Annotated in this window: 53 protein-coding genes and 1 pseudogene (2 of these 54 running past the window's edge); 21 read left to right on the forward strand and 33 right to left on the reverse strand. The window is 57.7% G+C overall.

From position 1 onward, the window contains the following. The 4 genes and pseudogenes from pgaA to pgaD form a co-directional block, all read left to right on the forward strand. A pseudogene (gene pgaA / locus DG357_RS19110) lies at positions 1-770 on the forward strand (poly-beta-1,6 N-acetyl-D-glucosamine export porin PgaA); it begins 1,667 nt to the left of the window's first position. An 8-nt stretch (positions 771-778) separates the two neighbouring features. Next, positions 779-2,716: a poly-beta-1,6-N-acetyl-D-glucosamine N-deacetylase PgaB gene (gene pgaB / locus DG357_RS19115; RefSeq protein ID WP_047367405.1), complete on the forward strand. Its 1,938-nt coding sequence runs from the start codon at positions 779-781 to the stop codon at positions 2,714-2,716. Next, positions 2,709-4,040 (forward strand): poly-beta-1,6-N-acetyl-D-glucosamine synthase, encoded by a 1,332-nt coding sequence (gene pgaC, locus DG357_RS19120; RefSeq protein WP_069732704.1) that lies wholly within the window; start codon positions 2,709-2,711, stop codon positions 4,038-4,040. Before pgaB ends, pgaC begins: the two co-directional genes overlap by 8 nt. Further along, complete coding sequence (gene pgaD / locus DG357_RS19125; protein ID WP_045260787.1) at positions 4,037-4,471, forward strand: poly-beta-1,6-N-acetyl-D-glucosamine biosynthesis protein PgaD; 435 nt, start codon at positions 4,037-4,039, stop codon at positions 4,469-4,471. The genes pgaC and pgaD overlap by 4 nt, the downstream gene beginning before the upstream one ends. 54 nt (positions 4,472-4,525) lie before the next feature. On the opposite strand, the gene gss is transcribed toward pgaD, so the two are convergent. The 6 genes from gss to DG357_RS19155 all read right to left on the reverse strand — a co-directional run bounded on the left by gss (position 4,526) and on the right by DG357_RS19155 (position 11,877). After that, positions 4,526-6,388, reverse strand: coding sequence for a bifunctional glutathionylspermidine amidase/synthase (gene gss, locus DG357_RS19130; protein ID WP_088204265.1), 1,863 nt, complete (start codon positions 6,386-6,388; stop codon positions 4,526-4,528). A gap of 116 nt (positions 6,389-6,504) precedes the next feature. Further along, positions 6,505-7,476 carry an ABC transporter ATP-binding protein gene (locus DG357_RS19135; RefSeq protein WP_041908156.1) on the reverse strand — a complete coding sequence of 324 codons (972 nt, stop codon included), beginning with the start codon at positions 7,474-7,476 and terminating at the stop codon, positions 6,505-6,507. Continuing rightward, the gene (locus tag DG357_RS19140) at positions 7,473-8,447 is read right to left on the reverse strand and encodes an ABC transporter ATP-binding protein (protein WP_047367402.1); all 975 of its coding nucleotides are present in this window, start codon (positions 8,445-8,447) and stop codon (positions 7,473-7,475) included. The genes DG357_RS19135 and DG357_RS19140 overlap by 4 nt, the downstream gene beginning before the upstream one ends. Continuing rightward, a complete protein-coding gene (locus tag DG357_RS19145) occupies positions 8,440-9,285 on the reverse strand; it encodes an ABC transporter permease (protein ID WP_028014404.1) in 846 nt (281 codons plus the stop codon). The genes DG357_RS19140 and DG357_RS19145 overlap by 8 nt, the downstream gene beginning before the upstream one ends. Before the next feature lie 4 nt (positions 9,286-9,289). Next, positions 9,290-10,243, reverse strand: a complete 954-nt coding sequence (locus DG357_RS19150; RefSeq protein ID WP_088204266.1) for an ABC transporter permease — start codon at positions 10,241-10,243, stop codon at positions 9,290-9,292. A gap of 44 nt (positions 10,244-10,287) precedes the next feature. Beyond that, on the reverse strand, positions 10,288-11,877 hold the full coding sequence (locus tag DG357_RS19155) for an ABC transporter substrate-binding protein (RefSeq protein WP_088204267.1): 1,590 nt from the start codon (positions 11,875-11,877) through the stop codon (positions 10,288-10,290). 245 nt (positions 11,878-12,122) lie between these two features. Here DG357_RS19155 and yghU point away from each other — a divergent pair, with 245 nt between their 5' ends. Both yghU and DG357_RS19165 read left to right on the forward strand, forming a co-directional pair. Further along, the gene (gene yghU / locus DG357_RS19160; RefSeq protein ID WP_028014407.1) at positions 12,123-12,989 is read left to right on the forward strand and encodes a glutathione-dependent disulfide-bond oxidoreductase; all 867 of its coding nucleotides are present in this window, start codon (positions 12,123-12,125) and stop codon (positions 12,987-12,989) included. A gap of 158 nt (positions 12,990-13,147) precedes the next feature. Beyond that, a complete protein-coding gene (locus DG357_RS19165) occupies positions 13,148-13,480 on the forward strand; it encodes a YMGG-like glycine zipper-containing protein (RefSeq protein ID WP_028014408.1) in 333 nt (110 codons plus the stop codon). Between the two features lie 74 nt (positions 13,481-13,554). On the opposite strand, the gene DG357_RS19170 is transcribed toward DG357_RS19165, so the two are convergent. The 3 genes from DG357_RS19170 to DG357_RS19180 are packed head-to-tail and all read right to left on the reverse strand — an operon-like array spanning position 13,555 to position 16,423. Next, positions 13,555-14,457 (reverse strand): alpha/beta hydrolase, encoded by a 903-nt coding sequence (locus tag DG357_RS19170; RefSeq protein WP_088204268.1) that lies wholly within the window; start codon positions 14,455-14,457, stop codon positions 13,555-13,557. Then, positions 14,447-15,343, reverse strand: coding sequence for an alpha/beta fold hydrolase (locus DG357_RS19175; protein WP_088204269.1), 897 nt, complete (start codon positions 15,341-15,343; stop codon positions 14,447-14,449). Before DG357_RS19175 ends, DG357_RS19170 begins: the two co-directional genes overlap by 11 nt. Before the next feature lie 24 nt (positions 15,344-15,367). Then, entirely contained in the window at positions 15,368-16,423 is a 1,056-nt protein-coding gene (locus tag DG357_RS19180; RefSeq protein WP_063155164.1) for a sugar phosphate isomerase/epimerase family protein, read from the reverse strand. A 142-nt stretch (positions 16,424-16,565) separates the two neighbouring features. Between DG357_RS19180 and DG357_RS19185 the strand changes: the two genes are divergently transcribed. Continuing rightward, positions 16,566-17,159 (forward strand): TetR/AcrR family transcriptional regulator, encoded by a 594-nt coding sequence (locus tag DG357_RS19185; protein WP_063155165.1) that lies wholly within the window; start codon positions 16,566-16,568, stop codon positions 17,157-17,159. A gap of 54 nt (positions 17,160-17,213) precedes the next feature. On the opposite strand, the gene DG357_RS19190 is transcribed toward DG357_RS19185, so the two are convergent. Further along, positions 17,214-18,761, reverse strand: a complete 1,548-nt coding sequence (locus DG357_RS19190; RefSeq protein ID WP_088204270.1) for a methyl-accepting chemotaxis protein — start codon at positions 18,759-18,761, stop codon at positions 17,214-17,216. 219 nt (positions 18,762-18,980) lie between these two features. Between DG357_RS19190 and DG357_RS19195 the strand changes: the two genes are divergently transcribed. Continuing rightward, a complete protein-coding gene (locus DG357_RS19195; RefSeq protein ID WP_047367399.1) occupies positions 18,981-20,021 on the forward strand; it encodes an aldo/keto reductase in 1,041 nt (346 codons plus the stop codon). A 69-nt stretch (positions 20,022-20,090) separates the two neighbouring features. Here the strand turns inward: DG357_RS19195 and DG357_RS19200 are convergent, their stop codons facing one another. Next, positions 20,091-20,579, reverse strand: a complete 489-nt coding sequence (locus DG357_RS19200) for a TIGR00645 family protein (RefSeq protein WP_003862473.1) — start codon at positions 20,577-20,579, stop codon at positions 20,091-20,093. 81 nt (positions 20,580-20,660) lie between these two features. Continuing rightward, complete coding sequence (locus tag DG357_RS19205; protein ID WP_041908140.1) at positions 20,661-21,164, reverse strand: ESA_00282 family adhesion-associated protein; 504 nt, start codon at positions 21,162-21,164, stop codon at positions 20,661-20,663. A gap of 103 nt (positions 21,165-21,267) precedes the next feature. On the opposite strand from DG357_RS19205, the gene DG357_RS19210 reads away from it, so the two are divergent. Continuing rightward, entirely contained in the window at positions 21,268-21,672 is a 405-nt protein-coding gene (locus DG357_RS19210; RefSeq protein WP_041908138.1) for a hypothetical protein, read from the forward strand. A 1-nt stretch (position 21,673) separates the two neighbouring features. Continuing rightward, a complete protein-coding gene (locus tag DG357_RS19215) occupies positions 21,674-22,126 on the forward strand; it encodes a cytoplasmic protein (RefSeq protein ID WP_088204271.1) in 453 nt (150 codons plus the stop codon). A gap of 42 nt (positions 22,127-22,168) precedes the next feature. On the opposite strand, the gene exbD is transcribed toward DG357_RS19215, so the two are convergent. Continuing rightward, positions 22,169-22,594, reverse strand: a complete 426-nt coding sequence (exbD, locus tag DG357_RS19220) for a TonB system transport protein ExbD (RefSeq protein ID WP_032643392.1) — start codon at positions 22,592-22,594, stop codon at positions 22,169-22,171. 4 nt (positions 22,595-22,598) lie between these two features. Beyond that, on the reverse strand, positions 22,599-23,330 hold the full coding sequence (exbB, locus tag DG357_RS19225) for a tol-pal system-associated acyl-CoA thioesterase (protein ID WP_088204272.1): 732 nt from the start codon (positions 23,328-23,330) through the stop codon (positions 22,599-22,601). A gap of 250 nt (positions 23,331-23,580) precedes the next feature. On the opposite strand from exbB, the gene metC reads away from it, so the two are divergent. Next, complete coding sequence (gene metC, locus DG357_RS19235; protein ID WP_045631555.1) at positions 23,581-24,768, forward strand: cystathionine beta-lyase; 1,188 nt, start codon at positions 23,581-23,583, stop codon at positions 24,766-24,768. Between the two features lie 143 nt (positions 24,769-24,911). Further along, positions 24,912-25,571 carry a DedA family general envelope maintenance protein YghB gene (gene yghB, locus DG357_RS19240; protein WP_028014419.1) on the forward strand — a complete coding sequence of 220 codons (660 nt, stop codon included), beginning with the start codon at positions 24,912-24,914 and terminating at the stop codon, positions 25,569-25,571. Between the two features lie 45 nt (positions 25,572-25,616). Here the strand turns inward: yghB and DG357_RS19245 are convergent, their stop codons facing one another. Next, entirely contained in the window at positions 25,617-26,516 is a 900-nt protein-coding gene (locus DG357_RS19245) for an AraC family transcriptional regulator (RefSeq protein WP_088204273.1), read from the reverse strand. A 195-nt stretch (positions 26,517-26,711) separates the two neighbouring features. On the opposite strand from DG357_RS19245, the gene yqhD reads away from it, so the two are divergent. Together yqhD and dkgA are read left to right on the forward strand one after the other, a co-directional pair. Beyond that, the gene (gene yqhD / locus DG357_RS19255; RefSeq protein WP_041908132.1) at positions 26,712-27,875 is read left to right on the forward strand and encodes an alcohol dehydrogenase; all 1,164 of its coding nucleotides are present in this window, start codon (positions 26,712-26,714) and stop codon (positions 27,873-27,875) included. Between the two features lie 105 nt (positions 27,876-27,980). Further along, on the forward strand, positions 27,981-28,808 hold the full coding sequence (gene dkgA, locus DG357_RS19260) for a 2,5-didehydrogluconate reductase DkgA (protein ID WP_021242117.1): 828 nt from the start codon (positions 27,981-27,983) through the stop codon (positions 28,806-28,808). A 73-nt stretch (positions 28,809-28,881) separates the two neighbouring features. Here dkgA and DG357_RS19265 read toward each other — a convergent pair whose 3' ends face one another. The 5 genes from DG357_RS19265 to DG357_RS19285 all read right to left on the reverse strand — a co-directional run bounded on the left by DG357_RS19265 (position 28,882) and on the right by DG357_RS19285 (position 36,334). Next, positions 28,882-31,053: a YgiQ family radical SAM protein gene (locus DG357_RS19265; protein WP_048959528.1), complete on the reverse strand. Its 2,172-nt coding sequence runs from the start codon at positions 31,051-31,053 to the stop codon at positions 28,882-28,884. Between the two features lie 131 nt (positions 31,054-31,184). Further along, positions 31,185-32,597 (reverse strand): cell division protein FtsP, encoded by a 1,413-nt coding sequence (ftsP, locus tag DG357_RS19270; RefSeq protein ID WP_028014423.1) that lies wholly within the window; start codon positions 32,595-32,597, stop codon positions 31,185-31,187. Between the two features lie 58 nt (positions 32,598-32,655). Next, positions 32,656-33,393, reverse strand: coding sequence for a 1-acylglycerol-3-phosphate O-acyltransferase (plsC, locus tag DG357_RS19275; protein WP_028014424.1), 738 nt, complete (start codon positions 33,391-33,393; stop codon positions 32,656-32,658). A 162-nt stretch (positions 33,394-33,555) separates the two neighbouring features. Beyond that, on the reverse strand, positions 33,556-35,814 hold the full coding sequence (gene parC, locus DG357_RS19280) for a DNA topoisomerase IV subunit A (protein ID WP_088204274.1): 2,259 nt from the start codon (positions 35,812-35,814) through the stop codon (positions 33,556-33,558). Positions 35,815-35,932: 118 nt separating this feature from the next. Further along, positions 35,933-36,334, reverse strand: a complete 402-nt coding sequence (locus DG357_RS19285) for a YgiW/YdeI family stress tolerance OB fold protein (protein ID WP_023309189.1) — start codon at positions 36,332-36,334, stop codon at positions 35,933-35,935. A gap of 139 nt (positions 36,335-36,473) precedes the next feature. Here DG357_RS19285 and qseB point away from each other — a divergent pair, with 139 nt between their 5' ends. The 5 genes from qseB to lysM all read left to right on the forward strand — a co-directional run bounded on the left by qseB (position 36,474) and on the right by lysM (position 40,026). Further along, entirely contained in the window at positions 36,474-37,133 is a 660-nt protein-coding gene (gene qseB, locus DG357_RS19290) for a quorum sensing response regulator transcription factor QseB (protein ID WP_028014426.1), read from the forward strand. Next, positions 37,130-38,467, forward strand: a complete 1,338-nt coding sequence (gene qseC, locus DG357_RS19295) for a quorum sensing histidine kinase QseC (RefSeq protein ID WP_088204275.1) — start codon at positions 37,130-37,132, stop codon at positions 38,465-38,467. The genes qseB and qseC overlap by 4 nt, the downstream gene beginning before the upstream one ends. Positions 38,468-38,572: 105 nt before the next feature. Further along, positions 38,573-39,154 carry an NAD(P)H-dependent oxidoreductase gene (locus DG357_RS19300; protein ID WP_048959949.1) on the forward strand — a complete coding sequence of 194 codons (582 nt, stop codon included), beginning with the start codon at positions 38,573-38,575 and terminating at the stop codon, positions 39,152-39,154. A 31-nt stretch (positions 39,155-39,185) separates the two neighbouring features. Next, a complete protein-coding gene (locus tag DG357_RS19305; protein WP_008502984.1) occupies positions 39,186-39,500 on the forward strand; it encodes a putative quinol monooxygenase in 315 nt (104 codons plus the stop codon). A gap of 85 nt (positions 39,501-39,585) precedes the next feature. Beyond that, positions 39,586-40,026 carry a peptidoglycan-binding protein LysM gene (gene lysM / locus DG357_RS19310; RefSeq protein WP_028014428.1) on the forward strand — a complete coding sequence of 147 codons (441 nt, stop codon included), beginning with the start codon at positions 39,586-39,588 and terminating at the stop codon, positions 40,024-40,026. 32 nt (positions 40,027-40,058) lie between these two features. On the opposite strand, the gene DG357_RS19315 is transcribed toward lysM, so the two are convergent. Genes DG357_RS19315 through DG357_RS19325 form a run of 3 tightly spaced genes read right to left on the reverse strand, consistent with a single transcriptional unit; the run spans position 40,059 to position 44,376 of the window. Beyond that, the gene (locus DG357_RS19315) at positions 40,059-41,246 is read right to left on the reverse strand and encodes a glycoside hydrolase family 88 protein (protein WP_088204276.1); all 1,188 of its coding nucleotides are present in this window, start codon (positions 41,244-41,246) and stop codon (positions 40,059-40,061) included. A gap of 17 nt (positions 41,247-41,263) precedes the next feature. Then, on the reverse strand, positions 41,264-42,529 hold the full coding sequence (locus DG357_RS19320) for an oligosaccharide MFS transporter (RefSeq protein ID WP_048959951.1): 1,266 nt from the start codon (positions 42,527-42,529) through the stop codon (positions 41,264-41,266). A gap of 32 nt (positions 42,530-42,561) precedes the next feature. Then, positions 42,562-44,376, reverse strand: coding sequence for a DUF2264 domain-containing protein (locus DG357_RS19325; RefSeq protein WP_088204277.1), 1,815 nt, complete (start codon positions 44,374-44,376; stop codon positions 42,562-42,564). 166 nt (positions 44,377-44,542) lie between these two features. Between DG357_RS19325 and DG357_RS19330 the strand changes: the two genes are divergently transcribed. Beyond that, complete coding sequence (locus DG357_RS19330; RefSeq protein ID WP_041908113.1) at positions 44,543-45,382, forward strand: helix-turn-helix transcriptional regulator; 840 nt, start codon at positions 44,543-44,545, stop codon at positions 45,380-45,382. A 40-nt stretch (positions 45,383-45,422) separates the two neighbouring features. Here DG357_RS19330 and DG357_RS19335 read toward each other — a convergent pair whose 3' ends face one another. From DG357_RS19335 to DG357_RS19355, 5 genes are read right to left on the reverse strand one after another with little or no spacing between them, the layout of a single operon-like run. Next, positions 45,423-46,298, reverse strand: a complete 876-nt coding sequence (locus DG357_RS19335; protein WP_028014433.1) for a MurR/RpiR family transcriptional regulator — start codon at positions 46,296-46,298, stop codon at positions 45,423-45,425. Further along, positions 46,295-47,245: an iron-siderophore ABC transporter substrate-binding protein gene (locus DG357_RS19340; protein WP_088204278.1), complete on the reverse strand. Its 951-nt coding sequence runs from the start codon at positions 47,243-47,245 to the stop codon at positions 46,295-46,297. The genes DG357_RS19335 and DG357_RS19340 overlap by 4 nt, the downstream gene beginning before the upstream one ends. A 9-nt stretch (positions 47,246-47,254) precedes the next feature. Next, a complete protein-coding gene (locus tag DG357_RS19345) occupies positions 47,255-48,295 on the reverse strand; it encodes a FecCD family ABC transporter permease (RefSeq protein WP_088204279.1) in 1,041 nt (346 codons plus the stop codon). Then, on the reverse strand, positions 48,292-49,275 hold the full coding sequence (locus tag DG357_RS19350) for a FecCD family ABC transporter permease (protein WP_108780347.1): 984 nt from the start codon (positions 49,273-49,275) through the stop codon (positions 48,292-48,294). The genes DG357_RS19345 and DG357_RS19350 overlap by 4 nt, the downstream gene beginning before the upstream one ends. Further along, complete coding sequence (locus DG357_RS19355; protein ID WP_028014437.1) at positions 49,272-50,084, reverse strand: ABC transporter ATP-binding protein; 813 nt, start codon at positions 50,082-50,084, stop codon at positions 49,272-49,274. Before DG357_RS19355 ends, DG357_RS19350 begins: the two co-directional genes overlap by 4 nt. Positions 50,085-50,469: 385 nt before the next feature. Between DG357_RS19355 and DG357_RS19360 the strand changes: the two genes are divergently transcribed. Then, positions 50,470-52,608, forward strand: a complete 2,139-nt coding sequence (locus DG357_RS19360; protein ID WP_088204281.1) for a TonB-dependent siderophore receptor — start codon at positions 50,470-50,472, stop codon at positions 52,606-52,608. An 83-nt stretch (positions 52,609-52,691) separates the two neighbouring features. Here the strand turns inward: DG357_RS19360 and parE are convergent, their stop codons facing one another. The 5 genes in view from parE to nudF are tightly spaced (at most 28 nt apart) and all read right to left on the reverse strand, a layout consistent with a single transcriptional unit that may run on beyond the window. After that, complete coding sequence (gene parE, locus DG357_RS19365) at positions 52,692-54,584, reverse strand: DNA topoisomerase IV subunit B (RefSeq protein WP_028014439.1); 1,893 nt, start codon at positions 54,582-54,584, stop codon at positions 52,692-52,694. Between the two features lie 28 nt (positions 54,585-54,612). Then, a complete protein-coding gene (gene yqiA, locus DG357_RS19370) occupies positions 54,613-55,194 on the reverse strand; it encodes an esterase YqiA (protein ID WP_041908103.1) in 582 nt (193 codons plus the stop codon). Beyond that, entirely contained in the window at positions 55,194-56,021 is an 828-nt protein-coding gene (gene cpdA / locus DG357_RS19375; protein ID WP_028014441.1) for a 3',5'-cyclic-AMP phosphodiesterase, read from the reverse strand. Before cpdA ends, yqiA begins: the two co-directional genes overlap by 1 nt. Positions 56,022-56,048: 27 nt before the next feature. After that, positions 56,049-56,471, reverse strand: a complete 423-nt coding sequence (locus tag DG357_RS19380) for a DUF1249 family protein (protein ID WP_003862516.1) — start codon at positions 56,469-56,471, stop codon at positions 56,049-56,051. Further along, on the reverse strand, positions 56,468-56,866 hold the 3' portion of the coding sequence (gene nudF / locus DG357_RS19385; RefSeq protein ID WP_028014443.1) for an ADP-ribose diphosphatase. 234 nt of this gene lie beyond the right edge of the window; 399 of the gene's 633 nt are visible here — the last part of the coding sequence; its start codon lies beyond the right edge, outside the window — the gene reads right to left on this strand; the stop codon is at positions 56,468-56,470. Before nudF ends, DG357_RS19380 begins: the two co-directional genes overlap by 4 nt.

Consider the following 56,866-nt stretch of genomic DNA (forward strand, 5'->3'; position numbering starts at 1 on the left):
AGCGGATAGCTGGCGGCTGTTGCGGTACCCGCTATGCGCAGGGTAATTTCGATGAAGGCAAAGGCACCAGCCGTCACCTCCTGGGCGGCGTCGAGTGGCGTCCTCGCGACCTTCAGCTCGAAGCCGAGGTATCCAGCAACCGCTATCACGGTGAAAACAAGCCGGGTGCTCGCCTCTCAACCACGTACTTTCTCAATGATAACTGGCAGGTCAGCGGCAGCCTTGAACGCTTATCCCGCACCGCGCCGCTACGGGCACTACGCAACGGGATTAGCGCCAACCGGGGTGAAGGCGGGATCCGCTGGTATCAAAACGAGCGCCGTGAGTACCAGTTCAGCGCCGCCGTCAGCCGCTTCTCAGACCATAATCGCCGACAGGAATACACCCTTACGGGTAAGGAGCGTCTCTGGCAGACCCCGACCCTGACGCTGGATCTTGAACCGGGGATCGCCGCCAGTAAAAACAGCCTGCGGGACACGCTCTATTACAACCCGGCGCGGGATCTGTCCGTGACGGCCGCCCTGTCCGTGGACCATGAGATGTACCGCCATTACGGCACCCTCTGGAGCCAGCAGTTGGTGGCGGGAGGCGGCAGCTACTGGCAGAAAAACCAGTCCGTTGGCGCCATCGCCCTGCTGGGCTACGGGCAACGCGTCCAGTGGAATAACGTCATTGATACCGGCGTGATGCTGAACTGGGATAAACGCCCTTACGACGGCAAACGCGAGAGCAACCTCTCCGTCACGCTTGACGCGACTTTACGCTTTTAAGGATGAATATGCTGAACACACGTTTTTCCGTGAGCCTGATCCTCATCGGCTGGCTCTGCCTCAGCGCGAGCGTCTGGGCGCAGGCGATCTCGTTCGTTGCGCCCAGCGAGCGGCCGCAGCCGGAGGCGAGCAAACCCTGGCCGCAGAACCAGTTTCTGGTGCTGGCCTACCACGACGTCGAAGACGATGCCGCCGATCAGCGCTACCTCTCCGTGCGCACCAGCGCGCTAAACGAGCAGATTAGCTGGCTTCTGCACAACGGCTATCACGCCATCAGCGTGCAGGACATTCTGGACGCGCATGACGGCAAAAAATCGCTGCCGCCGAAAGCCGTTCTGCTCAGCTTTGACGACGGCTACAGCAGCTTCTACACCCGCGTCTGGCCGCTGCTTAAGGCCTGGAACGTGCCTGCGCTCTGGGCGCCGGTGGGCAGTTGGGTGGATACGCCAGCAAACCAGAAGGTGAACTTTGGCGGCCTGATGACGCCCCGGGATCGCTTCGCGACCTGGGACATGGTGCACGAGCTCAGCCAGTCTCCGCTGGTTGAGATCGGATCGCATACCTGGGCCTCGCATTACGGCATCGTCGCCAACCCGCAGGGCAGCCGCGAACCGGCCATCGCCAACCGCTTTTATGATAAAGCGACGGGGCGCTATGAAACTGACCAGCAGTTCAGCCAGCGGATCGGCGATGACGTCCGTAAGGTGACGGAGAAAATCGCGCAGGTGACGGGCAAAGCGCCGCGCGCCTGGGTCTGGCCTTACGGTGCCGCCAGCGGTACGTCGCTCGCCATCGCCAGGCAGCAGGGCTACCGGCTGGCCTTTACCCTGGAGGACGGGCTGGGTGACGTGCGCAATCTCGGTAGCATTCCCCGTTTGCTGATCGCCGGCAACCCCTCGCTCAAAGCGTTTGCCAGTTCGGTCAGCCGGGTTCAGGAGCACGATCCCGTGCGCGTGATGCACGTCGATCTCGACTACGTTTACGATCCCGATCCGGCTCAGCAGACCCAAAACATCAACAGGCTGATCCAGCGGGTCTACGACATGAAAATCAGCCACGTCTTCCTGCAGGCGTTTGCCGACCCGCAGGGCGATGGCAGGATCAGGGCGCTCTATTTCCCCAACCGCCGGCTTCCGGTCCGGGCCGATCTCTTTAACTTCGTATCCTGGCAGCTGCAAACCCGCGCGGGGGTGAAGGTCTACGCGTGGATGCCGGTGCTCTCGTTCGATCTCGATCCTGCCCTGCCGCGCGTGCAGCGCCGGGACGATCGAACCGGCCAGCTGCGCGAGGCCAATGAGCCCTACATCAGGCTTTCACCGTGGGACCCGCAGGTTCGCCTGCAGGTGACGGAAATCTATGAAGATCTGGCCCGCCATGCCAGCTTCAACGGGATCCTGTTCCATGACGATGCGGTACTGACGGACGTTGACGCTGCCGGGCAGGACACGACGCGCCAGAAAAGCCGAAGGCTTATCGGATTTACCCGCGCTCTGAGCCAGGCGGTGAAGCACATCCGCGGCCCGCAGATAAAAACCGCGCGCAATATGTTCGTCCTTCCCATTCTGCAGCCCGAAAGCGAAGCGTGGTTTGCGCAGAATCTCGATGATTTTCTGGCGGCCTATGACTGGACGGTGCCGATGGCCATGCCGCTGATGGAGTCCGTTCCGGCGAACGAGAGCAATGCCTGGCTGACGCGTTTGATCAAGGCCGTCGCCGCGCGGCCCGGCGCGCTGGATAAAACCATTTTCGAGCTGCAGGCCAGAGACTGGGAGCAGAAGCCGCAGCGCGCCGTCTCCGACAGTCAGCTTGCGGCGTGGATGCGCGTCCTCCAGCTGAACGGCATCAAAAACTACGGCTACTACCCTGACGATTTCATCAATAACCAGCCTGATATCTCGCGCATCAGGCCCGTCTTTTCTTCCTACTGGTACCCTGACAATGACTGATCGCATAATCGCCTTTTCAATTTTGTGTCTGGTATTCGGGCTGCCGTTAGGAGTGGCCGCCCTCTTTACCGGCGAGCTGATTCTGGATTTTGTCTTCTTCTGGCCGCTGTTTATGTCCGTGCTCTGGGTTACCGGCGGCCTCTATTTCTGGTTTCAGCTTGAACGCCGCTGGTCGTGGGATAAAGACACGCCCGCCCCGACGCTCGCCGGCGAGCCGCTCATCTCTATTCTGATCCCCTGCTTCAATGAGGAAAGAAACGCCAGAGAGACCATCAGCGCCGCGCTGGCTCAGCGGTACGGGAATATCGAAGTGATCGCCATCAACGACGGCTCGTCTGATAACACCGCGCAGGTGCTGCAGCAGTTGGCGCTGGAGCAGCCGCGCCTGCGGGTGATTAACCTCGCGGAGAACCAGGGAAAAGCCGTGGCGCTCAAAGCCGGGGCGGCGGCGGCCCGGGGCGATCTGCTGGTCTGCATTGACGGCGACGCCCTGCTCGACCGCGACACCGCGGCCTATCTGGTCGCGCCGCTGATTCAGTATCCCCACGTCGGGGCGGTTACCGGGAACCCGCGCATTCGCACGCGCTCCACGCTGATTGGCCGCATTCAGGTTGGCGAGTTTTCGTCCATCATTGGGCTCATCAAGCGGACGCAGCGGATCTATGGCCGGGTCTTTACCGTCTCCGGCGTCATCGCCGCCTTTCGCCGACAGGCGCTGGCGGACGTCGGGTACTGGAGCCCGGACATGATCACCGAAGACATCGACATCAGTTGGAAGCTCCAGCTGCGCCACTGGGATATCTTTTTCGAGCCGCGGGCGCTGTGCTGGATCCTGATGCCGGAGACGCTGAAGGGCCTGTGGAAGCAGCGTCTGCGCTGGGCACAGGGCGGCGCGGAGGTATTTCTGGTGAACCTGCGCAAGATGGTGCGCTGGGAGCATCACCGTATGTGGCCCCTGTTTCTGGAGTACGCGCTATCAACGCTGTGGGCCTTCGCGTATGCGATAACGGTGCTGCTGTACATCATCAGCCACGTCGCGCCCATTCCCGCCAGGCTGACCGTTGAAACCCTGTTTCCCCCGGCGTTTACCGGGCTGCTGCTGGGCGTGATGTGCCTGCTGCAGTTCCTGGTCAGCTTGTACATCGAGCGGCGCTATGAGCGCAAGGTGGCAAGCTCGCTTTTCTGGGTGATTTGGTTCCCGATGGTCTACTGGATGATTGGTCTGTTCACCACCCTCGTCGCATTTCCAAAAGTCATGCTTAAACGTCAGCGCGCCCGCGCGCGCTGGATCAGTCCGGACAGGGGAAAAGGAAGCCTTCAATGAATGAAAATACCTTAATTTTGACTGAACATCGGTTGCTGCCACGACTTTTTGATGCCGCGTTAACCGTGGTGGCGTGGGGCGGGTTTCTGTTCTTCCTGTATGCCAGGCTGTGGATGCAGTTAACCGAGGAGAGCGACCACCGGTGGAGCGTGATTATTGCCTCCTTTAATACGGTGTTGATCTATTTGCTGTTCGCCGCGCTCAACGGCTGGCTGCTGATTTTGTGGTATCAGTACAACCGCCGCCGCGCGAACGTAAGACGACGTCAGCCGGGCTTGTTGCATCATGACGAACTTGCCCGCAGCTTTAACGTCTCACCGCAGCTCATCTCGGAGATGAGCCAGCACAACCTGCTGACGGTTTATCATGACCAGATTGGACGCATCATCGAACTGAAAACCAGCGCGCAGCAGGACGAGGAAGCGCAGTAACAAAAAGCCCCCACAGAGAATACCCTGCGGGGGCTTTTTTAGCGCAGATGCACGTTACTTATCCTTCAGTACAATCAGCGGCTCGATATCGCTCTCTTTTTTCACCACCAGCGAGTCATCACCGCGCAGGCAGGTCCCACCGTAGTTCCCGCCCACGGTAAAGGTACAGACCTGAATGTACTTGCCGTCGACGTTTGGCAGGCACCAGAGCTGCTGGTAGATATTTTTGCGGTCAACAAACTTGCCGCTGGATTTATCCAGCAGTTCGTCCTGGGCGCTGATGAGATCGATATTGCTGCCGCAGCGTCCGGCAATCGGCTTGACGGCGTATCCGGTCTGCTTCAGCAGGTCGTTCACCTCAAAATCGGTGTCGAGCAGGTAACGGTGGTTCGGGAACAGTTGCCACAGTACCGGAAGAATCGCCTTGTTGCCGGGAATAACGGTCCACAGCGGTTCAAAGACCAGCACTTCCGGGCGCAGCAGAACATCAATCAGGCGCACTTCGCCCTCAGGATGCCCGGTGCGGATCGGCACGGCGGCGTATTCGGTTTCGCTGACCTCGCGGATCTGCTCTATCGCCGTCTCCCACGCCCAGGTTTTCCACACGCAGTTGACGTGGCGACCCTCGTCGTCAATCAGCTGCCCGGCAGCATCCCAGCTCAGGGCGCCAAGCCCGTGCAGAATTTTGGTTTCAAATCCGGCCTGCAGCAGAGAACGCTGGATAAAGAGCGCGTGATAGTCCTCTTCGACATCGTTGTCCTGCATGATGTGGACGAACGGCCGGGCGTGGCTGTGCTTCCATGCGCCGGTCAGCTCTTCCAGCAGGCCTTCCGCCGGGTTGTGCCCGCTGCCGCGATAGCCGTTTTTGACCCACTCTTCGAGGATCAACCCGCCTTCTGTGTGACAAGACGCGGAGTCGGCATTGTACTCGTAGACCTTAATCCCGCGCTCATCCATGCAGAAATCCATACGACCGGTGATCATATGGTGGCGACGCCACTGCCAGGAGAGGCGCAGGCGCGGCCAGAGGATTTTCGGGATGTCGAACAGCGCCAGCAGATTGTCGTCTTTCAGCACCTTGTCCGTCGCGTGCAGGTACATCAGGTGCAGTTCGTTGGTGGCCTTGATCAGCTCCTGCTCGGCGCTTTCGGTAATGGTGAAGTACTGGCAGGGATCTTTGTTGATCACATGGCCGTTGGCGCGGATATATGCCTGCTGCAGCGCGTCATTTTCGTTCAGCCATTTTCCGTCGAACTGACGTTTGTTTTTCAGCCGCGCGCCGCGGATTTTCAGCAGTTCACCGTCCGGTTCAGGCTGGGTAATGCTGTGCTCCGTGTCGTCCGTCTGGATCATCCAGCCGAGAATTTCGGTATCGCTGAAGGTGTCATGAAGGGTATAGCAGCCATTCTCCACGCTCAGACGCAGTTCGCGCGTCCACTGCTGCCCAAGCGGCAGCGGGGAGTGAATCACGTTCTGCTCCGCAATACGCACCTTATCGTCCAGAAGCTGGGTAATCACCGCAACGTGGCCGGTCTCGTGAAACTCGCCGCCTTTTTGCCAGATCAGCAGCGCCCCGGCGCGCGGTGCGCGCTTCGAGCCGTTGGCAAAAGCCTGAAGGGGCAGAATGTTATCGTTCACCACCTGGCGTAAAAAGCGCAGGGAGAAGATTTCCCACGCCATGCCGACGTCGGTAAACACGAAGCCATAGTTGAGGAACAGGAAACGGCGGGCAAACTCAACGCACTGCCACTTGTGGCCCATGTATTCGTTGCCGATATAGCTGCGGAAATCCGCGTCTTCCGGGTATTTTCGCGGATCCAGACTGCCGTAATTTGATGAGTAAATCGCCACGCCACCCGGCGCATAGCCTAACAACGTCCCGAATGGCGCATCACTGCTTAACTTTCCTTTACGCATGTATCCAACCTAAAACAGGCAGGCGGCAATTTTTTATGGGTTGTCGTCGTCTGCACGTTGTAATTAACCTGACAGAGGAGCGTTTATCATACACCTGCGCGACGCGTGAATAACATTTAAAACAGCCAGCATGCCGCGAAATGCCCTGGCGCAATCTCCTGCATCGCAGGCTCCTGCGTCTGGCAAACCGGCATGGCGTGCGGGCAGCGGCTGCAGAACTTACAGCCCGGCAGCGCGGACGTGGGGCCTGGAATGTCGCCGCGCAGGGTGGCGTCTTCGAGATTGCGGATGCGCGGATCGGGCTGGGGAACCGCCGCCAGCAGCGCGCGGGTGTAAGGGTGTGCCGGGCGCTGATACAGTTCATTCGCCGGGGCCACCTCTACCAGTTTGCCGAGATACATCACCCCAATGCGGCTGGAGATATGGCGCACCATCGAGAGATCGTGGGCGATAAACAGATAGGTTAGCCCCAACTCCTGCTGCAGGTCCTGCAAAATATTCACCACCTGCGCCTGCACCGATACGTCCAGCGCCGAGAGCGGCTCATCGCACAGCACAAATTCAGGATGCACAGACAACGCGCGGGCAATACTGATGCGCTGACGCTGCCCGCCGCTGAACTCATGCGGGAACCGTTCAAGATGTTCGTGCTTCAGCCCCACTTTGTAGAGCAGCGTTTCCGTACGTTCTCGCTGTTCTTCGCGGCTGTAGCCGTGGATCTGCATCGGTTCGGCCACCAGCTGTCGCACCGTCATACCGGGGTTGAGCGAGGAGTAAGGATCCTGAAAAATTGCCTGCATCCGCTTACGCAGCGGCTTGAGCTCTCTTTCGCGGGCGTGGGCGATTGCCTGTCCGGCAAAGTGGATCTCGCCAGAGGTAATATCGAAAAGGCGCAGTATGGCGCGCCCGAGGGTGGATTTTCCGCAGCCGGACTCCCCCACCAGGCCAAACGTCTCGCCGGGCTGGATATCAAAGCTCACGCCATCAACCGCCTTCACGGCCACGCCTTTACGCAGCAAACCGCCGTTGAGCGGATAGTGCTTGCGCAGATCGCGCACGCTCACTAATGGCGCCTGTTGTTCACTCATGCCTGAATCTCCTCGGCCCATAGCCAGCAGGCGGCGCGATGGCCCTCTCCGGCGGTGTAAAATGCGGGTTGCCGTTCACACTGGGGCATGCGCTTCGGGCAGCGTTCCGCAAATGGACAGCCCGGCGGCGGGTTAAGCAGGCCAGGCGGCGAACCTTCAATGGGCGATAAACGTTGATTCACCTCATCCGGGCGCGGCAGCGAGGCCAGCAGACCCTGGGTGTAAGGATGCGCAGGGCGATAAAAAATGTCCTCCACGCTCCCCTCCTCCATCACCAGCCCGCCGTACATCACCACCACGCGGCTGCAGACCTGCGCCACCACGCCGAGATCGTGGGTGATCAGCAAAATCGCGGTTCGGGTCTGCTGTTGCAGACTTTTCAGCAGGCGCAGGATCTGCGCCTGAATGGTCACGTCCAGCGCGGTGGTCGGCTCATCGGCAATAAGAAGCTTCGGATTGCAGGAGAGCGCAATAGCGATCATCACCCGCTGGCGCATCCCGCCGCTGAACTCGTGGGGATACTGGTCGTATCGGCGTTCCGCTTCAGCAATGCCCACCTGATCCAGCATGGCTATTGCTGCCGCTTTGGCCGCTTTTTTCGACAGTTTTTTATTTCGCACCAGGATCTCAGACATCTGCTTGCCGATAGTGAGCACCGGGTTCAGGGCGGTCATCGGATCCTGAAAAATCATCGCGATCTCGTTGCCGCGAATGGCACGCATCTGCGCGGGCGTTTTCTGCGCCAGGTCCTCATTCTGGAAGCGAATGCTGCCGCCGGTTATCCGTCCGTTGCTCCCCAGAAGCTGGATAATCGACTTACAGGTGACGCTTTTCCCGCAGCCCGACTCGCCGACGATACCGACGAGTTCCCCCGGCTGAACCTGAAAGCTCACGCCACGCACCGCGTGAACCTCGCCCTCGCGGGTGCGGAACGTGGTTTGCAGGTTCTCAAGCGCTAATAAGTTACTCATCGCGATTTGCTCCCGGCTCAAAGGCGGTACGGAACACATCGCCCAGCACGTTAAAGCTGAACACCGTCAGCAGGATCAGAATGCCGGGGAACATCGCCAGCCACGACGCTTCGCCAATATAAGACTGGGCGTTGTTAAGCATGCTTCCCCATGATGCCGCCGGTGCCTGCACGCCCAGCCCTAAGAAGCTGAGCGTAGACTCCATCAGAATGGCCGAGGCGATATTCAGCGTGGCCGCCACGATAATGGTCGGCAGCACGCCGGGAATGATGTGGCGCACGATAATACGCAGCGGATGCGCTCCCGACGCGCGGGCATAAAGCACGTACTCGCGCTCTTTCACCGATAGGGTTTCAGCACGCACCAGACGCGACATGTTCATCCACGTCAGCAGGCTGATAATCAGAATGATGTTATCCACGCCCGGCTTGAGGTAAGCATTCACCACCAGCAGCAGGAAGAAGGCCGGAATGGCCATCAGGATATCCACGGCGCGCATCATCAGGTTATCCAGCCAGCCGCCAAAATAGCCGCTCACCGTTCCTACCACCGTGCCGATAAGCGTGGAAAAGAGCATGGCAAGAAAACCGACCATCAGGGAGATCTGGCCGCCGTACAGCGCGCGGGTAAAGTAGTCGCGCCCGTATTCGTCGGTGCCGAACCAGTGCGCGGCATCCGGCGGCAACGTGCGCGCGCCGAGCGCCATCCGATCTGGATCGTACGGACTTAACCCCGCACAGAGCGCGGCGACAACGAAAATAAAAAGCACAAACAGGGAGAACTGCGCCGGACGGTTGCGGCGCAGCTGGTGACGAACCTGCTGCCAGCGTCTGCTCATCCGGTTACCTCAGCGTACGAATGCGGGGATCGGCGAAGCGATAAAGCACGTCGGCGATCAGGTTACCGACGATCAGCATTATCGACGAGAGCATGATGATCGCCATAATCAGCGGGTAGTCCAGCGAGGCGATCGACTGGATCCCGAGCAGCCCCATCCCCGGCCAGGAGAAGACGCTCTCGGTCACATAAGCTCCTACAATCAGCTCACCGAACGACAGGCCGAACAGGGTAATCACCGGCAGCAAGACGTTTTTCAGCACGTGGCGGAACAGAATACTGAAATGCGTGGCGCCGTAGGCAAGCTGGGTCTGTACGTAGTCGGCGGAGAGCTGCGAGATGGTGTTAGAGCGGATGTAGCGCACGTAGCTGGAGAGGTTATAGAACGTGAGCGCAATACACGGCAGCACGCCGTGGCGCAGCAGATCCAGCCCGTTATCCTCCATGCCGATGGTGCGCATCCCCATGCTGGGGAACCAGTTAAGCTGCACGGCAAAAACGGTGATGAGCAAAATGCCGAACCAGAAAATCGGTACCGAGATGCCGATATAGGCAAACAGGTTCAGCAGGTGATCCAGCCAGCGGTGCTTAAATGCCCCCGCCAGCAGCCCCAGCGGGATCGCCAGCACGATAGCCATCAGCAGCGACGCCCCCATCAGCCCCAGCGTGGCCGGAATGCGTTCGCCGATCATCTCCAGCACCGGGCGGTGGTAAATCAACGAATAGCCGAGATCGCCCTGCAGGACGCTTTTCAGCCACAGGACGTACTGCGTGACCAGCGGCTTATCCAGTCCCAGGCTCTGGCGAATGCGCTCAATATCTTCCGGCGCCATACGCGGCGTGATGTACGCGGCCACGGGGTCGCCGGGCGCGAGCTTGACCAGCAAAAACGCCACCAGCGAAATAAAGAAAAGCATCGGCAGCAGCTGCAGCAGCCGACGCGTGAGGAGTGTGTTCACGACGTGCCCTTAAAAGGCCCCGATCTTACGACCGGGGCAACAGCCTATTTTTGATAAATTTTTGACAGATCCTGGAACAGATAAACCGGCTTCGGCTCCGCTTCCTTCGTGCCGCCGAAGCGTTTATCCACGGCGACGGTCGCATTGGTGTAGGCGATCGGGTAGTAGGTCATCTCGTTCGCCACGGTCTGCTGAATTTGTTTGTAGATATCGGCACGTTTCGCGGCGTCGGTTTCCACCGCACCTTTATCCCACAGGGCATCAAACTGCGGATTTTTGTAGTGCGCGTAGTTATAGGCTTCGTTGCTCATGAATAGCGATTTGTAACCGTCCGGCTCTGATCCCATAATGTAGCCGCCCAGGTTCAGCTCCCACGCGGTGTTGTTCATATCAAGACTGCGCTGAGACATGGCGTTGGAGTCCAGCGGCATCAGCTCCACGTTCACCCCAATGCCCTTCAGCGCCTGCTGAATGTAGAGCGCCATGCTTTCCTGGGTTTTGTTGGTGTTCACATACGCCAGGCGCAGCTTGAGATTATCCGGCGCGCCGGACGTCTTCAGCAGGTCTTTGGCTTTTTGCAGATCGAATTTGTACTGTTCAACGTCATCCGTCTTGTAAAGCGTATCTGGCGTCAGGAACGAGGTTGCCGGTTTAGCGTAGTCCAGCGAGGTAAACGCGGTCTGGGTTAGCTCGTCTTTGTTGATGGCGTACGCGATGGCCTGACGCAGCGCTTTGCTCTTCATCACCGCCACGTTCTGGTTGAACGTCATATAGGCCAGACGGCCTTCCGGATAGACCACGAAGTCAAATTTCCCGGTATTTTTCAGGCGGTTCACATCCTGCGGGTCAACCATCTTGAGGTTGATTTCACCGTTTTGCAGCGCCAGGTTGGCGGCGTTGCTGTCTTTGGCGAAACGGTAGGTGACGGAATCAAGCTTCGGTTTGCCGTTCCAGTAATCGTCGAAGCGCGTAAGGGCGTAATACTGACCGGCGCGATACTCTTTAAATTTGAACGGCCCGGAACCGACCGGCGCATCGTTTTTGGTGCTCTTTTCCAGGTCGCCTTCACCGGCGAACACGTGCTGCGGGATCGGGTAGATCTGCACCAGGGTACCGGTAAAGGCCGCGCTGACCTGCGGTAAGGTGAACTTAACGGTGCGCTCATCAATCTTGCTCACTTCAACAGGCTTGCCGCCGTAGGTAAACATGCTGCGGAAGAAGCTGTGCTGTTTGGCATCCAGCAGCTTATTGAAGGTGAAGACCACGTCGTCCGCCGTCAGCGGCTGGCCGTCCTGCCATTTCAGGTTCGGTTTTAACGTCAGAGTGTAGCTCAGGTTGTCGGCAGAAGGCGTCAGGCTTTCCGCCAGGCCCCACTCAATGTTGCCGTTATTAAAGCTGTACAGCGGGGCATAAAGCGCCTGCATGATGGTTAATGTTGTGCGGTCGCTGGCGTAGAGCGGATTAACGGCTAACGGGTCGCCGGAGGTAATCCCGATAATGAGCGAACCGCCCTCTTTTGGCGCGTCGCTTTTTGCCGCCGCGGCCGAATTTGTCTCTTTATTTTTCGCATCATCACAGCCCGCCAGGCCTAACGCGAGCGAAACGACCACTGCCGATAACAGAAGCTTGCGCATCTCACTAACTCCTTGCCTTATAAAGTGTTTATTACTGCATCTTTTATTTATGTTGAAGCATCATATTCAGCTTTAGTGGTTTACGCATTAATTATGAAAATGCGATTTTCGATTAAGCTTATGCCGGATTTGATATATATAAGCAGCAGAAGGAATAGCGGTTAATTGCTTGCGCTCACAACGTTAAACGCTTCACAAATCTCCTGCTACACTGCCTCAACACATCACTAAAAAGGCAGGCCAACATGTCAGACAACACGTATCAGCCACCAAAAGTATGGGAATGGAAAAAGAACGGCGGCGGCGCGTTCGCCAACATCAACCGTCCAATTTCCGGCGCAACGCATGAGAAGGATTTGCCCGTAGGCTCTCACCCGCTGCAGCTCTACTCGCTGGGCACACCGAACGGCCAGAAGGTGACGATCATGCTCGAAGAGCTATTGGCACTGGGCGTGACGGGCGCGGAATACGATGCGTGGTTGATCCGCATCGGCGAGGGCGACCAGTTCTCCAGCGGGTTTGTAGACGTGAACCCGAACTCGAAAATCCCGGCGCTGCGTGACCACTCCACGAACCCGCCAACGCGCGTATTTGAATCCGGCAATATCCTGCTCTATCTGGCGGAGAAATTCGGCCACTTCCTGCCGAAAGATCCGGCGGGACGCACCGAGACGCTGAACTGGCTGTTTTGGCTCCAGGGCGCGGCACCGTTCCTCGGCGGCGGCTTTGGCCACTTCTACAACTATGCGCCGGTAAAAATCGAGTACGCGATTGACCGCTTCACCATGGAAGCTAAGCGCCTGTTCGACGTGCTGGATAAACAGCTGGCGCGCGGTCGCTACGTGGCGGGTGAGGAGTACACCATCGCGGATATGGCGATCTGGCCTTGGTTCGGCTGCGTGGCGCTGGGCAGCGTCTATAACGCCGCCGAGTTCCTGGACGCGGAGAAGTACACCAACGTCCAGCGCTGGGCGAAAGACGTGGCGAATCGCCATGCGGTTAAGCGCGGACGTATCGTTAACCGCACCAGCGGCGAGCTGAACGAGCAGCTCCACGAACGCCACGCGGCGAGCGACTTCGATACCAATACGGAAGACAAGCGTCAGGCGTAACGTTTCGCCGGGCGGCTCCCCGCCCGGCAGCCGCGATCCTTGCCCAGGGCATGATTAGCCTAAAGGTTGAGTGGCTATTGCTGGCACTATCTGGACGTTTTTCTCACCTCAGAATGAGAAACGCCGTATCAACTGACAGCAGTCACAAAGGATCTGTTATGAGACTTATTAAAACAACGCTGGTTATCAGCGCCCTCATTTTTTCCACCTCTGGAATGGCCATCGACAAAACCGCCGCCGGCGCGGTAGCAGGTGCTGCTATTGGCGCAGCCACGGGCAAAGATCTGAAATCAACCGTGGGTGGTGCCGTGGTTGGCGCAGGCACGGGTGCAATGTTCAAAAACGGCGAAAAAGGCAAAGACGCACGTAAGGGCGGTGCCGTGGGTGCCGTCGTTGGCGCGGGCGCGGCTGCGGTGACGGGCAATAGCGTGCTGAAAGGCGCGGCCGTGGGTGCCGGCACGGGCGCGCTGATTGGTGAAGCGACGCACTGATAGGGTGTTCTACCTTGTGAACCGATATGAATAATAAACCCAGCGATCGCGCTGGGTTTTTTGTGTTGTCGGAATCAGATACGCGCACGTTCGAACAGCCGACGCGCGGCTGGCGTTAACCCTGTCATATGAATGCAGGCGTGCACCATGCCCGGCAGCCGTTCGCAGCGTACTGGTACCCCCGCCTCGTCAAGCCGCCGCGCATACACTTCAGCCTCATCGCGCAGGGGATCGTATTCACAGCTCAGGATGGTTGCTGGCGGTAACCCCCTCAGCGAGGCCATATGCAGCGGTTCGGCATAGGGATGACGACGTTCTCCCAGATAGTTTTCCCAGCAAAACGCCATCGCATCACGCGTTAAAAAATAACCTTCAGCAAATTCACAATAGCTTTCGGTTGACATCTCGCGACTTAACGCCGGGTAGAGCAGCAACTGATGCTCTATATGAGGTCCGCCGCGATCCCGGGCCAGCAGCGTTGCCGCGGCAGCAAGATTCCCGCCTGCACTGTCACCGGCCACCGCCAGACGGGTCGCATCTATCCCCAGAGCCACGGCCTGTTCACTGGCCCAGCACAGTGCCTGATAAACATCTTCTAACGGCCTTGGGAAGGGGAACTCCGGCGCCAGACGGTAATCCACGGAGAGTATTTTCCGGCCAGTAGCATTAGCCAGTGCCTGACAGGGCCGATCGTACAGCGACAGCGACCCCAGACACCATCCACCGCCGTGAGCAAACAGCATTGCAGGCTGCGCGATATCTGCGTTTGAGGCTGCAGGCGTATACGCGCGAAGACCAATAGCGTAACCATCATCAGCGATAACAACGTAATATTGAATGCCGCCACCTGCTTCCTCCTCACCCTGTAGCCGCAACAAACCCACGTCGGTGGCGGCACGCAGGTCGGCTAGTGATGCCGGCTGTGTCGCGCCCGATGATGCAGCCAGAAAGTCAGCAATGTGTTTATCAAGCGGCACGATCGGTGTCCTCTGAGAGAAAGGGTACAATCAGCCCAATAAACGCCTCATAGCACTCTTCGGTAATAAAATGCCCGCAGTCAGCCACCGTCTCGCCCCGTAGATCCAGGGCATTACCCTGCAGGGTCGTCAGCGGCGCATCGCGCGTCGCATGTTCCGCTCCCACCGTCAGTACCGGCATGGTTAAAGGCGTTTGCGCGCGGAGTTGGTTTTGCCTGATGGTTTCCGGGATCGCACGATAATAGTCAAAGCCTGCACGCAGTCCTCCCGGTGTCGAATAGGCGTCGATATACACCTGAGCAGCCACCCGCTCGCGGCGATGTGCCCAGCGGTCGAAAATAAAGCTGAGATAGTGTGATTCACGCCCGCAGGTCAGGGTTTCGGGTAAATCCGCCAGCTGATTAAACATGAAGTGCCAAAGAAAAATGTTCTCTTCCGGTGCGACGAAAATCGGCGGCGGAGGAGCCAGGCCAGGGATAACCGCTTCGGTCAGCACAAGACGCTCCACCGCATCAGGAAAATCGCTTGCCATGGCGTAACCAACCCACATGCCAATATCGTGGCCCACTATGCGGTACTGTGAATGCCCCAGTTGCGCCATCAGTGTATGCAGGATGGCGCCAACGCGTCCGGTGTCATAGCCGTCGCGCGGTTTATCAGAATTCCCGATGCCGGGTGGATCAACCGCTATCGCCTGAAACCCCGCCTGCGCCAGCGCCTGCATGACGTAGCGCCACGTATACCAGGTTTGAGGCCAACCGGGTATCAGCAGGACCGGATGACCTTTGCCCGCTACGACGCAATGAATGCGTTGTCCATCCACTTTCGTATAGACATGTTCTGCCCTGAGATCCTGGTTCAGGATCCCATCATATTGTTGTTCCATAAGAATTCCCTGTGATGTGACGGTTTAGCGAATGCCGAGTAACGAGTTGATTTGTTGAGCATTGACCGGCGCACCGGCGAAGTCATCGAAGACTTTATCGGTGATATGGATGATATGGTCGCGGATAAACGCAGCGCCTTCACGTGCGCCGTCGAACGGGTTTTTCAGGCAGCACTCCCATTCCAGGGTTGCCCAGCCGGCATAATCATATTGTGCAAATTTCGAGAAGATCGCTTTGAAATCAACCTGACCGTCACCTAATGAACGAAAGCGCCCCGCGCGATCGATCCATGACTGATAGCCGCCATAAATTCCCTGACGCCCGGTGGGATTAAATTCTGCGTCCTTAACATGGAACATGTTGATGACATCCTTATAAATATCAATAAATTCCAGGTAATTCAGCTGCTGTAGCACCATATGGCTGGGATCAAAGAGTATCCGGCAGCGAGGATGCTCCCCCACGCGCTGATGAAACATTTCAAACGTCACCCCGTCGTGCAGATCTTCGCTCGGATGAATTTCGAAACAGAGATTTATGCCCTGCTCATCACAGGCGTTAAGCACCGGAAGCCAGCGTTTGGCCAACTCGTCAAATGCGGTTGCGATTAACCCCTCCGGACGCTGCGGGAACGGGAAAAGATAAGGCCATGCCAGCGAGCCTGAGAATGTCCCCAGATCGCTGAGGCCAAGCCGGGCGGAAGCCTTCACCGCCATCAGCAGCTGTTGCCGTGCCCACTCGCCGCGTGCTTGCGGGTTGCCGTGTATTTCCGGCGGCGCGAAGCTGTCGCACAGGCTGTCATACGCCGGATGGACCGCCATTAGCTGGCCAAAGATATGGCTGGTCAGCTCACTCACGACCAGGCCATGTTCCGCCAGCATGCCGGTAAGATCGTCACAATAGGTCTGGCTTTCCGCCGCCGTCGAAACGTCAAACAGCCGACGGTCCCAGGCCGGGATTTGTAATGCCTTAAAACCGGTTTCCGCGGCCCACCGGGCTATTGTCGGTAAACTGTCAAACGGGGCAACCTCGTCACTGAACTGTGCGAGATGAAGAGAGGGTCCTTTGAGGGTTTTCATCATAAACTCCTATTGTTTGTCGATTGACAAACAATAGGAGTAAAATCCGTTAACCGCAAGCAAAACTTATAAATTCATTGGTAATCCCAACGAATTAAGCGATCCTGTTTGCAGTGAACAGAAGACAAACCGGAGCAACAAAATGGCAGGAAGACCGCGCCAGTTCGATCGCGACCAGGCGCTTATCAAAGCGCGTAACCTGTTCTGGCGACAAGGGTATGAAGGGACCTCAATGTCAGATTTGGTGGCTGAGCTGGGCATCGCTTCGGCGCGCATTTACAAGGCGTTCGGTTCAAAAGAACAGCTCTTTCGGGAAGCAATTGCTCATTATGAAAACGAAGAAGGCAGCTTCGCGGATCGCGCATTAACCACCGAGGGTGATGTACGGCAGGCAATCAAAACGCTGCTGAGTGATGCCATTACGCTTTATAGCCAACCTGGCAAGCCGCATGGGTGCATGGTGGTTTCTACAGCCGCTAGCGTCAGTGCAGAAAATGACGGCATTAAATCCTGGCTGGCTGAGCATCGCCTGCAGCGCACGCAGCAGATCATTGACCGGCTGCGGCTGGCGGTGCAAAACGGTGAATTGCCCGAAACGACCGATCCTGACAGTCTGGGAGACTTTTTTGCCGTCTTTTTACATGGCTTATCCGTTCAGGCTCGGGATGGCGTGCCGTCATCACGATTGCTGGCGTCCGCTGAGCAGGCGATGAGCATCCTGCCGCCCAAAGAGTAAGATCCAACAGACGAAAAAGCAGAAAGGCCGCACGGAGCGGCCTTAGCAGAAGGCTCACGCCGTCAGGCGGAACTTCTGCACCGAACGCTGAAGCTCTTCGGTCTGGCGTTCCAGCGCCGCGGCAGCCGCGGAAACCTCTTCGACCAGCGAGGCGTTCTGCTGGGTGACGCCGTCCATCTGCGTAATGGCAATCCCGACCTGCGAAATGCCCTTACTTTGCTCCTCAGAAGCCGACGCGATTTGCTTCATAATGGTCGTCACCTCCGTCACGTCGCGCAAAATCGCATCCATGGTGGTGCCGGTGTCGCTCACCAGCTGCGCACCCTGCTCTACGCGGGTCACGGAATCGGTAATCAGACCCTCAATTTCTTTTGCCGCATTGGCGCTTCGGCTTGCCAGGTTGCGAACTTCACCCGCCACTACGGCGAATCCACGCCCCTGCTCGCCCGCGCGCGCCGCTTCTACGGCCGCATTGAGCGCCAGAATATTGGTCTGGAAGGCAATGCTGTTGATGACGTTGGTGATTTCAGCAATTTTCTTCGAGCTTTCCGAAATACCGCTCATGGTGGTGACCACCTCTTCCACCAGCGAGCCGCCGCGGCTGGCGGTTATTGAGGCCACATCGGCAAGCTGGCTGGCCTGACGCGCGCTTTCGGCGTTCAGCTTCACGGTAGCGGTCAGCTGTTCCATGCTGGCCGCCGTCTCTTCCAGCGCGGCAGCCTGCTCTTCGGTACGGGAAGAGAGATCGTTGTTGCCGCTGGAGATCTCCGTCGCGCCGCGCCAGATATTCTCACTGCCGGAGCGAATGGTGCTGACCGCTTCACGCAGGCTGTCCTGCATGGCGCTCAGCAGCGGCACCAGCTGTCCCACGCAGTTGCGGCCGAAAGGCGCAATGGGCTGGCTGAGATCGCCCTGGGCAATCTGGCGAAACTGCTGGCGAATGCGCTCCAGCGGTTTGACCAGCATCGCCACCAGGTAGCGGTCGGTAAAGAGCAGGATCAGCAGGCCGATAATGGTGGCGACGATAATAACCGTGCGGGTCATGCTGGTCAGGCCGTCGACCACCATGCGGGTGCTGTCGAGCGTCTTCGCGGCGGCATTATTGAACTTCTCGGCAGCGGCACCGAACGCACGGCTCAGCGGCGGCGTAACGTTGTTGGCCTGCTGGCGGTAGCCGTCCAGGGTCGCCTGCTTCGCCTGCTCCATTTGCGGCGTCACGCCCTGTTCAAGCAGCGCCTGCCAGGCACCGATCACCTGCGCAGAGACCTGCTCATCCATTGGGCCAGGCGAGATCGCCTTCATTTCGGCCAGTTTCTTACCCATGTTGTCCAGCGCCTGTTGGGCAGAGGACAAATCCGGCGTGCCGCCAGCGGCTTTGACCTCCATGGCGCGGCTCAGACGGGTCACAAAGCGGAAATACTGATCGTTGCCCTGGCTGAGCACCATCATCTGTTTGACCAGCTGGCGATCGACTTCATTGCCGTCTGATACCCGTGACAGGGACCAGGTGCTGTACAGCCCGACGCCCGCCCACATTAAACAAAAAATCCCGAGGATCGTCAGCATGACGAAACGGATCGTGAAATTACGGAGCATATTCATAAGTCTTCCTTGCCGTGAGGGTGAATTCGCCCAGAGGCGAGTGCTACTCTCGTTATCGGCAGGGTGCAGGGAAATTATAACCTTTTGTGATTATTTTTAGTTAGCGTGGCTTCACAGGTCGCACAGCCACCGTTAACCCTTATCTTCGCACGACATGATGTGATAAGTTCAGAATGAAAACGACGTTTCAAAAAATCATCTATAAGAAAAGGAGACATCATGTCCTGGTACCCTGACGCTACCCGCTACGAGAATATGCAGTACCGCTACTGTGGCAAGAGCGGCCTGCGCCTGCCCGCGCTGTCGCTGGGCCTGTGGCATAGCTTCGGCCACGTTCAGCCCCTTGACTCCCAGCGCGCGCTGCTGCGTAAAGCCTTCGATCTCGGGATTACCCATTTCGATCTTGCCAACAACTACGGACCGCCTGCGGGAAGCGCGGAAGAGAACTTTGGCCGCCTGCTGCGTGAGGACTTTGCCCGGTATCGCGACGAGCTGATTATCTCCACTAAAGCCGGTTACGACATGTGGCCAGGCCCGTACGGTTCAGGCGGCTCACGCAAGTATCTGCTCGCCAGTCTCGACCAGAGCCTGAAACGTATGGGCATCGAATACGTGGATATTTTCTATTCCCACCGCGTGGATGAAAATACGCCAATGGAAGAGACGGCCTCCGCGCTGGCTCATGCTGTTCAGAGTGGGAAAGCACTGTACGTGGGCATTTCCTCCTACTCTACCGAGCGCACACAAAAAATGGCCGCGCTGCTGCACGAGTGGAAGATCCCGCTGCTGATCCACCAGCCGTCCTATAACCTGCTTAACCGCTGGGTCGATAAGACCGGCTTGCTGGATACGCTGGAAGCAAACGGCACGGGGTGTATTGCCTTTACCCCGCTGGCGCAGGGTCTGCTGACCGGAAAATACCTGAACGGTATTCCGGAAGGTTCTCGCATGCAGCGCGAGGGGAACAAAGTGCGCGGCCTGACGCAGAAAATGCTGACGGAAGCTAACCTGAACAGTCTTCGTCTGCTTAATGAGATGGCGCAGGCGCGCGGGCAGACGATGGCGCAGATGGCGTTGAGCTGGCTGCTGAAAGATGCTCGCGTGACGTCAGTGCTGATTGGCGCGAGCCGCCCGGAACAGCTGGAGGAGAATGTTCAGGCGCTGGGTAATCTGCGCTTTACGGAAGATGAACTGACGCGGATTGACCAGCACGTGGCGGACGGGGAACTGAATTTGTGGCAGGCGTCGTCGGATAAATAGTGTGGTTCGATGCTTTCTCCCCTCACCCTTCCCCGGGAGAGGGTTAGGGTGAGGGGAGAAATGTGTACCTTATTTCTTACTGATCTTATCCAGATACCCCATCACAAACGCCGACAGCACAAACGTCAGGTGGATAATCACATACCACATCAGCTTATTATCCGGGACGTTTTTCGCGTCCATAAACACGCGTAACAGGTGGATAGAGGAGATTGCCACTATAGATGCCGCAACTTTATTCTTCAGCGACGAGGCGTCCATTTTCCCCAGCCAGCTGAGCTTTTCTTTATGCTCGGCGATATCAAGCTGAGAGACAAAGTTCTCATAACCGGAGAACATCACCATCACCAGTAAGCCGCCCACCAGCGTCATATCCACCAGCGACAGCAGAACCAGAATTAAATCAGCTTCCGCCACGGAGAAAATGTTAGGCAATACGTGGAAAATCTCCTGGAAGAACTTGATCGTCAGGGCGACCAGCGCCAGGGAAAGACCGAAATAGACGGGTGCGAGCAGCCAGCGAGAGGCATACATTGCGTTTTCAAAGAAGCGTTCCATAAAATCCTGTCTGCAAACGAAACCAGCGCTCAGTATATCTCAACGGCGCTGACTGTTTGCAAGAACTAACCAGTACGCCACTCAGACGTCGTCCGGGTTAACCTCAGGACGCGCATACTCCGGCCAGACCAGCACCACCAGCTCCGGGTAGGCTTCCAGGCTAAACTCGCGAAAACACTGGCGAAGGTTTAATACGTCCAGGTCTGAATACGAGACCTTCTCACCGTTAAGACAGCGCTTTTTGATGTTGTCGTAATATTTATAAACCGCTGAATTCAGATCGCTACAGCGACGCTGCGCCTCAAACAGACCGGGCGTGTCATTAATTTCCGACATTTTCATGCGCTTAATTGTCGCGTGTAAGAAGTCGATATATTCATGATTCACCCGCCAGTACCAGACAGGCGTAACGGAGTTCATCAAAACAGAGAAATGATCTTCTCCTTCCTCTTTTGTCATCAGTTCAGGTTGTGGCGGTTCACTGGTGTCTTTCGACACTTTCGTTTTATTGAACTCCTGCATCAATAAAAGCACACCAGCGGTCAGTAATAGTAATGTGATGACCGTAAAAAAGATGCTGTTCATGGGTTGGCTCCATTTTTTTTGATTTTAAAATTGCCTCATGATATTGTCAACGAATCTCACGCCTTTACCAACCCCACCCTGTTGAAATTAAAGGAAATTAAAAATGCTGCCCGACTATCTCGTCCCGGCTAAGTACCACATTACGCCTGTGGAACAGCAACCGACGGAAGAAGAAAAAAAGGCCAGTTTCACTCAGGGGAAAAGAAAGCTCTCTGATTTCGAGCCTGATATATTAATTGGCGTTTCTCACACTGGCAAATCCCGTAATATGCTGCTGGAAGAGCACGATCGCCATATAAAAGACCGCTTATTTCGCGCTATAAAAATTGAAGCCTTCGTCCACCTGCTGAATGACCTGCAGGCAGAAGGCGAAATAGATGCGCAGAAACTAAGTCAAATAATGGCTGAAAAAACGAAAGAAATAAATGAGGCCGGCAATGAAATTTGGCTTAATCTAATTACGCGAGAAAAAAACAACCCTATTTTTTATACCCTGGGGGAAGATTAACGTGAAAGAAGTTAAAGACAATAACGTTTATTTGACTTTAGATGATAAAAAAAGTGATGAATTTATCTTAAAGCAAAATATCGAGGCACTAAGAAATGCAAAAAATGCCGAGATGACGCGTATTACACAAGACCTGGTATCGATCCCGGCAACGCTGGTGCGTCTGAAATGGCAGAATCGCCGCGAGATTTATCCGTTACAGGTTAAAGAAGAAATTTACGGCGCCGTGATGAACGCCATCATCGAACAGCTTCCAGAACTGAAAGAGAAACTGCTGGGACGTCTTGAGGCCAACTATCAGTATCTGCTTGCCAGAGAAGTCGCCACCCTGCGCCTGACGCGCAAACTGTCAGCCGGTGAGTACCGTACGTCAAACGTCACCTGCGTTGCGCTCGATGAGGACGCGCTGACCACCACCTCCTCTACCGCACCGACGGACAACAAAAACGCATAAACCGACAGGCATAAAAAAAGCCGGCTTTCGCCAGCTTCTTTATCACTTCGAGGCCGCTTTCTCTTCCCCGACCAGCCCAATCTTCAGATAACCCGCCTGATGCAGCGTGTCCATTACCTTCATCATGGTTTCGTAGTCGACGGTTTTGTCCGCCCGGAAGAAGACGGTGGTGTCCTTCTTGCCGCCGGTCAGCTGGTCCAGCGCCGGAATAACGGAGGCATCCGTCACAGGGTCGTTCCCCAGGAACATGGATTTATCCGCTTTCACCGACAAATAAATTGGCTTTTCCGGACGCGGCTGCGGCTGGCTGGAGGAGGCAGGCAGATTCACCTTCACGTCGACCGTCGCCAGGGGTGCTGCCACCATGAAGATAATCAGCAGCACCAGCATGACGTCGATAAACGGCGTCACGTTGATTTCGTGCATTTCGCCGTTATCGTCCAGATTTTCGTTTAGACGCATTGCCATACAATCAACCTACGCGCAGTTTAGACGCCGCATGCACCGGCTTCACGGCGCTGGCATTCAGGTCGAGATCGCGGCTTTGCAGCAGCAGAACCTGAGCGGCAACGTCGCCGAGCGTGGCTTTGTAGTTGCCGATCATACGCGCGAAAATGTTGTAGATAACCACCGCCGGAATTGCCGCAACCAGACCGATTGCCGTCGCCAGCAGTGCTTCCGCGATACCCGGGGCCACTACCGCCAGGTTGGTGGTTTGGGTCTGAGCAATGCCGATAAAGCTGTTCATGATGCCCCAGACAGTACCGAAAAGACCGATGAACGGTGAAATCGCGCCGATGGTCGCCAGATACCCATTGCCGCGTCCCATGTGTCGGCCAACGGCCGCAACGCGACGCTCCAGACGGAAACCGGTACGCTCTTTAATGCCTTCGTTATCTTCACTGCCGGCGGAGAGTTCCAGCTCGTTCTGAGCTTCATTCACTAACAGGGTGGTCAGGCTTTGCGGGTGGAAGGATGAGGTCATCTCAGAAGCCTGATCCAGAGAGCGGGCTTCTGCCAGCTGCTGCTGTTCCCGCTTGAGGCGACGCTTCTGCGAAAGCAGCTCGGCGCTTTTGCTGAAGAAGATAGCCCAGGTGACAACGGACGCCAGAATCAGGCCGATCATCACAATCTTAACCACGATGTCAGCATGATGATACATGCCCCAAACGGAGAGATCCGTCTGCATCAAATTATTACCCACTCTGTATCTCCAGGACGCAAATCACAAAATCTGAACGTAATAATATCAAAAAGCCGTCGAATTGATAGTCGTTCTCATTAGTATTTACATGGTGCCGTAATTTTCGCTCAGTTTCCTTGCGCTTACGCAGTAAAAATTTCTTATGCGCTTTTTTGCTAATATTTTCTGCTTATTCGATAAGCATGCGGGTGCAGTTTTTTACAATCGTGGTAGTCTGGACGTCCAGACGTATAAAACAGGGTTAGCGAACATGACGAAGAAGCATCTTGATACCACGCTGGTGCAGGCGGGACGCAGCAAAAAATACACTCAGGGATCGGTTAATAGCGTGATTCAACGCGCCTCCTCGCTGGTGTTTGATACCGTTGAGGAGAAAAAAATCGCCACGCGTAACCGCGCAAAAGGCGGGCTGTTCTACGGTCGCCGCGGCACGCTAACCCATTTTTCGCTGCAGGAAGCGATGTGCGAGCTGGAGGGGGGCGCGGGCTGCGCGTTGTTCCCGTGCGGTGCGGCGGCAGTCGCCAACACCATTCTGGCGTTTGTCGAACAGGGCGACCATATCCTGATGACCAACACCGCCTATGAACCCAGCCAGGATTTCTGCACAAAAATTCTCAGCAAGCTCGGCGTGACCACCAGCTGGTTTGACCCGCTGATTGGTGAAGGCATTGCTGAACTTATCCAGCCAAACACGCGCATTGTGTTCCTGGAATCTCCTGGCTCCATCACCATGGAAGTGCACGACGTTCCGGCTATCGTGAAGGCCGTGCGCAGCAAAGCGCCAGAGGCGATTATCATGATCGACAACACCTGGGCGGCAGGTGTGCTGTTTAAGGCGCTGGAATTCGATATTGATATCTCGATTCAGGCGGCAACGAAATACCTGATTGGACACTCTGACGGGATGATTGGCACCGCGGTTTCCAACGCGCGCTGCTGGGACCAGCTGCGGGAAAATGCCTACCTGATGGGCCAGATGGTGGATGCAGACACGGCATACATGACCAGCCGGGGCATTCGTACGCTCGGCGTGCGTCTGCGTCAGCATCATGAAAGTAGCCTGAAAATCGCTGAATGGCTGGCGCAGCATCCGCAGGTTGAGCGCGTGAACCATCCGGCGCTGCCGGGTAGTAAAGGCCATGAGTTCTGGCAACGTGACTTTACGGGCAGCAGCGGGCTGTTCTCGTTTGTGCTTAAAAAACGGCTAAGTAATGACGAGCTGGCAAGCTATCTGGATAATTTTACCCTCTTCAGCATGGCCTACTCCTGGGGCGGTTTTGAATCTCTGATCCTGCCGAATCAGCCGGAGCAGATCGCGGCCCTGCGCCCCGGTGGTGAAGTGGACTTCAGCGGCACCCTCATTAGATTGCATATCGGTTTAGAAAATGTGGACGATTTAATTGCGGATTTATCTGCAGGCTTTGAACGTATCGTGTAGAGTGCGGGCTGAAAATGTACTCCCCGGACGCTTTTGTGAACACTGCATGCAGAAAAGTCTGCATGAGTTGCGCCTGCGATCAATCCCGACAGGTGAAATTGGGAGTACAATAGCGTTATCTCTGCTGTTCCACAGGAAAGTCCATGGCTGTTATTCAAGATATTATCGCGGCGCTCTGGCAACATGATTTTGCCGCCCTGGCGGATCCCCACGTTGTAGGCGTCGTCTATTTCGTGATGTTCGCGACGCTGTTTCTGGAAAATGGATTACTGCCAGCCTCGTTTTTACCCGGTGACAGTTTGCTTTTGCTTGCCGGGGCGTTGATCGGCAAAGGCGTCATGGACTTTACGCCAACGATGGTTATCCTTACCTCCGCCGCGAGCCTGGGCTGCTGGCTGAGCTATCTACAGGGCCGCTGGCTGGGGAACACGCGCGTGGTGAAGGGCTGGCTGGCGCAGTTACCGCATAAATACCACCAGCGTGCGACCTGCATGTTTGACCGCCACGGCCTGCTGGCGCTGCTCGCCGGGCGTTTCCTGGCGTTTGTTCGCACCCTTCTGCCCACCATGGCGGGTATTTCCGGGCTGTCTAACCGCCGCTTCCAGTTCTTCAACTGGCTGAGCGCCCTGCTGTGGGTTGGCGTGGTCACCACCCTCGGCTACGCGCTGAACATGATCCCCTTTGTGAAGCACCATGAAGATCAGGTGATGACCTTCCTGATGATCCTGCCGATATTCCTGCTGGTTGCTGGGCTGGTGGGTACCATTGCGGTGGTGATTAAGAAAAAGTATTGCAGTGCATAAACAAAAGCCGGGTGGCGTTACCGCTTTCCCGGCCTACGTTTCCCCTCAGGCGCTCTGCATCGTTCTTATACGTGACGCATCTTCTCCCGGCGTGACGCCGAAATAGCGCTTAAACTCCCGACTGAACTGCGACGCACTTTCATAGCCGACGCGCATGGCCGCCGCGCTGGCCTTCATGCCGTCGTGGATCATCAGCATCCGCGCCTTATGCAAACGGTAGGTTTTGAGGTACTGCAGCGGCGAGGTGCTGGTCACCGACTTAAAGTTGTGGTGAAAGGCCGAAACGCTCATGTTCGCTTCCGCCGCCAGCTGGTCAACGCTGAGGTTCTCCGTGTACTGGCTTTCAATACGCTTGAGCACGCGGCTGATCAGGCTGAAGTGGGTCTGTCGGCTCACCAGCGCGAGTAACGCCCCGCCGCCCGGCCCCAGCAGCACGTGGTAAAGAATTTCGCGGATAATCTGCTTGCCGAGAATACGCGCGTCCAGCGGCCTTTCCATGACGTCCAGCAGGCGCTCAATGGCGCAGAGGATCTCTTCCGACAGCGTCGCCGAGTTAATCCCGCTGGAGGCCATCGACGGCTGGAAAAGCTCGTCTTCGCCAATCTCCATCAGTAGCTCCTGCAGCTGAAGAATATCGACATTGACGCGAATCCCCGCCAGCGGAACCGCCTCTGTCGCGAAGGTTTCACATTCAAAGGGTAAAGGTACCGTCAGAAGCAGGTATTCATTGGTATCGTAGCGAAACACGCGCTCGTTGATATAGCCAATTTTATGGCCTGAGAAGAGAAAAACGATGCCCGGCTGGTACATGACCGGCGTGCGCGTCCCCGGCTGCGTGCCATAGAGCAGGCGTATGTCCGGCAGCAGATCGCTGGCACGATTTTCATTATCTATCAATCTCTTAATCTGCTCAGTGAGCTGCTGGCAGATAGCCTCACGGTTCATCTTACGTTACTCCGGTTACGGTTTTCGACGTTAACAGTTTGCGTCGTTTTCCGCGCTTTCTCCAGCGCGCTGTAGAAATGGGCAAGACATCGGCAGGAATGTGCATTGAGGGCGTAGCCCCGGATCGCCACAATGTGGAGCATCAGGTTGCCTTCTGCGCCACCACGGTTTTTCACCCACTAAAGGGAACGAGCAATGAACAACTTTAATCTTCACACCCCAACCCGCATTCTGTTTGGTAAAGACGCTATCGCCGACCTGCGCGCGCAGATCCCTGCTGACGCCCGCGTGCTGATCACCTACGGTGGCGGCAGCGTGAAAAAAACCGGCGTGCTGGATCAGGTTTACAGCGCGCTGGACGGACTGGACGTGCGTGAGTTCGGCGGCATTGAGCCAAACCCGTCTTACGAAACGCTGATGAACGCGGTGAAAATCGCCCGCGAAGAAAACATCACCTTCCTGCTGGCGGTCGGCGGCGGCTCCGTGCTGGACGGCACTAAATTCATCGCGGCGGCAGCGCACTACGCTGATGGCATCGATCCGTGGCACATCCTGGAAACCCGCGGCAGCGACATTAAAAGCGCGATCCCGATGGGATCCGTATTGACCCTGCCAGCGACGGGTTCTGAATCCAACAAGGGCGCGGTGATCTCCCGCAAAACCACCGGCGACAAGCAGGCCTTTATGAACGAACACGTTCAGCCTGTCTTTGCCATTCTGGATCCGGTTTACACCTACACCCTGCCCGCGCGTCAGGTGGCGAACGGCGTGGTCGATGCCTTTGTACACACCGTCGAGCAGTACGTGACCTACCCTGTTAATGCCAAAATTCAGGATCGCTTCGCGGAAGGCATTCTGCTCACGCTGATTGAAGACGGCCCGAAAGCGCTGAAAGAGCCGGAAAACTACGACGTGCGTGCCAACGTCATGTGGGCCGCGACGCAGGCGCTGAACGGCCTGATCGGCGCTGGCGTGCCGCAGGACTGGGCAACCCATATGCTGGGCCACGAGCTGACGGCGATGCACGGCCTGGACCACGCCCAGACGCTGGCCGTTGTGCTGCCTGCGCTGTGGAACGAAAAACGGGATACCAAGCGTGCCAAGCTGCTGCAGTACGCCGAGCGCGTGTGGAACATCACCGAGGGTTCTGACGATGCGCGTATTGATGCCGCCATTGCAGCGACCCGTAACTTCTTTGAAAGCCTGGGCGTGCCAACGCGTCTGTCCGGCTACGGCCTGGACGGCAGCTCCATCCCTGCCCTGCTGGCAAAACTCGAAGAGCACGGCATGACCCAGTTGGGCGAGCACGGTGACATTACGCTGGACGTCAGCCGTCGGATCTACGAAGCGGCACGCTAAGCGTTTTTGGCATCCTGACTTTCGTTTTTTGACATTTCGTCCAGACTTAATGCACACCCCATCGCCGGAGTCCCCCTCCGGCGATGCGCACCTGAAGGAGGAAAAATGGCAAACCAAACCGTAATCAAGCTGCAGGACGGCAACGTGATGCCCCAGCTGGGGCTAGGTGTATGGAAAGCCGGTAACGACGAGGTCGTCTCCGCCATTCATAAAGCACTCGAAGTCGGCTATCGGTCGATTGATACCGCCGCCGCGTACAAAAACGAGGACGGCGTGGGGACCGCGCTGGCCAGCGCCGGCGTCCCCCGCGATGAGCTGTTCATCACCACTAAACTGTGGAACGACGATCAAAAGCGCCCCCGCGAAGCATTGCAGGAGAGCCTGGAGAAACTCCAGCTTGATTTCGTCGATCTGTACCTGATGCACTGGCCGGTTCCGGCCATCGACCATTACGTTGACGCCTGGAAAGGGATGATTGAACTGCAGAAAGAGGGGCTGGTGAAAAGCATCGGCGTCTGTAACTTCCAGGTGCATCACCTGCAGCGCTTGATTGACGAAACGGGCGTCGCTCCGGTGATTAACCAGATCGAGCTGCACCCGCTGCTGCAGCAGCGCCAGCTTCACGCCTGGAACGCCACCCACAAGATCCAGACCGAGTCCTGGAGCCCGCTGGCGCAGGGTGGTGAAGGCGTGTTCGATCAGAAAATCATCCGCGACCTGGCGGATAAATACGGCAAAACCCCGGCGCAGATCGTCATTCGCTGGCATCTGGATAACGGCCTGGTGGTGATCCCGAAATCGGTCACGCCGTCGCGCATTGCCGAGAACTTCGACGTCTGGGATTTCCGACTGGACAAAGACGAGCTGGGTGAAATTGCGAAGCTGGATAAAGGTAAGCGGCTTGGGCCGGACCCGGATCAGTTTGGCGGTTAATCGCGTTAAAACGCCGGGTGGCGGCTTCGCCTTACCCGACCTACAAAAAACCCCGGCAAGCCGGGGTTTTCTTTTACGCTTTACGCTTCACAGGTTTCTTCACACTGGAATTACCGTTCGAACGCTGATGCACAATCGGCGTATGTTTGGTCAGCGCCGGGCGCGTATTGCGGTTCTGGCGACGCGCTTCGCGCATCTCATCCAGCGTAGGAGCCGGAACCAGGCAGTCGCGGCGCGAGCCAATAAGGTGTTTTTTACCCATCTCTTCCAGCGCCTGGCGGATCAGCGGCCAGTTTTTCGGGTCGTGGTAACGCAGCAGCGCCTTATGCAGACGACGCTGTTTATCCCCTTTCGGCACCACCACCTCTTCACTCTTGTAGCCAATCTTACTCAGCGGGTTTTTGCCGGTGTAATACATGGTCGTCGAGTTGGCGAGTGGTGAAGGATAGAAGTTCTGCACCTGATCCAGACGGAAGCGACGCTGCTTCAGCCACAGCGCCAGGTTCACCATGTCTTCATCGCGCGTGCCAGGATGCGCGGAGATGAAGTACGGGATCAAATACTGCTCTTTGCCCGCCTGCTTCGAGTAGGTGTCGAACAGCTGCTTAAAGCGATCGTAGCTGCCCATGCCCGGCTTCATCATCTTCGACAGCGGGCCTTCTTCGGTGTGCTCCGGCGCAATCTTCAGATAACCGCCGACGTGGTGCGTCGCCAGCTCTTTGATGTAGCGCGGATCTTCCACGGCGATGTCGTAACGCACCCCGGAGGCGATGAGGATCTTTTTGATGCCCTTCAGGTCGCGTGCGCGGCGGTAGAGGTTGATCGTCGGCTCGTGGTTAGTATCCATGTGCTCGCAAATGCTCGGGTAGACGCAGGAGAGACGACGGCAGGTCTGCTCCGCGCGCGGCGACTTGCAGCGCAGCATATACATGTTCGCGGTTGGGCCGCCGAGATCGGAGATCACGCCAGTAAAGCCCGGCACCGTGTCGCGAATGGCTTCGATCTCATTGATGATCGAATCCTCAGAGCGGCTCTGGATAATACGGCCTTCGTGCTCGGTAATGGAGCAGAAGGAGCAGCCGCCGAAGCAGCCGCGCATGATGTTGATCGAGAAGCGGATCATCTCATACGCCGGGATACGGGCGTTGCCGTACGCCGGGTGTGGCACGCGCTTGTACGGCAGCGCAAAGACGCTGTCCATCTCTTCGGTGGAGAGCGGGATCGCCGGCGGGTTGATCCAGATGAAGCGCTCGCCGTGCTTCTGCATTAGCGCGCGGGCGCAACCCGGGTTGGTTTCATGGTGCAGAATACGGGACGCGTGCGCGTAGAGCACCTTGTCGGCTTTCACCTTCTCGTAGGACGGAAGCAGCACGTAGGTCTTTTCCCACGGCTTCGGGCGCGGCGGCTGCACAACGATAGCCTTCGCTTCCGCTTTCTTCGGCTCAACCGGCTTGTTATCGGCACACGGCAGATCTTCACCGTACGGGTGCGGGATCGGGTCGATTTTGCCCGGCATATCAATAATGCGTGAATCCACCCCGCTCCAGCCCGGCAGCGCCTCTTTCACCATGATCGCAGTATTGCGCACGTCGCGGATGCTGCTCACCGGCTCGCCCTGCGACAGACGGTGCGCCACTTCCACCAGCGGACGCTCGCCGTTACCGTAAATCAGCATGTCGGCCTTGGAGTCCACCAGTACCGAGCGGCGCACGGTATCTGACCAGTAGTCGTAGTGCGCGGTGCGGCGCAGGCTCGCCTCGATGCCGCCGAGGATCACAGGCACGTCTTTCCAGGCTTCTTTGCAGCGCTGGGTATAAACCAGGGTCGCGCGGTCCGGACGTTTGCCCGCCACGTTATCCGGCGTGTAGGCGTCGTCATGGCGCAGCTTACGGTCGGCGGTATAGCGGTTGATCATCGAGTCCATGTTGCCGGCGGTCACGCCGAAGAACAGGTTTGGTTTTCCCAGACGCATGAAGTCGTCTTTGCTGTTCCAGTCGGGCTGGGAGATGATCCCCACGCGGAAGCCCTGCGCTTCGAGCATACGGCCACAGATGGCCATGCCGAAGCTCGGGTGGTCAACGTAGGCATCGCCCGTGACCAGAATGATGTCGCAGCTATCCCAGCCCAGTTGGTCCATCTCTTCCCGGGACATCGGCAGGAACGGCGCCGGTCCAAAGCAGGCCGCCCAGTACTGGGGCCAGGAGAAGAGGTCACGATCCGGCTGGATCAGGGAAATTGCGCTCATAGTGCTTCCGAAGAAAAAATAGACAAAAGGGCGGGGATTATACGCTGGAACATTGTGGGAAATGAAGGGGTATTATGCGGGCTGTTGCCCTCACCCCAACCCTCTCCCACAGGGAGAGGGAGAAAAGCACGTTACGGCGCCGGATTCACCAGCATCTGCCCTACCGAGCCTCTGTCCATCATCTCCAGCGTCTGGCTGTGGAACAGGAACGGGAAGTGCGGCCACGAAGGCTGGCCGTAGTAGACGAGCAGTTCAACCTGGCCGTCCACCCACACGGTATCTTTCCAGCCGCGATCTTCCGGGAACGGCATAGCGCCATTAACGTTGCGGATCAGGAATGACACACCTTCAATATGGAACGACTGCGGCATGTCTGACCGGACCGTCCAGCGCTCCCAGGTACCCTGCTGAGCGGTGATATCAATGCGATTTACATCCCACAGCGCGCCGTTGATGCCCGGATCGTCGCCCAGGCTGATATCACGGCTGCGCACCGGCGAGCCGCTCATGATCTCCTGCGGCAGCAGGCGCATCGGCAGGCTATCGGTGACCAACGGCAGCAGGCCGGTTGGACGCAGAGTAAGCACCAGCGTGGAGACCAGAATGCTCGACGGCTCAAAGAACCCGCGAATACGGTCAACGATGCTCGCGGCTTCACCACAGGTGACGGAGACTTCGTCCCCGTTGGTCATATCCACCAGAATTTCACGACGTTCACCCGGCGCCAGCGCCAGCTGTTTAACGGAGACCGGCGCGGGTAAAAAGCCCTGGTCGCCGGAGATTACGTGCAGCGGGCGGCCATCGCTCATCTGCAGCTGATAGCGACGCGAGTTAGAGGCGTTGAGCAGGCGCAGGCGCACCCAGCCGCGGGACACTTCCACGTACGGGCTCTGCGCGCCGTTAACCAGCAAGGTATCGCCGACAAAGCCACCGCTGCCCGGCTCGCTGTACTCCGGCGTGCCGAAGTTATCCAGACGTTTGTCCTGAATAATGACCGGGAAATCGTCCACGCCGTAGTGGTTCGGGATCGGCAGAGATTTACTGACCTCATCTTCCACCAGCCACATGCCGGCCAGACCGTTATAGACCTGCTGCGCCGTACGGTTAGGGGTATTGGCGTGATACCACAGGGTTGCCGCGCTCTGGCGAATCGGCAGGACGGGCGCCCAGTCGGCGTTGGGGGACATCATTCGCGCCGCGCCGCCAATCAAAGGGCCAGGAACCTGTAAGCCGCTGATGGTCATGGCGACATTTTCAGCCGTACGGTTGCTGTAAATGAGCTTAACGTCATCGCCGTTCCAAACGCGGATGGTCGGCCCGAGGTAGCGCCCGTTAATGCCCCACACCGGCGCGCGCGTGCCCTGGGTAAAGGACCAGTGGCTGCGCTGAAGCGTGAGGAAAAGCGGCTGCCCGCGACGGGATTCAATCAACGGCGGAATGGGCAGCGGCTGCTGCTGCCCGGCGGCGCTGGCTGTCAGCGGCATCGCACCCGCACAAAGGGCAATCCCCGAAGCCTGAATAAACTGACGCCGACTGAGTGACATATAAGCTCCATCTGAAACGACTAACAACGCGGGAATTCTTTTTCCCTTTAACGCCGAATTAAACCTTACCGGCGGCTTCTCTTTCTGCGACTTCTTTATCCAGCAGCGCAATATGCTGAGCCATGAGCTCGCGGCAGTGTGCTGCCAGTTCGCGCACCTGGTCTTTACCGTATTTGCTGGTATCGACGGGTGGCAGCATTTCGACAATCACCAGACCATTATTCAGGCGGTTAAGATTAATCTTATTAGAAGTATTGGAAACGCACACGGGAATAATTGGAACACCTGCCGCAATTGCGGCATGAAACGCGCCGGTTTTAAACGGCAGCAGGCCGCGGCCGCGGCTACGCGTCCCTTCCGGGAACATCCAGATTGAGATCCGGCGCTTTTTAAAATGATTCACCACTTCTGCAATCGTGCCGTGCGCTTTTGCACGGTTGTTACGGTCGATCAGCAGGTTACCGGTCAGCCAGTACAGCTGGCCAAAAAACGGGATCCACAGCAGGCTTTTTTTCCCCACCGTCACGGTCGGAGGCAAAACAATATTGGAGGCCGTCACCATATCGTAGTTGTTCTGATGGTTGGCGATATAGATGGCGTTACCGAAGTTCTCCGCTCCTTCAGGCAGGCGTTTTTCAACCTTCAGACCAAACAGCGGCGCAAGGCGACCGAACATATGGCCAAAGGTGGCAACATGCTTCGGATTACGCGGGCTGAACAGGCAGTAAATAGAGCCGAAAATACAGACCAGAATGCAGTAAATAACGGTAAGAATGAGACGAACAATGTATAGCATAGCGACCTCTGAAGCCCTGACAGCTGACAATTATACTTCACCTGTGGCCAGGTAAGGACTTTATTACGAGCGCGTATTGTTAATCGCAACGCACGAATTAACAACGATTTTACGGGAAATTTTATTGAAATACCCCCTCCGGACAGAGGGGGTGTCATGACATTACTCTTCGCTGTCGCCCGCGCTGCTGCGCGCAGGTGAATCAATCTCCACGCGGTCGATACGCTGCAGGCCGCGCATCAGCGAACCGCGGCGACCGCGCTCGCCCACCACTTTCTGCAGCTCTTCCGGGCGAAGCTTGATTTTACGCTTGCCAACGTGGATGGTCAGCGTGCTCTGCGGCGGCAGCAGGAAGAGGTGCGCCAGGCCATCTTCACCTTTCGCGGCTTCCGCCGACGGGATGTTGATGATCTTGTTGCCCTTACCTTTCGACAGCTCCGGCAGGTCGCTGACCGGGAACATCAGCATGCGTCCGGCAGAGGTGATCGCCAGCAGCATGTCGCTCTCGTTCTCAATCACCAGCGGCGTCATCACGCGGGCATTGTCCGGCAGGCTGATCAGCGCTTTACCGGCACGGTTACGCGACACGAGGTCGTTAAAGGTACAGATAAAGCCGTAGCCCGCATCGGACGCCATCAGCAGCTTCTGGTCGTCGGCCTCCATCAGCATGTGGTCAACCGTTGCGCCCGGCGGCAGCGTCAGCTTACCGGTGAGCGGTTCGCCCTGGCCGCGCGCGGAAGGCAGCGTGATCGGGTCGATAGCGTAGCTGCGGCCCGTGGAGTCGATAAACGCCACCGGCTGGTTGCTCTTGCCTTTCACCGCCGCCTTAAAGCTATCGCCCGCTTTATAGCTTAGGCCCGGCGCGTCGATATCGTGGCCTTTGGCGCTGCGCACCCAGCCGCTCTGCGACAGCACAATGGTCACCGGCTCGGACGGCTGCATGTCGTGCTCGTTCATCGCCTTCGCTTCTTCGCGCTCGTGCAGCGGAGAACGACGGTCGTCACCGAAGGCATCGGCATCCGCCTGCAGCTCTTTCTTCAGCAGGGTGTTCATCTTGCGTTCGGACGCGAGGATCGCCTGCAGCTGATCGCGCTCTTTTTCCAGCTCGCTTTGCTCGCCGCGGATCTTCATCTCTTCCAGCTTAGCGAGATGGCGCAGCTTCAGTTCGAGGATCGCTTCGGCCTGGGTTTCGCTGATGCCAAAGCGCGACATCAGCGCAGGCTTCGGCTCGTCCTCGGTACGGATGATCTCAATCACTTCGTCGATATTGAGGAACGCCACCAGCAAACCTTCGAGGATATGCAGGCGCTTAAGCACTTTCTCCAGACGATGGTTCAGACGACGGCGCACCGTATCGCGGCGGAACGTCAGCCACTCGCTGAGGATCTCCAGCAGGTTTTTCACCGCCGGACGACCGTCGAGGCCAATCATATTCAGGTTGATGCGGTAGCTTTTTTCCAGATCGGTAGTGGCGAACAGGTGGTTCATCACCTGCTCCATGTCCACGCGGTTAGAGCGCGGCACGATCACCAGACGAGTCGGGTTCTCGTGGTCGGATTCGTCGCGCAGATCGTCCACCATCGGCAGCTTTTTATTGCGCATCTGGGAGGCGATCTGCTCCAGCACTTTGGCACCGGAAACCTGGTGCGGCAGCGCGGTGATCACCACGGCGCCGTCCTCTTTATTCCACACCGCGCGCATGCGCACGGAGCCGCGACCGTTCTGGTAGATTTTGCGGATTTCTGCACGCGAGGTGATGATCTCGGCTTCGGTCGGGTAATCCGGCCCCTGCACGATATCCAGCAGGTCGTCCAGCGAGGTTTTTGGCTGCTCGATCAGGGTGATGGCGGCTTTCGCCACTTCACGCAGGTTGTGCGGCGGAATGTCCGTCGCCATGCCGACCGCAATACCGGTGGTGCCGTTCAGCAGGATGTTCGGCAGACGCGCAGGCAGCATCTTCGGCTCCTGCAGCGTACCGTCGAAGTTTGGCACCCAGTCAACGGTTCCCTGACCCAGCTCGCCCAGCAGCACTTCGGCGTATTTGGACAGGCGGGATTCGGTATAACGCATCGCTGCGAAGGATTTCGGATCGTCCGGCGCACCCCAGTTCCCCTGCCCGTCCACCAGCGGATATCGGTAAGAGAACGGCTGGGCCATCAGCACCATCGCTTCATAGCAGGCGCTGTCGCCGTGCGGATGGTATTTACCCAGTACGTCACCCACGGTACGGGCGGATTTCTTGAACTTGGCGGTGGCGTTCAGCCCCAGTTCGGACATCGCATAGACGATGCGGCGCTGAACGGGCTTCAGGCCATCCCCGATAAACGGCAACGCCCTGTCCATGATGACGTACATGGAGTAGTTCAGGTAGGCGTTTTCCGTGAATTCATGTAGCGCGAGGCGCTCTGCCATATCGCTCATTACGTGTGATTCCTCAACTCAGAAACCGAAGGGTTTCAGGCAATATTGCCGCAGATACTACCTCATCTGACGAATTGAGTCACAAAGAAAAAGGGCCGCATAAGCGGCCCTTTTCGGGTTATTTGTTCAGCTTGATAACCTGCTTCACGTCGATTTCAAACTCGTTCCAGTCTTTGTCGACTTTACCCTGCAGCTCTACTTTATCCTGCGGGGTGACGGTCACGCCGTTCCAGCGCTTGTGGTCAATCTCAACCACCACCGTGCCGGACTCGTCGCGGAAGGTGTAGCGGTCATCGGACAGGCGCTCGGTAATGTTCCCGCGCAGCTTCACCCAGGCATCGTCCTTCAGATCTTTCACTTTAGCCGCGGTGGTGAGGTTGGCGTTGTTATCGACAAAACCGCCCTGCTGGGTTTGCGTCTGGGTCTGTGTCGCAGATGGGCCAGTAAAGCCGCCCTGTGCAGCAAAGACCGGCGCGGTGGTCATCATCATGATGGCAGCAATTGCAGCGAATTTTTTCATCTTCATCTCTCCCTTTAATGTCGTTTCGCAATCCATTAAACAGGGTAAACCTTAACAACTTCTTAAGGGGAAAATTTATTTATTTTTACTGTACAGCAGGCGCTTGCAGAGGGTTTACTGACGGCATCAAGGAGGGAACATGCGCATTTTACTGTTAGAAGACGACAGGTTAATCGGCGATGGCATCAAAGCAGGCTTAAGCAAACTGGGCTTTAGCGTGGACTGGTTTACCGACGGGAAAACCGGGCAGGCCGCGCTCGCCTCTGCGCCCTATGATGCCGTGGTGCTTGACCTGACCCTACCGGGAATTGACGGTCTGGAGATCCTGCGCGCCTGGCGCGAAAGCGGCCGCAGCGAGCCGGTACTGATCCTGACCGCGCGGGATGCGCTGAACCAGCGCGTTGAAGGGCTGCGCCTCGGTGCGGACGATTATCTCTGTAAGCCGTTCGCGCTGATAGAAGTGGCCGCCCGTCTGGAAGCGCTGGTGCGCCGCAGCCACGGTCAGACCCGCAGCGAGCTGCGCCACGGCAAGGTGACGCTCGATCCGGCAAGCCTCGTCGCCACGCTGGAGGGCGAAACGCTGACGCTTAAACCCAAAGAGTTCGCCCTGCTGGAGCTGCTGATGCGTAACGCGGGCCGGGTGCTGCCGCGCAAGCTGATCGAGGAAAAGCTTTATACCTGGGACGATGACGTCTCCAGCAATGCCGTCGAAGTCCATGTCCATCATTTACGCCGCAAGCTCGGGAGCGAGTTTATCCGCACCGTGCACGGCATCGGCTACACCCTGGGTGACGCATGAAGCTGAGCCTGAAGCTGCGCCTGACGCTCCTCTTTTTAGCGCTGTCTCTGACGGCCTGGTTTGCCGCCAGCCTGGTGGCGTGGCAGCAGACCACCCACAAGCTCGATAAGCTGTTCGACACCCAGCAGATGCTGTTTGCCAAACGGCTGCTGACGATGGATCTGGACGAGATCCGCGCGCCGGAGCGCATGCGCGAGGTGCCGAAAAAGGCCAAACACGGGCATCTGGACGATGACGCGCTGGCCTTCGCTATTTACGCTTCAGACGGCACGATGATCCTTAACGACGGCGAAAACGGGCGCGATATCCCGTATCACTATCGTCGTGACGGCTTTGATGACGGACGGCTTCAGGATGACAACGATGAATGGCGCTTTTTATGGCTGACGTCGCCAGACGGAAAATACCGCGTGGTGGTCGGCCAGGAGTGGGAGTACCGGCAGGATATGGCGCTGGACGTGGTCAGCTCGCAGCTGACGCCGTGGCTGGTGGCGCTGCCGGTGATGCTGCTGTTGCTTATTGTCCTGCTGAGCCGGGAGCTGAAGCCCCTGAAAAAGCTGGCCCAGACCCTGCGTTCGCGCTCGCCGGACGCCACCGACGCCCTGCCCACTCAGGGCGTGCCGGCGGAAGTGCGCCCTCTGCTCGACTCGCTGAACCATCTTTTTACCCGTACCCAGGAGATGATGACCCGCGAGCGCCGCTTTACCTCCGACGCCGCCCACGAGCTGCGCAGCCCGCTGGCGGCGCTGAAGGTGCAAACCGACGTGGCGCAGCTTTCTCAGGACGATCCGCAGGCGCAGGAAAAAGCGCTGGCGCAGCTGCACGCGGGTATCGACCGCGCCTCCCGGCTGGTGGATCAGCTCCTCACCCTGTCGCGCCTGGACTCGCTGGACAGCCTGGAGGGCGTAGAACAGATAGCGATGGCCGACCTGCTGCAGTCTGCGGTAATGGATATTTATCCTTCGGCACAGCAGGCGGGTATTGATATTCGCCTGCACATCAACGCGCCGGAGGTGACCCGCACGGGTCAGCAGCTGCTTCTGAGCCTGCTGGCGCGCAACCTGCTGGATAACGCCACCCGCTACAGCCCGCGCGGCAGCGTGGTAGACGTGACGCTGAACACCCGTAGCGTTACCGTGCGCGACAATGGCCCAGGCATTTCGCCCGATGCGCTGGCGCGTCTCGGCGAGCGCTTTTATCGTCCACCGGGTCAGGACGCCACGGGCAGCGGGCTGGGGCTATCCATTGTGAAACGCATTGCCGCGCTGCACGGCATGCGCGTCTCGCTGGGCAATGCGCCAGAAGGCGGCTTTGAAGTGAAGGTTAACTGGTAAGGGATTATTGCATTTCGCGCAAAAGACTTTGCACATTTTGCTTATTTTTCCGCTCCGTCCTCGCGCGTAGAATACCCGGCATACTCTCATGACCGAGGACAAATAATGAGCAATATTCTGATTATCAACGGCGCGAAAGAGTTCGCGCACTCTAAAGGCCAGCTGAATGACACCCTGACCGAGGTCGCGGACGGTTTCCTGCGCGACGCCGGGCATGATGTTAAGGTCGTGCGCGCGGACAGCAACTATGACGTGAAGGCCGAAGTGCAGAACTTCCTGTGGGCCGATGTGGTTGTCTGGCAGATGCCGGGCTGGTGGATGGGCGCGCCGTGGACCGTGAAAAAGTACATGGACGACGTCTTCACCGAAGGTCACGGTTCGCTGTATGCCAGCGACGGACGCACCCGCTCAGATGCCTCTAAAAAATACGGCTCCGGCGGCCTGATTCAGGGCAAAAAATATATGCTCTCCCTGACCTGGAACGCCCCTCTGGAAGCCTTCACCGAAAAAGATCAGTTCTTCGAAGGCGTGGGCGTAGACGGCGCGTATCTGCCGTTCCACAAGGCGAACCAGTTCCTGGGGATGGAGCCGCTGCCGACCTTTATCGTCAACGACGTGATTAAAATGCCTGACGTCCCGAGCTATATCGCAGAATATCGCAAGCATCTCGCGAAAATTTTTGCTTAACTGGTAGCCTGGAATTAAAGGAGTAGTAACCATGCTTACAGTAATCGCAGAAATCCGTACTCGTCCAGGTCAACATCACCGCCAGGCGGTGCTGGATCAGTTCGCGAAAATCATCCCAACCGTACTGAAAGAAGAAGGCTGCCACGGCTACGCGCCGATGGTGGACGCCGCTACCGACGCAAGCTTCCAGGCCACTGCGCCAGACTCCATTATCATGGTTGAGCAGTGGGAAACCGTCGCGCACCTTGAAGCACACCTGCAGACCGCGCACATGAAAGCGTGGAGCGATGCGGTGAAGGGTGACGTGCTGGAGACCCACATCCGTATTCTGGAGCAAGGGGTTTAAAACCTGCCTTCCCTCTCCTTCCGGGGAGGGAATTCTCTCTGACCTGCTATGCTTATTCTGACTTCATGATTAACAGGAGGATGGAATGGGTCTTTTTAACTTCGTGAAAGAAGCAGGCGAAAAGCTATGGGATAACCTGACCGACCACAAAGGTCAGAGCGACAAAATCACCGAGCACCTCAAGAAACTCAACATTCCCGGTTCAGACAAAGTTCAGGTTAACGTTACCGACGGCAAGGCCAGCGTGACGGGTGACGGGCTGACCCAGGAGCAGAAAGAAAAAATCCAGGTCGCCGTCGGCAACATCGCGGGCGTCAGCGAGGTGGAGAACAACATCACCACGACCGATGCCAAAGATGAAGCCACCTACTACACGGTAAAATCCGGCGACACCCTGAGCGCTATCTCCAAAACCGTGTACGGCGATGCCAACCAGTACAACAAGATTTTTGAGGCTAACCGCCCGATGCTCTCCAGCCCGGATAAAATCTACCCCGGCCAGACGCTGCGTATTCCTAAAGCGTGATCCGCGAGTCGGGGGATGCCCCCCGACCGTTTTTACCAGTACAGTTTCCAGCTCTGCGTAAAGCGCACCAGCGCCTCCACGTAGAAGTAATCTCCCCAGCTCGCACACTCGTCCACCCCTTTGTTGCTCGCCAGGTGATAGACCGAGTGCTTCAGCAGCCCGGTGCCCTTCTCCTCTTTGCCCATCAGGTAGTGCTTCGTCAGTGACGACATAATGCCTTTGGCCCACTCCAGATACCGCTCCCGGTCTGGATCCGTCACGGGCAGTTGCTTCACCAGCTCCAGCAGCCCGCACACCGCAATCGCCGCCGAGGACGAATCGCGCAGCGCGTCGGTCCCCACCAGCGCCAGATCCCAGTGGCAGACGTAGTCTTCCGGGAGGCGGTTGAGAAAGTAGTTCGCCAGCCGCTTCGACAGGGCAATCATCGTCTCGTCGCCGGTATAGATATAGCTCAGCAGGAAGCCGTAAATCCCCCACGCCTGCCCGCGCGACCAGCAGGAGTCATCGGCATAGCCCTGCTGGGTATTGCCGTAGCGCGGCGCGCCGGTTACCACGTCCATATAATAGGTGTGGAACGTGGAGGCATCGTCGCGGATGAGATAGTTTGCCGCCTGCATGACGTGCGCTTTTGCGGCGTCAGCAAAGCGCGGATCCCCCGTCTGCTCCGTCGCCCAGTAGAGCAGCGGCAGGTTCATGTTGCAGTCGATGATCATCCGTCCGGCCTGCTCCGGGTCTGAAAGATCGCCCCACGCCTGAATGATTTTCGCCTTCTCATGAAAGCGCTCCAGCAGGGCTTCAGCCGCCAGCAGGGAGAAACCGCGCGCCTCGCGGCTGCCGGTAAGTCTCCAGGCCGCCACGCAGGAGAGCGTGTACAGGAAGCCCAGATCGTGAGTGTTGGTGTCGCTGCGCCCGGCGATGCGCAGGCCGAAGGAGCGCACGTGTTTTTCCGCCATCGAGCGGAATTTCTCCTCGCCGCTCATCTCCCACGCCAGCCACAGCTGGCCGGTCCAGAAGCTGGTTGTCCACTCTACGTTGTCGGTCAGCGGGTAATAACCGTTCCGGCAGGTTTCCGCCGGGAACTGCTCTCCGAATGCCGTTAAATGACGGCTAATCAGCTCGAGGACATGGCTACGCGCAGAGATCAGTTCATCGCTAAACAGGCGCGAGTCTACGGGAGCAGGAATGGCAGACAGGCGTTCCTCTCTGATACGACTTAACATATTTCGGTTCCTTGTGGTCAGCGTGATGAAGGTTCTGCTACGTTCAGCGGGCGGGGGCCGCGCCATTTGCTCTGGCAGGCGGATAACGTAAAGGCAGAAATAAAGGTAAAGATCAGCGCCGTCGCCCCCATGATGATATAGGTCTGTTCAAAGCCGATGCGGTCATACATATATCCGGCAGGCGAGGAAACCACCACGTTCCCCACGTACAGCATCGCCTGATAGCCCAGCAAATACATGGTGGCGTTCACGCGCTTGTCGAAATGCTCCGCAATATATTTAAAGACCGACACCAGCAGCAGGCAAATTTCTATACCGTATAGCGGCTTGAGCACGGAAATTAACAGATGCGAGTCGCACATCCCGGAAATAATCAAACGCGCCCCGACGATCAGCCCGACAATTAATAGCCCGCGCCTGGCGCCAATAAAGTTAACGAACAGCGGGACAACCATATACATGACGAATTCTATGCCCGACTGCACGGTACCGAGATAGCCAAATACCGCGTTGCCCTCATGAATATCGTCAAAGAAGGTAACGAAATAGCGCGAGAACTGCTGCTCGGCGATAAACATCATCCACGCCACGCCCGCCACGTACAGGCAAAAAGCCCAGAATTTACGGTTACGCAGCAGGGCGTACACATCTGCCGGGGCGATTTTCTCTTTGGTCAGTACCGCATCGGCATGAACGGAGTTAGTGTTCACTTTCAGGCTGAGCAGGACAACCAGCATCACGATCGACGTCACGCTGCCCATAATGAAGTTATAGGTCGGTGAGAGGTTGAACAGCAGGCCGGAGAAGGACGATGCCACCGCCCAGCCGAGCGAGCCCCACATACGAATTTGCCCGAACTCCATGCCGTTTAAGCGGCTGAAGCGGTCGGAATAAGATTCACACGCCGCCACGCCCGCATACCAGGCAAAGCTTAAATAGAGCGCGCCGATAATAATCCCCAGCAAGGTGCTGGACATTAACAGCGGCTGATAGACGTAAATAAAAAACGGCGCCATCAGGGCCGACATGGCGACCACAAAATAGAGCAGGTATTTGCTCATGCCGATTTTATCGAGAATATAGCCGTAGATGGGTTTGAGGATAACGGAAAATATTCCGTTCACCGCGAACACGGTTCCAATTACCGTCCCGCTGAGATTCGCTTTTTGACCCAGCCAGATCGCCAGCAGGCCAATACTCGCGGACCAGGTAAAGAAATAGAGAAAAATAAAGCTGCTGATTTTGTAATATTCGGTTCTGTTGGTTGTCGATGTATTTTTCATACCATCCTCGCCGAGGTTTAGGGTCAGAATTTTTATAACGTGAACGACAGCAGACGTTCGCCTCCAGGGTCGCGGATTACGACCCGGTTATGGTTCATATCCAGCTGCGGCGCGGCCGCAACGTTCTGTTTTTCACTGGCAATGACGGCGCAGCAGAGCCAGCGCTCTCCCGGATGGAGATCGGTTTTTAACAGCGGAATGGAGGCGCACTCCGGGAACATGATGCTGCTGTTCGGCGGCGTGACGATGCTGTCCGGGGTGCGTTCAATGAAAGGCGACAGATCGACAATCGCACTGCTGCCGTTCTCTGCCGCCAGATAGCTGCCGCGCGCGCGGATTTGGTGCTCCGTTTTCATCACGGCGAAACCGCCCTCCGCCGTTTGCAGCTTGCGCGCGCTGTTGATGCGGTGCAGGCGCAAATGCCACTCGCCGAAGGGGATTTGCCAGGTCTCGATGTGCACGTCGTGCCAAGGCGACCAGCGTGAATAGATGTAGTTTTCATCCACCCGCACCGCGTCGCACTCGCGACGGCCGCGGAAATAGTTATCCCCGTCCGCCAGCAGCAGCATGGAATCACAGGCCGCATGCTTCAGGCCAAAGCGCCCGCGCTCAATGGTGAAGCCAAAGCGGCTGGAGTAGGCAAATTTGGTGTATTTCGCTTCGGTGTTGACGTAGTTGTTCAGCTCCAGCTGACCGGCGGTGAGCATGGTGACGTGCTGAGAGTTCGTCGAATGCATCAGGATCTGCTGCGCGTGCGGGATGACGTGCTTCTCCGCCAGCGCGGGCAGCGGCTGTTCTTCTGCCTGCCAGAACGGATGCGTCTCCGGCAGCGCCAGAATCAGGTAGCTTTTTAGCGCCCAGTAGGGCGAGCCGGGAGAGTTATAGTCCTCACACATGGCGAGGTTCGGACAGGCAAAACCGAGGGTCAAAATGCCGTCCCGATCGGTAATCGTCCGCTGCTGCCACCAGCGGAGGTGGCGCAGGATAATGCCTTTCACAATACCCGGCGTGAACACGTCAAGTTCAGAGAAGGCAACCGCGCTCCAGAAGGCGACCATCGCAAAGCGGTAGGTCAGGCTGCGGCCAAACGGTACCGACGCGCCGTCCGCGGCGGACCAGTAGATAAAGTCCTCCGCAAACAGACGCGAGCGCTCGCGCAGCACCTCCGCCCTCGCCTCGTCGCCGCTTAAAGTGGCGTAAATCAAGCCGTAGAAGTGGAACGCCATGGAGATGTAATAATCTTTCGGGCGACCCGCGCCGTCGGAATACCAGCCGTCACCCAGGTAATAGGCCTCCATCAGCGCAAACCGATGGTCGATGGCGGCCTGGTCGTACGGCAGCCCGGCGCGTTTGAAGCCCAGCTGGACCATAATGGCAAAGTAGTTCCAGTTGCTGTCGGGCATCTGCGCGTCGGTAATCTGATTCAGCCACGCGTGCAGGTTCATCACCTCGCGCTCGCTGAAGCAATCGGTGAGTTTATTCCCCAGCAGGGAAAGCCCCAGACCGTAGGACGCCATCTCGACCAGACGCTGATCGTACGGACCGGTTTCGCCCCAGTAGCCCGGACTTAGCGGATCGGTGCCGATCCTGATGGCCTGCATGTACTTCTCGCTAAACGGCGAAGCATCGCCCGAAGCCAACAGCGGAAACAGCCCCCATAGCGCGCGGGAGAGCCCCTCCATCTGCGCGATATCCGTCACGTAGTGCGCGCAGGTATCACCCAGCGAGAACCGCGAATGATTTACCGGAAACTGCTTATCCAGCGCGCCAAGTAAGGTATTCAGAGACGCCACGACGTCCTGGCGTGAAGACAACAGATTTGATTTTTCTTCGCTTTCCGCCCGCATAGTTCCACCCTCGTCATCAACTGCGGCCAAGCATAGTGAATGCGTAAGGTGGAGAAATGTTAGCCACGTCACAGGTGAGAACGTTCGATAAACCTGCGGTTGATAAAATTTAAAAAGGTGGTTTATAAATCTCTTCTGACGGGGAAAAGTTGAGTTTTATTGCACTATGCATGACGCGCCCATAACCGATCGTCTTGAGCTCATTACCTTAAACGACACCGTAGCGTCGTTCAGCCGCCTGTTTGCTAACACGGTGCGTTACCACCACTGGCATCAGTGTCTTGAAATTCTCTATGTGGAAGAAGGGTTTGGCGTCGCGATTGTCGATAACCGTCACTACACCATGCGCCCCGGACGCCTGTTTTTCTTTCCGCCGTTCACCCTGCATAAAGTCAGGGTGGACGAACAGGCGGAAGCGATTTACCGGCGCACGATTATTCACCTCGACCACCACGCGGTGCTGAAGTGTCTGCGTGATTTTCCGCACACGCAGCAGCGGCTGGAGAAACTCTCGCGTCGCGGCTCAGAGGCGTGGGTGGTTGACCTGGCACACTGCCACAGCCATGTCGATCATCTGTTCAGCTGTTATCCGCCGCCGATGAGCAGCGAAAGCATCGCCGGGCTGCTGATTAGCCTGTTTGCTATGTTGCCTGACGATCGTACCGGCGCACCGGGCAGCAGCACGGGGATCGCCAGCCAGGTGATGTTCTGGCTGGACGAGCATTATCAGGAGAAATTCCGCCTCGACGCACTGGCAGCGGAACTGGGCAGATCGCGCAGCTACGTGTCGCGAAAATTTCATGCGGAGACGGGGGAGAAAATCCACCACTACCTGAACACGCTCCGCCTGCGTAAGGCGTGCGAATGCCTGTTGCACAGTGACGCGAGCGTGCGGGAGATTGCCGCGCGGGTGGGATTTTCTGACGTGACCTGGTTTATCAGCGCGTTTAAGAAGGGGATTGGTGAGACGCCGCTGCAGTACCGGAAGAACCATCGTGCGGTATGACACCCTCACCCGCCCCTCTCCCGCGGGAAGAGGGAGACAATCAACTGCTTTTCTTGCCCGGCTTTAGCCCACGGTGAAGCTCGTTGATGCGCTTCATCGACTTGATGGTGCGCTGCGGCTCGGTGGAGGCGACGGATAAAACAATCATCTCCAGGCACAGCAGCACCGTGCCGTGGAGCGGGATTTTACCCTTCTCGCCACCGCGCGGAACGTGGATCACCACGCTGGCCTCTTTGCTGAATCGGGAGTCGGTGGCATTGGTGAGCAAAATGGTGGGGATCCCCAGCCGTTTCGCTTCGCGCAGCGTGGTCTGTCCTTCCCGATGCGCGGATTTTTGCGCCATCATGATCAGCACATCCCCGCGCTGGAGACCTATCAGCTGCTCGGCCAGCCCTATTCCGGTGCGGTTAAGCGGCGTGGCGGGTAGCCCCATCCGGCTGAACAGCCTGGCGGTGTAGTCGGCCAAAATCCCGGACGCGCCAATCCCAAATATGGCAACCTGCCTCGCCTGCGCCAGCAGCGAGACCGCCTGCGCCATCGCGAAGCGGTTGTGGGGTTCAGACAACACTTCACAGGTGTGCTGATGCCCCTCCAGCACGAAATCAATGCTCGCATTGACGTCGCTGGTCAGCGTATTCACCGTGGTGGAGATCTTTTCGCTGGAGGTCACGACCGGGCCAAACCACTGCTCCAGCGTCTGCTTGAGATCGCGCAGCCCGGCGAAACCCAGCGCCTGGATGGCGCGAACGACGGTAGCGTCCGACGTTTTCAGCAGCGTCGCGATCTCCATTGCCGTCTGCTCCATCACCGCTTCACGATTTTCATTGATATAGCGCGCCACCTGCAGCAGGCGCGGCGTGAGCTGGTGCGACCGGGAGCGGAGGCGGTCGCCGAAGAGATCAACTTTACGGCTCATCGTGACGCCTCCGGCAGCGGACGTCCGGCAATCTGCGACTGGACCTGCGCGGCCATCAGCCCTAATGAGGCGAACGAGTTTGAGATGGCCTCTTCACGCGAGATCAGCACGTAATGTCCGGTCCGACAGGCATTCAGGAACTGACACCAGCCCGGCATCACCGCATCCATCGCCGCCAGCTCATCCTGCGGTTTGCCGCCCGTATCCCCGCGCCAGGTGGCGAAAACGAAATCCGCATCCAGCTCCGGCAGCCGCTCGGCGCTGACGTCAATGCGTCCCTCTTCCGGGATGGACTCAATCAGCGGCGGGAAGGTGAACCCGGCATCACGCAGCACGCGGCCCAGCGAGTGATAGCTGTGCATGGCGTTGATTTTCCCCTGATTGGCCTGAATCACCGACACGCTCACTTTGCGGGTATCAATAGTCGCTTTCAGCGCCTTAATTTGCTCCTGATAGCGCCGCTCCAGAACCTTGAGCCGCGCCTGCGTGCCCGTCAGTTGCGCCAGCTTGCGGTAGATCTCCGGTGCGCCGCCATCGAGATGATCGATACTCACCGTCGGGGCAATTTTCTCCAGCTGTTCCACCGGGGTATTTCGCGTCGGCTCGGTAATGATCAGGTCAGGCTTTGCGGCGGCGATGGCTTCAATGTCGATATCCGCAGTGCCGATAAACTTGATGTCGGAATTATCGAAGTCGACGCCGGTCAACATGCCGCTGGAGCGCAGAAAATGGCTGCCGTCCGGCCGGGTGCGGCCATGGCTCGCCACCGGCGGTACGCCAAGCTCAATCAGCGGAATAGTAATGTCCAGGTCGTGTAGCGAGACGATCCGTTTCGGATGCACCGGCACCACCACCTTACGGTTCAGATCGTCAGTAAACGTCTGCGTCGGCTCGGTCGCGCTCGCCGCAAACCCCACCAGCAACAGCAATGAAAACAGTATGCGCATGTTAATCCCCTAAAATCTGTCCCGACGCTGCCAGAGCAGCAGCAGGAAAAACGGTCCGCCAATCAGTGAAATCACAATTCCCGCCGGCAGCTGCAGCGGGAGGAATGCCAGCCGCCCGACGTTATCCGCCAGTAGCACCAGCAGCGCCCCCAGCACGGCGCTACCCGTCAGGAGCGCCGTTTGCCCGCCGCGGAGCAGCAGGCGCGCCATGTGCGGCGCAATCAGCCCGACAAAACCAATGCTGCCCACGCAGGAGACGCAGGCCGCCGTCAGCACTACCGGGGCGAGAACCCTTAGAAGCGCCAGCCGGTTTGTGCGCACGCCAAGGCCCGCTGCGGTGTGGTTACCAAGCAGCGCCACGTCCGCAGCGCGGGCGGTAAACAGCAGCAGCGCAAACGCCGGAAGCGCCCAGGCAGCGGCAATGCAGACCAGCGTCCAGTTTGCCGCGTGGAGGCTGCCCGCCAGCCATAGCATCGCCGTCTGCACGTCGCGCACGTCCGCCGTAGTCATAAAGACGCCCATTGCGGCGGCAAAGACCCACGACACGCCGATGCCGATCAGGATGAATCGCGGACGTGAGATATCGCGCGCCAGAGCCACCACCAGCAGCGCGGTGAGCAGCCCCCCGACCATGCCAACCAGCGGCCGCCAGGCCAGGCCCAGCGCCGGGAACTGAAATATCAGCAGCAGTACCGCCGCGCTACAGCCCTCTTTCACCCCGATAAGCCCCGGATCGGCCAGGCCATTGCGGGTAATGGACTGCATTGCCGCCCCCGCCATGCCGAGCATCCCACCGCACAGCGCCGCCATCAGCAGGCGCGGCAGGCGGATATCCATCACGATGTAGCGCGTCTCTGACGTCAGGCTTTCTGGATAAAACAGCGCGCGCCCGATGGCGGAAGTGGGGATGGGCAGAGAGCCGTGCGTCAGGCCAAACCCCGTCAGCAGGCAGGCGGCCAGCGTCAGGATGACCAGACATACCAGCGCCTTTGGGCGGACCAGCGCCGAGAAGGTGCCAACGCGTAGCGCACGCAGTCCGGCGCGGTTCATTTAAACATCCTCGAGGCCATGAAGATAAAGACCGGGGCGCCAACCAGCGCGGTCATGATGCCGGTTGCCAGCTCCCAGGGCGAAAACAGCGTGCGGGCAGCGATATCCGCCAGCAGCAGAACCAGCGCCCCGCACAGGGCGGACAGCGGCACCATCACGCGCAGATCGACCGACACTAGACGGCGAACGAGCTGAGGCACCACAAGGCCGATAAAGCCGATCGGCCCGGCGAGGGAGACCGCCGCACCGCAGAGCAGCGCGATGGCCATCAGGGCAAGCAGCCGCGTTTTCAGCAGCGATACGCCAAGCCCCTGCGCCATTCTGTCGCCCAGCGCCAGCATGTTGAGCGAGGGCGACAGCCAGAGCGCCAGCGCAAAGCCCACGCCAGACACCCACAGGGCAGCGGCAATCGTTTCAACGCTGACCCCCGCTAAATCCCCCGCCAGCCAGGTGCGCATGGCGAGCAGCGTCTGTTCATCGAGGATGAGCACCGTGGCGGTAATCGACGAGGCAAGCGCCGACATCGCCACGCCGCACAGCGTGACCTTCATCGGCGTAAGCCCGGTGCGTCCGGACGAGGAGAACGTAAGCACCAGCAGAAACAGCGCCGCGGCTCCGGCGGCGGCAATCAGCGGGCGCCCAAACGGCAGCGTCATCCCCAGCGCGCTCGTCAGCACCACCGCGAGCGCCGCCCCGGCGTTGAGCCCCAGAATATGCGGTTCGCCGAGCGGGTTGCGGATCGTGGATTGCAGCAGCACGCCCGCCACACCGAGCGCGGCCCCCGCCACCATCGCGGCGCAGAGGCGCAGCAGTCTGAGCTTGATGATGATGTTATGGTCGAAATTGCGCGGATCGAAGTGGAGGATGGCCTCCACCACCGTTTGCGGGGCGATAAAGCGGGCGCCGATCCCCAGATGGGCAATCGCGCCGGTTGCAAGCAGCAGGGCGAACATCAGGAAAGCCAGAGAGGTGCGCATCATGGCTGTTTTGCGACCTGGCGAAACGGCATAAAGAACGGTTTACCGGTCAGCGGATTGATGGACATATGCACGTCGACATCAAACACCGCTTTAATCAGCTCCGGCGTGCAGGCGTCCCCTTCATGCAGTACGCCCTCGACTTTTCCCTGGCGTAAAAAGACCAGCGAATCGCCGTAGCTCACGGCGAAGTTGAGATCGTGCAGCACCACCACCACGGTACGTCCGTGCTCGCGCGTCAGCGTATGCAGCAGTTCGAGGATCTCCACCTGATACCGGAGATCGAGGAACGTGGTGGGTTCATCCAGCAGGATATAGGGCGTTTGCTGCGCCAGCGCCATGGCGATCCAGCAGCGCTGACGTTGGCCGCCGGACAGGCTTTCGACGGGCATGTGGGCAAACTCGGCCGTGCCGGTCAGGCGCAGGGCCTCCTCCACCGCCTGCTCGTCCTCGTCGCTCCACTGGCGCATAACGTTCTGCCAGGGAAAACGCCCGCGCGAGACCAGCTCAAAGACGGTTAACCCTTCCGGCAGCAGCGGAGACTGCGGCAGGATGCCAAGCTGGCGGGCGACGGCTTTCGTCGGCTGCGCGTGGATCGCCTTGCCGTCGAGAACCGCCGCGCCTCCAAGCGGCTGAAGCAAACGCGCGATGGTACTCAGCAGCGTGGATTTTCCGCAGCCGTTCGCCCCCACCAGAACGGTGATTTTCTGCTGGGGAATCGCAAGGGAAATATCATCAACGATGATTTTTTTCTGATAACCGGCAGAAAGATTCTCCAGAACCAGACCCGGTTTTGTCGTGTTGTGAGCCACGTGCATGCCAACGTAATAAAAAAAGGGAAACAAATATAAATAAAAATCATTCTCTTTTGAGAGTTTGAGGCCGCGCCATGTAGTAGTCAAGGGAAGAAACACCCTGAAAAAACCAGGGATAACGGTGCGTTACTACACTGACCGGTAAAACAATAAAGAATTAATTTTCAATTAATTAAAAGGCTACCACTGCGCTTTTACGTTGCGTTTCAGAGATGTAGCCGATTTTTATCTTTTTTCATTTACTACTACATTTCCGCATGATTGAATGATTCTCAATTACATGTTCGATGCCAGTTCTGGCTAACGGGCAGACCATAAAGGGCAATGACTCACAGGTTCTTCCGTGAAGGTGCTTCACGGATATTTTGGGATAATAGTTGTAATGGCTACGTTCACACCTTCACTCTCTGGGATAAAAGGGCGCGCGCTCTTTTCACTGCTGTTTATGGCGCCGCTGTCGCAGGCAGCAGACACCACGGCTAAAGACGGCGAAACGCTTACCGTCACCGCCGATCCAAATGCTACGGCGGATGCCACCAACGGCTACCAGCCGCTGAATACCTCCACCGCCACGCTGACCAACATGCCGATGCTGGATATCCCGCAGGTGGTGAATACCGTCAGCGATAAGGTGCTGGCGGATCAGCACGCCACCACGCTCGATGAAGCGCTCTATAACGTCAGCAACGTGGTGCAGACCAACACTCTGGGCGGTACGCAGGATGCCTTTGTGCGCCGCGGGTTTGGCGCAAACCGCGACGGCTCGATCATGACCAACGGCCTGCGCACCGTGTTGCCGCGCAGCTTTAACGCCGCAACCGAACGCGTGGAGGTGCTGAAAGGCCCGGCCTCAACGCTGTACGGCATTCTCGATCCGGGCGGCCTGATTAACGTCGTCACGAAGCGCCCGGAGAAAATCTTCGGTGGCTCGATTTCTGCCACCTCTTCCAGCTTTGGCGGCGGCACCGGACAGATCGATGTCACCGGTCCGATTGAGGGCACGCGCCTGGCGTATCGCCTCACGGGCGAGTATCAGGACGAAGATTACTGGCGCAACTTCGGCAACGAACGCAGCACGTTTATCGCCCCGTCGCTGACCTGGTTCGGCGACGATGCCACCGTGAGCGTGCTCTATTCGCATCGCGACTATAAGACGCCGTTCGATCGCGGAACGATCTTCGATCTCAACACTAAAAAGGCCGTCGACGTCGATCGCAAAACCCGCTTTGACGAGCCGTTTAACGTGACCGACGGGCAGTCCGATCTCGCTCAGCTTAACGCGGAATACCGCCTCAACAGCCAGTGGACCGCGAAGTTCGACTACAGCTACAGCCAGGATAAATACACTGACAACCAGGCCCGCGTCATGGCCTACGATTCAAAAACCGGCACCCTGACCCGCCGGGTGGATGCAACCCAGGGCTCGACCCAGCGCATGCACAGCACCCGTGCGGATCTGCAGGGCAACGTGGATATCGCGGGCTTTTATAATGAGATCCTCACCGGCGTGTCGTATGAAAATTACGATCTGCTGCGCACGGACATGATGCGCTGTAAGAACGTCAAAGGTTTCAATATCTATAATCCGGTTTACGGCAAACTCGACGAGTGTACAACCGTCTCCGCCGCTGACAGCGACCAGACGCTCAAGCAGGAGAGCTACTCGGCCTACGCCCAGGATGCCCTGTACCTGACGGATAAATGGATCGCCGTCGCCGGGCTGCGCTACCAGTATTACACTCAGTACGCGGGCAAAGGTCGTCCGTTTAACGTCAATACCGATAGCCGCGACGAGCAGTGGACGCCGAAGCTGGGGCTGGTTTACAAACTGACGCCAGCAGTCTCGCTGTTTGCCAACTATTCGCAGACGTTTATGCCGCAGTCGTCCATTGCGAGCTACATTGGCGACCTGCCGCCGGAAACCTCAAACGCGTACGAAGTAGGCGCAAAGTTCGATCTGTTCGACGGCATTACCGCCAATATCGCGCTGTTTGATATTCACAAGCGCAACGTGCTGTATACCGAAAGCATTGGGGGCGAAACCATCGCCAAAACCGCGGGCCGCGTGCGCTCTCAGGGCGTGGAGGTGGATCTCGCAGGCTCGCTGACCGAGAACACCAATATTATCGCCAGCTACGGCTATACCGACGCGAAGGTACTGGAGGACCCGGACTACGCGGGCAAACCGCTGCCGAATGTGCCGCGCCATACCGGCTCCCTGTTCCTGACGTACGACATTCATAATGCGTTTGCCGGGAATACCCTGACGCTCGGCGGCGGCGGGCACGGCGTAAGCCGCCGCTCGGCGACCAACGGTGCGGATTATTATCTGCCGGGCTATTTCGTGGCGGATGCGTTTGCGGCGTATAAGATGAAGCTGCAGTATCCGGTGACGCTGCAGGTGAACGTGAAGAACCTGTTTGATAAGACCTACTACACGTCGTCGATTGCGACCAACAACCTGGGCAACCAGATTGGCGACCCGCGCGAAGTGCAGTTTACGGTGAAGATGGAGTTTTGATGTAAAAAAGCCCGGTGGCGCTAATGCTTACCGGGCCTACGATCCATTCCCTCTCCCTGTGGGAGAGGGTTAGGGTGAGGGCATCAGGCCTCAATATCCGCCATATCCCCTTTCTCCTGCAGCCAGTTACGTCGGTCTTCCGAACGTTTCTTGGCGAGGAGCATATCCATCACGGCGTTGGTTTGCTGTTCGTCTTCGTCGCTGATCGTCAGCTGCACCAGGCGGCGCGTGTTCGGATCCAGCGTCGTTTCGCGCAGCTGCATCGGGTTCATTTCGCCCAGCCCTTTAAAGCGCTGCACATTTGGTTTGCCCTTCTTACGCTTAAGCTGCTCCAGCACGCCCGCCTTCTCTTCTTCCGTCAGCGCGTAGTACACCTCTTTGCCGAGGTCGATACGGTAGAGCGGCGGCAGCGCCACGTGGACGTGACCGTTTTTCACCAGCGTGCGGAAGTGCTTCACAAACAGCGCGCACAGCAGCGTGGCGATGTGCAGACCATCGGAGTCCGCATCCGCGAGAATACAGATCTTGCCGTAGCGCAGCTGGCTCAGATCCTCGCTGTCCGGATCGATGCCGATCGCAACGGAGATGTCGTGCACTTCCTGCGAGGCCAGCACTTCGTCTGAAGAGACTTCCCAGGTGTTCAGGATCTTACCCTTGAGTGGCATGATCGCCTGATATTCACGATCGCGCGCCTGTTTGGCCGACCCACCCGCCGAATCCCCTTCCACGAGGAACAGCTCGGTGCGGTTGAGATCCTGCGCGGTACAGTCCGCCAGCTTGCCCGGCAGCGCAGGGCCGCTGGTCAGCTTTTTACGCACCACTTTCTTCGCGGCACGCAGACGACGCTGGGCGCTGGAGATCGCCATTTCAGCCAGCATCTCAGCCGCCTGAACGTTCTGGTTCAGCCACAGGGTAAACGCATCTTTCACCACGCCGGAGACGAACGCCGCGCACTGGCGCGATGACAGACGTTCTTTGGTCTGACCGGCAAACTGCGGATCCTGCATTTTCACGGAGAGCACGTAGGCGCAGCGGTCCCAGATATCTTCCGCCGAGAGCTTCACGCCGCGCGGCAGAATGTTGCGGTATTCGCAGAACTCACGCATCGCGTCCAGCAGTCCCTGACGCAGGCCGTTGACGTGGGTACCGCCGAGCATGGTTGGGATCAGGTTAACGTAGCTTTCGGTCAGCAGCTCGCCGCCTTCCGGCAGCCACAGCAGCGCCCAATCCACCGCTTCGGTATCACCGCTAAAGTTACCGACAAACGGTTTTTCCGGCAGCGTTGGCAGGCCGTTTACCGCTTCGCACAGGTAGTCGTTCAGGCCATCGGCGTAGCACCAGGTCTGCTCGGTGTTGTTGACGTGATCTTTAAAGGTAATTTCCACGCCCGGGCACAGTACCGCTTTGGCTTTCAGCAGATGCGTCAGGCGAGAAACGGAAAAACGCGGGCTGTCGAAGAAGCTTTCGTCAGGCCAGAAGTGGACGCTCGTGCCGGTGTTGCGTTTAGCGCACGTGCCGACAACCTGCAGATCCTGCACCTTCTCGCCGTTTTCAAACGCGATGTTGTAGACCTGGCCGTCGCGACGGACGTTCACTTCCACGCGTTTGGACAGGGCGTTCACCACGGAAATCCCCACGCCGTGCAGACCACCGGAGAACTGATAGTTCTTGTTGGAGAACTTACCGCCCGCGTGCAGTCGGCAGAGAATCAGCTCAACGGCAGGCACGCCCTCTTCCGGGTGGATGTCCACCGGCATGCCGCGACCGTCGTCGATGACCTCCAGCGACTGATCGGCGTGCAGGATGACGTCAACGCGTTTGGCATGGCCCGCCAGCGCTTCGTCCACACTGTTATCAATAACTTCCTGGCCCAGATGGTTCGGGCGCGTCGTATCGGTATACATCCCCGGGCGGCGGCGAACCGGCTCAAGCCCGGTGAGTACCTCAATGGCATCAGCGTTATAGGTTTGCGTCATGATTTAAACTAGCAATTCGCATTGATTGTCAGTGGCTGTGCAGTCCAAGAAAATCGACAATCTGGGTGAAATGATCCTCAAAGCCCGTGAAAGCATGGTTTCCGCCCTCTTCTATAGTCTGGCGGCAGGAGGCGTAATACGCCACTGCCTGGCGGTAATCCAGCACTTCATCACCCGTCTGCTGCAGCAGCCAGATGAGATCCGGCGCTTCAAGCGGGTCGACCTGCATAACTTTGAGATCGTAAATATGGCGTGACTCTAGCACATATTGCTGCCCGGTGTAGGGGTTCTCGTTTTCGCCAAGAAAGTCCCTCAGCAGCTCAAATGGCCGTACCGCCGGATTAACCACAACGGCGGGCAGCATAAAGCATTGTGAGAGCCAGGTGGCATAGTACCCGCCCAGCGATGAGCCGACTACGCCAAAGGATTCACCGCCGTGTTCAAGCACGATCGATTCGAGCATTTCCGCCGCCTCCGCCGGGTACGGCGGCAGCTGCGGGATAATCATCTCAACGTGGGGGTGATGCTCGCTCAGCCACTGGCGAAACTGCGTCGCTTTTGCGGAGCGCGGCGAGCTGTTGAATCCGTGCAGATAAAGGAGCGTAGACATCAGTAGCCTTCTGAAGCGGTATCCGGGCGGAACTCTGCGCCTGCCAGACGGCAGACTTCCGTGGTCAGCGTGCCGTCGGCATGCAGTTCCAGCCAGCGCCAGCCTGGCGCGATGGTATCCAGCGTAAAGTTGGCGCAGTGCGGCTTAAACTGCACACAGGTTGAAGGCGTCGCCAGCATGCGGCGTCCGTTCCAGTCGAGATCCTGTTCCTGATGGATGTGTCCGCACAGCAGGTGTTTCACGCGCGGGTATTTCGCCAGCACGCTATCCAGCGCCGCGGAGTTACGCAGGCTGTGCTGATCCAGCCAGCTGCAGCCCGCCGGCAGCGGATGATGATGGAGCAACAGCAGCGTATGACGTTCAGGTTCGGCAGCCAGTTTGGTCTCCAGCCAGTCGAGTTGAAACTCGCTTAATTCACCGTGCGGGACGCCAAATACCTGGCTGTCCAGCAGCAGGATCTGCCACTGTTCACCCGCAAATACGCACTTCGCCGGAGAAATCCCCGCATCCTGAAGGGAGCTGTACATTGCGGGCTGGAAATCGTGGTTTCCGGGCAGCCAGACGCAAGGCACGCTAAAGCTCGCGATGCCTTCAGCAAAATGCTGGTAGGCCGCGGAGGACTGGTCCTGCGCCAGATCGCCCGTTGCGACAATCAGGTCGCAGTCGCGATGTTCAGCGTGAATGGCGCTCAGTACCGCCTGATAACTCTCCCAGGTATTAACCCCCAGCAAAGTTTCATGCTTTTCGGCAAAAAGGTGGGTATCGGTGATTTGTAATATCCTGACTGGCGCCCCACCAGCAACAGTCAGGTTCAACAGGCTTTCCAAATGGTGTCCTTAGGTAGGTTTATGACGCTAACAAACCGGAATCGCCATTGCTCCATGTGCTAAACAATATCTTAGCCAGTCGGCTAAAAACTGGTTAATTTGATGCTTTTCGTCGCGTTGATGCAACTTTTTATTCGGATAATCATACCGCGCCTTGAAGCGAAAGATCTGCTGACTTGAACACACTTCAGCGACCATCGCGTCATGATAGAGACGCACCGTCATTGACGGCAGGCTCCAGTAGCTGATGCTGGGCGCTGTTTGTTCTATTTCCACCAGCGTAGTGTAGCGCGTTGATTCTGTTATCGTTAACCGATACTGCGCGTTGCTCACCTGATAGCTTACCGTTTCGCCGGGTGCGTCGTTTCTCGGCAGCAGGCGGCGCAGCTGTGCGAAATTGGTTTCGCACAGGCGCATCATTTCTGGGAAGTCAGGCGTATAGCGCTTCATTTTTTCCACTCGTTTCGTAATGTCTGATAATGCAGCTGCAGCCATTGCAGGGCGATGACAGACGCTGCGTTGTCGATTTTCCCCTCTTCTACCCACTGATAAGCCTGTTCCCGGCTCACCACATGAACCCGAATATCTTCGTTTTCATCAGCCAGACCGTGAATACCTTCTGCGGTCGTGGCGTCCACTTCGCCCACCATAATGGATAAGCGTTCGCTGGTGCCACCCGGACTCGCCAGATAGCTCAACACCGGTTTTGTGCGGCCTACCACCAGCCCGGCCTCTTCCAGCGCCTCGCGACGGGCGACGTCTTCAACCGACTCGCCCTCTTCGATCATCCCTGCCACCATCTCCAGCAGCCACGGGCTTTCACTGGTGTCATACGCGGCAATGCG

It is taken from the genome of Enterobacter bugandensis (genome assembly GCF_900324475.1).
Taxonomy (GTDB): Bacteria; Pseudomonadota; Gammaproteobacteria; order Enterobacterales; family Enterobacteriaceae; genus Enterobacter; species Enterobacter bugandensis.

Coding starts and splice junctions, on each gene's coding strand:
- pgaB (WP_047367405.1), top strand. CDS start 779: ATGCTGAACACACGTTTTTCCGTGAGCCTGATCCTCATCGGCTGGCTC.
- pgaC (WP_069732704.1), top strand. CDS start 2,709: ATGACTGATCGCATAATCGCCTTTTCAATTTTGTGTCTGGTATTCGGG.
- pgaD (WP_045260787.1), top strand. CDS start 4,037: ATGAATGAAAATACCTTAATTTTGACTGAACATCGGTTGCTGCCACGA.
- gss (WP_088204265.1), bottom strand. CDS start 6,388: ATGCGTAAAGGAAAGTTAAGCAGTGATGCGCCATTCGGGACGTTGTTA.
- DG357_RS19135 (WP_041908156.1), bottom strand. CDS start 7,476: ATGAGTGAACAACAGGCGCCATTAGTGAGCGTGCGCGATCTGCGCAAG.
- DG357_RS19140 (WP_047367402.1), bottom strand. CDS start 8,447: ATGAGTAACTTATTAGCGCTTGAGAACCTGCAAACCACGTTCCGCACC.
- DG357_RS19145 (WP_028014404.1), bottom strand. CDS start 9,285: ATGAGCAGACGCTGGCAGCAGGTTCGTCACCAGCTGCGCCGCAACCGT.
- DG357_RS19155 (WP_088204267.1), bottom strand. CDS start 11,877: ATGCGCAAGCTTCTGTTATCGGCAGTGGTCGTTTCGCTCGCGTTAGGC.
- yghU (WP_028014407.1), top strand. CDS start 12,123: ATGTCAGACAACACGTATCAGCCACCAAAAGTATGGGAATGGAAAAAG.
- DG357_RS19165 (WP_028014408.1), top strand. CDS start 13,148: ATGAGACTTATTAAAACAACGCTGGTTATCAGCGCCCTCATTTTTTCC.
- DG357_RS19175 (WP_088204269.1), bottom strand. CDS start 15,343: ATGGAACAACAATATGATGGGATCCTGAACCAGGATCTCAGGGCAGAA.
- DG357_RS19180 (WP_063155164.1), bottom strand. CDS start 16,423: ATGAAAACCCTCAAAGGACCCTCTCTTCATCTCGCACAGTTCAGTGAC.
- DG357_RS19185 (WP_063155165.1), top strand. CDS start 16,566: ATGGCAGGAAGACCGCGCCAGTTCGATCGCGACCAGGCGCTTATCAAA.
- DG357_RS19190 (WP_088204270.1), bottom strand. CDS start 18,761: ATGAATATGCTCCGTAATTTCACGATCCGTTTCGTCATGCTGACGATC.
- DG357_RS19195 (WP_047367399.1), top strand. CDS start 18,981: ATGTCCTGGTACCCTGACGCTACCCGCTACGAGAATATGCAGTACCGC.
- DG357_RS19200 (WP_003862473.1), bottom strand. CDS start 20,579: ATGGAACGCTTCTTTGAAAACGCAATGTATGCCTCTCGCTGGCTGCTC.
- DG357_RS19205 (WP_041908140.1), bottom strand. CDS start 21,164: ATGAACAGCATCTTTTTTACGGTCATCACATTACTATTACTGACCGCT.
- DG357_RS19210 (WP_041908138.1), top strand. CDS start 21,268: ATGCTGCCCGACTATCTCGTCCCGGCTAAGTACCACATTACGCCTGTG.
- exbD (WP_032643392.1), bottom strand. CDS start 22,594: ATGGCAATGCGTCTAAACGAAAATCTGGACGATAACGGCGAAATGCAC.
- metC (WP_045631555.1), top strand. CDS start 23,581: ATGACGAAGAAGCATCTTGATACCACGCTGGTGCAGGCGGGACGCAGC.
- yghB (WP_028014419.1), top strand. CDS start 24,912: ATGGCTGTTATTCAAGATATTATCGCGGCGCTCTGGCAACATGATTTT.
- DG357_RS19245 (WP_088204273.1), bottom strand. CDS start 26,516: ATGAACCGTGAGGCTATCTGCCAGCAGCTCACTGAGCAGATTAAGAGA.
- yqhD (WP_041908132.1), top strand. CDS start 26,712: ATGAACAACTTTAATCTTCACACCCCAACCCGCATTCTGTTTGGTAAA.
- dkgA (WP_021242117.1), top strand. CDS start 27,981: ATGGCAAACCAAACCGTAATCAAGCTGCAGGACGGCAACGTGATGCCC.
- DG357_RS19265 (WP_048959528.1), bottom strand. CDS start 31,053: ATGAGCGCAATTTCCCTGATCCAGCCGGATCGTGACCTCTTCTCCTGG.
- ftsP (WP_028014423.1), bottom strand. CDS start 32,597: ATGTCACTCAGTCGGCGTCAGTTTATTCAGGCTTCGGGGATTGCCCTT.
- plsC (WP_028014424.1), bottom strand. CDS start 33,393: ATGCTATACATTGTTCGTCTCATTCTTACCGTTATTTACTGCATTCTG.
- parC (WP_088204274.1), bottom strand. CDS start 35,814: ATGAGCGATATGGCAGAGCGCCTCGCGCTACATGAATTCACGGAAAAC.
- DG357_RS19285 (WP_023309189.1), bottom strand. CDS start 36,334: ATGAAAAAATTCGCTGCAATTGCTGCCATCATGATGATGACCACCGCG.
- qseB (WP_028014426.1), top strand. CDS start 36,474: ATGCGCATTTTACTGTTAGAAGACGACAGGTTAATCGGCGATGGCATC.
- qseC (WP_088204275.1), top strand. CDS start 37,130: ATGAAGCTGAGCCTGAAGCTGCGCCTGACGCTCCTCTTTTTAGCGCTG.
- DG357_RS19300 (WP_048959949.1), top strand. CDS start 38,573: ATGAGCAATATTCTGATTATCAACGGCGCGAAAGAGTTCGCGCACTCT.
- DG357_RS19305 (WP_008502984.1), top strand. CDS start 39,186: ATGCTTACAGTAATCGCAGAAATCCGTACTCGTCCAGGTCAACATCAC.
- lysM (WP_028014428.1), top strand. CDS start 39,586: ATGGGTCTTTTTAACTTCGTGAAAGAAGCAGGCGAAAAGCTATGGGAT.
- DG357_RS19315 (WP_088204276.1), bottom strand. CDS start 41,246: ATGTTAAGTCGTATCAGAGAGGAACGCCTGTCTGCCATTCCTGCTCCC.
- DG357_RS19320 (WP_048959951.1), bottom strand. CDS start 42,529: ATGAAAAATACATCGACAACCAACAGAACCGAATATTACAAAATCAGC.
- DG357_RS19325 (WP_088204277.1), bottom strand. CDS start 44,376: ATGCGGGCGGAAAGCGAAGAAAAATCAAATCTGTTGTCTTCACGCCAG.
- DG357_RS19330 (WP_041908113.1), top strand. CDS start 44,543: ATGCATGACGCGCCCATAACCGATCGTCTTGAGCTCATTACCTTAAAC.
- DG357_RS19335 (WP_028014433.1), bottom strand. CDS start 46,298: ATGAGCCGTAAAGTTGATCTCTTCGGCGACCGCCTCCGCTCCCGGTCG.
- DG357_RS19340 (WP_088204278.1), bottom strand. CDS start 47,245: ATGCGCATACTGTTTTCATTGCTGTTGCTGGTGGGGTTTGCGGCGAGC.
- DG357_RS19345 (WP_088204279.1), bottom strand. CDS start 48,295: ATGAACCGCGCCGGACTGCGTGCGCTACGCGTTGGCACCTTCTCGGCG.
- DG357_RS19350 (WP_108780347.1), bottom strand. CDS start 49,275: ATGATGCGCACCTCTCTGGCTTTCCTGATGTTCGCCCTGCTGCTTGCA.
- DG357_RS19360 (WP_088204281.1), top strand. CDS start 50,470: ATGGCTACGTTCACACCTTCACTCTCTGGGATAAAAGGGCGCGCGCTC.
- parE (WP_028014439.1), bottom strand. CDS start 54,584: ATGACGCAAACCTATAACGCTGATGCCATTGAGGTACTCACCGGGCTT.
- yqiA (WP_041908103.1), bottom strand. CDS start 55,194: ATGTCTACGCTCCTTTATCTGCACGGATTCAACAGCTCGCCGCGCTCC.
- DG357_RS19380 (WP_003862516.1), bottom strand. CDS start 56,471: ATGAAGCGCTATACGCCTGACTTCCCAGAAATGATGCGCCTGTGCGAA.